The organism is uncultured Clostridium sp. (genome assembly GCF_900547735.1).
In the GTDB taxonomy this organism is placed as follows: Bacteria; Bacillota; Clostridia; order Lachnospirales; family Lachnospiraceae; genus Otoolea.
The window spans coordinates 1-54,365 of sequence record NZ_URHZ01000033.1 but is presented as its reverse complement, the minus strand read 5'-3'; the positions used below and the strand labels follow the sequence as shown (position 1 = coordinate 54,365).

Genomic DNA, 54,365 nt, shown 5'->3' with positions numbered 1-54,365 from the left:
CCTTTGTTCTTTAAGAATTTTCAAGGTTTTACATACTGTTCAGTTTTCAAGGTTCTTTGTTGTTGAATGCTGTCGTTTGTTCTCAGCAGCAACTTTTATATCTTATCACAGTTGCTTTTGTTTGTCAACAACTTTTTTCATTTTTTTGAATTTCTTTTTTTGAACCGCTGCTCGTTTTCAGCAGCTTGAATATCATATCATAACTCTCAGTCAGTGTCAACACTTTTTTCAAATTATTTAAACATTATATTCAATAGGTTCTTTTCAAAAATGAAAACGGAGAAAGAGGGATTTGAACCCTCGCGCCGGTTACCCGACCTACACCCTTAGCAGGGGCGCCTCTTCGGCCTCTTGAGTATTTCTCCGCAGTTATTACTTAATACTATTTAGTTCTGCGCATTGGACATGCTCATGTCGAGCGCATTGTCAATTATACTAAATAAGATTTGGGTTGTCAAGCCTGTTTTTCCAGATATTTTTATATATTTTCATTAATCTTATTTTGTATCCGTTCATGCACTATATCTGCGATTTCTACCGTCTTTAGTCCCATATATTGTTCATATGGAATCGGCTCCAAATAGTGAACCTGAACTGTTTCCTTCTTAATAGAAGAAACGCCAAACGGTTTATAGCTGTCAATCAGCGCAACGGGTACAATGGGACACCTGGCATTAAACGCGCTTTTAAAGGTTCCCCCTTTGAATTTCAATATCTGATTCCCTTCCCTGCTTCTGGTTCCCTCGGGGAAGATAACATAATTGTTGCCATTTTTCACGTCTTCAGTCATCTGATTAATAATTCGCAGAGATTCCCGGATATCCTGGCGGTCCATCGGAATTCCTTTTAAAAGCTCCAGAACCTGTTTGACCAGAAAAACATTGGAAACCTCTTTCTTAACGACAACGCTGAGAGGCCTTGGGCATGTGTCTATAATCGCAAGCATGTCGAACAGTCCCTGATGATTGGGAAAAAGAATAAAACCGTCCTGAGCCGGGATGTTCTCCTCACCGTATCCCGTCACATTGACACGGCCCGTCTTATTTACCTTTCCCACAACGCCTTTCAGATAGTTATACCGTTCCTCCTGTGTATGAGTGTCGCTCTTGCGGCCCATCTTCCATATATTAAACATCCACCACGGAGCTCTGAAAATGTTTCTTAAAACCATATATGTGATTCGATTCATGATGTCCCCCTGTCAGTCTTAATCACCGTCTTACCGTTTCAGCCTGGCCATGGCAAACATGCTGCCCAGACAGCCGGATAGGATTCCCACGGCCGCGCAGGCGCGCACGACTCCCGGAAATACGGACGGAAGCGGTAAAAGGCGTATCCCTTCCCCAAATAGATGAAACTGTGTAACCGCAAATTCTGTTCCCCAGCGGTATGTAAAATATAAAAGTACTATGGGCAGGACCATACCCGCAATTCCCATAATCAGTCCCTCAATGATAAACGGGATCTTAATAAAAATGTCCCTTGCTCCCATCAGCAGCATCGCCTGGGTCTTCTCCCTCTGTGCCGCTATTCCGATCGCCAGCGTATTATAGATCAGCAGCACCGACATCAGTACAATGACAACGACACTTCCAAACGTAATTGTGGAAATGGCAATTTTCATTTTCAGTACCGCCTTTACCGTGTCCGCCGAGTTTCTGACACTTCTGACTCCGTCCAACTGCCCTACATAGGCCACAAATTTCTCCTGGCTCTCCACATCTTTTAAAAACACCTTATAGTTGTTGGAGTGTTCCAGCGGATTATCCTCCTCAAACACGCCTTCCAGCAGGTTTTCTCCTTCGTAATATGTGTCACGGAATGTATTCCACGCCTCCTCCGAAGAAGTGTAGACCGTATTAGTCACTTCCGGGCGTGCCCGGAGCAGTTCCCCGATTTCATCCACGCGCCCGGCAGGCACATTATCATCGAAAAATATTACAACCGCCACGTCTTTTTCCGTGTTCCTGATGGCCGTGTTGACATTGAGTACGACCAGGTAAAAAAGGCCGAACAGAAAGATGCAGACCGTCATCGTGACAACCGATGCGATCGTATATACCTTATTTCTCCATGTGTTTTTAAATCCCAGCCTGCACAGGTATGAAAATGTCTTAAGGCTCATAGAAATATCCTCCCCGTTTGCTGTCCATTATCACCTTGCCGTGCTGAAGTGTAATTTCCCGTTTCTGCATCCGTTTCACGATATCCCGGTTGTGGGTCACTACAATGACCGTTGTACCTGCCTCATTGATCTTCTCCAGGAGCCACATGATCTCAGCCGCATTTTTCTGATCCAGGTTGCCTGTCGGCTCATCGGCCAGTATCAGGGCCGGTTTATTCACAATCGCCCTTGCCAGGGCCACACGCTGCTTCTCTCCACCGGATAACTGATCCGGATAATTCTTAATCTTCCGTTCCAGCCCCACCCTGGTGAGCGCCGTCATCACCTGTTCTTTTATCTGCGCCGGAGGCGTCTCGTTGACCATCTGGGCAAATGCCACATTTTCATATACATTAAAATCAGAAAACAGTTTAAAGTCCTGGAAAACAACGCCCAGAAAACGTCTGTAGCGGTATACCTGCCTCTGTTTCAACTGACTCAGCAGAATTCCGTTTACCGTAATTTCCCCTTCCGTCGGTTCCGTCTCCTTCAGGATCAGATCCAGAAATGTCGTCTTACCCGCACCGCTGTCTCCCAGGAGAAATACAAACTCTCCCTTTTCTATTGTCATGTTTACCTGCTTTAAGGCCTTCTGCCCCGTCTGGTAAACCTTACTTACCTTATCAAAAACAATCATGTTGTTTTCCATCTTCATCCATACCCCGTATGCCGATCATCCGTCAGTGTTTACCTCCGTCCGTCTTCTTCTTTAGATTATATACGAAAGCGAGAATTCCCGCCACTGTCTGGTAAAATTCTTCCGGAATTTCCATGTCCAGCTCCACATTTTCATACAGTCCGCGGGCCAACGGCCGGTTTTCCATTATATAGACGCCATTCGCCTCGCCAATCTCAACAATCTTAAGCGCTACACGGTCCGCTCCCTTGGCCACCACACGCGGCGCGCGGTCCTGATCCGTATTATAGGAAAGAGCCACCGCAAAATGGGTTGGGTTTCTGATAATCACATCCGCTTCCGGCACCTTCTGCATCATTCTTCTGGATGCCATCGCCCTTTGTTTCTGGCGGATCATGCCTTTTATCTGCGGATCTCCCTCCGTCTGCTTATACTCTTCCTTCACATCCTGCTTGCTCATGCGCATATCTTTTTCATACTCCCACCATTGGAAGAGAAAATCAAATACGGCAATAAAGATAAAAATCGCGCCTACGGTATTTACCATCGACGTCATCGTGGAACCGACATAGGCAATCGCCCCCGCCACGCTCCCATCCATCAGACGCGCGAATTCGTGGAGCCTGTTTTTCAGCACATCAAAAATAATCCAGGTTAGAACCGAGACCTTAATAAGCGCTTTCAGCAAATCCACCATAGAACGTATGGAAAACAGCCGCTTCATTCCCTGGATTGGGTTCATCTTGCTTGCCTTGAATTTAATCGCATCCATGGAAAACAGCATCCGCGTCTGGGCGGCTGTCGCAGCAACCGCCGCCAGGATACTGAGTCCGGCAATTGGAAGTATTGTCTCGATAAAAAGCAGCATCCCCTTGGACAGCTTGTCCCCTACATTGGCGGGGTTGACCGGATAGGATGTTCCTGCATAGGAGAAGAAAAGACTGACGCACTTCCGTATATTTTCATACATAAAAGGAGCCAGCAGTTTCAGCCCATTAAAAAGAACCAGGAGCGATACCACCGCAACGATATCCTGGCTCTGAAATATATGTCCTTTTTTCCGTTCATCCCTCCGCCGTTTGGGAGTGGCTTTCTCAGTCTTCTCGTCTGCAGCCAAACAGTATCCCCCCTCTCATATCAGAACAGTGTCAGAACCTTCTGCATATCCTCCATCAGACTTACAACATAACGGTCTATAAATTCGCCCAAAGGCTGTGCAAATAACATCATCAGTAGAATACCGGCTGCGATCTTGGTCTGGAGATTGATGACAAATACATGTATCTGGGGGATCAGTTTCATCAGAATCCCCATCGCCGCTTCCAGTATGAATTCAGCCGCCACAAATGGCAGCGCCAGTTTTGCCACCAGAATAAACACGGAATGAAAAAGGGTGAGCACATACGCCGTGACCCGCGGTAGCAGAATCATATAAGCGCCCACCGGTACCACCTCATAAGAATAGGCAAAGAGTTTGATCATGACCAGATAGCTTCCGGTTGCAAAAAAATAGAGTACAAACAGCACATTCAACATCTGGCCCCAGGTCGACGCCTGCACGCTGCTAACCGGATCCATGACCTTCGCCATGGACAGGCCGAATACCGTATCCAACAAATCACCGGCCACATAGAGCATATAGTAATAAATCTGGAATACCATCCCCATCAGGAGTCCGATTCCCAGTTCCCGAATCATGGCAAACACCATATCAGTCGGTTCCAGCGCCGCCACTGCCGCCCCATCCTGCAGCGGAGCCAGCAGAAGACTCACTGAAAAAACCAGTCCCACCCTGGCCATCATCGGTACATTTTTTCTTGAAAATATCGGGTTCATCCACAGGAGGGCTCCCATCCTGACAAATACAAGGAGAAAGACATCCAGATAACTGAGAATTTCATCCATAATCATCACCCTCTACAGCCCGGCCATGAGGGAAAAAATGTGCTGCACAAATTCCGTAAAGACCCCCAGCATCCAGGAACCGGTCACCAGAAGCACAATCGCAATTACGATGAGCTTCGGCACAAAGGTCAGGGTCTGCTCGTGAATCTGCGTCGCCGCCTGAAAAATAGCTACAATAAGTCCTACCACGATACTGACAAGCAAAAGAGGTCCGGCCATCTGAAACGCAACCAGCATTGCTTGTTTTAATACTTCCATTACTTCCGATGTCGTCATCTTCTTACCTCCTGTCCGGACTGCCGTTTCGTCCGCTTTATCTGAATCCCTGCACCAGCGTCTTGATTACCAGGTCCCAGCCGTCTACCAGTACAAACAGCATCAGCTTAAACGGCAGCGCTATCATTGTCGGCGGCAGCATCACCATACCCATCGACATCAGGGTGCTGGCCACCACCAGGTCAATAATCAAAAATGGAAGGAAAATCAAAAATCCCATTGTAAATGCCCTGTTCAGCTCACTCAATATAAAGGACGGCACAATCACAATCAGATCAAGTTGCATATAACGCTCCGGCCCTTCAACGCCTTCCAGCACCACCGGATCCGTTTTGGAAATCTGCATGAACAGATCGAGGCTCTTCTTCTCCGTCTGCTTCAGCATAAACTCCTTCACCGGAACCTGCGCGCGGTCAAAGGCCTCCTCCCTGGCTATCTCCCCGCTCCGGTACGGCTGGTATGCCTCCGTATTCACCTTTGCGATTACCGGGGTCATGATAAAAAGCGTAAGAATCAGCGCCAGCCCGACCAGAATCTGGTTTGGCGGCGACTGCTGTGTTCCCAATGCATTCCGCAGAAACGAGAGCACAATAATAATCCTTGTGAAACTCGTCATCATGATAATAAACGACGGAACCACCGCAAGGAACAGGAAAAGAAACAGCACATCCAGAGAGTCCAGGGAATTGGCTCCGTTTCCATTGTCATACTGGATCGAAAAGCCGCCCGCATAGGATGTTTTATAAAATGAAAAAACAAAGACCGCCGTCAGGATCATCAGACCGGCAGCCGCCATCATTTTTTTCTTTAATTTGTGCACCTCTATCTGCTGTTCCATCATCTGTATCTCCCCTGTATCTGTATATCAGTTTACGTTCTTTTGTCCTTATTCCGCTCTTTACAAATCCGGCCCTTTCCCGTTCTGCCGGTCTCTTAGCTGCTTTGCAAACACCGAAGTGAACGAAGAGGCGGCTGTCTTCCCGGCATCCGCATTCTTCGCCGGATCATAGGAATCCAGATCACAAATCTTCTGTATTCCCGACGGGGATACCCCCAAAACCATAAATGTTCCCTGTATTTCCACAACAAGAAGGAAACTGTCCCTGGCAACCGCTGTCCGCTCCCATACGCGGATACCGCCCGAGTCCTGTTTCCTTCCCATCCCATTGCCTACTAATTTTGTCGTATAATATGCCAAAAACAAGATGGCGATCAATACTATAAAATATAAAACGAGTTTTACTGCCGTCATAGCTATTCCTTCTTGCCGATAATTTCCGTGATTCTGGCGGCAAAATTGTCATTGGATACCAGCACATCCCCTCTTCCGATCAGGATCCCGTTAACCACAACATCCGCCGGCGCGCCTGCCTGTTTGTCCAGCATCAGCACCTGGCCTTCCTGCATATCGAGGATATCCTTCATCTTGCAGACAGCTCTTCCGATCTGCACCGAAATATTGAGGGAAATGTCTCGGATCTTTTTCCGGTCCTCACCGATATCCGATACCGTGTTCTCGGTCTCCTCCATCTTAAACTCCGGAAATGATACGGTCTTCACTGAAATCGGCCTTTTCTTCCTGTTTCTTTCCTGAACATCCTGGATGTCCTGACCAGAGACGCCCTGGCCGTCTTCCCTGGTTTCATCTTCCATGGATGCAAAGAGTCCGTCCGTTGTAATCTTGTAGAACTCCGCCTTCATCACGTCTTCAATTTCCAGGCCAAAGCGGACAAACTGAAGAATCCCGTTATTCCAGTCCCTGAGTCGCTGCTCTATATCCCGTGCGCTCTCCGACATTATCAGCTCTCCGACCGTGCCCGTCTGCTGGACGTTTAGAAGCGTCTGAAGCTGGGCCTCCTCGATCCGGATACACTGGGACAACACTTCTTTAAACGTGCTGAGCGCCACTTCATCCAGAGGATTGTAGGCATCCGCGTCGACTCCCATGATAAAATTGGTGATGCGGCTTACCGTCTCTTTTTCAAATATGTAGAGGTTCCGTATCTGTTTCTGCCCTGCCGCCCGGTCCTCCTCCACGGCCACGGTGCTGCGCGGAAGTTCGAGTTCCAGCCCTTCCGGTATAATGCGCCGTACTTCCCTGCATTCAATCCGGGACTTTCTGCCCAGAAGCTGTTTTAATTTATCCCCCATCATCAGGGTAATCGCGTTCATCATCTCTAACGCCGCGTCTTTTTCGATTTCAGGCATGAGCCCCGTCCCCCTGTTTATAAAATCTTACTGATCTGAACTGCTTTTCTGAGTTTCGTGTGACCGATTCTGGCCTGAAAACAATTCTTATCCTCCACATACAGCTCCACATCACTGTTAATCAGTTTGGTCAGTGGAATGACATCCCCTGCCTGTAGCTCTAAAATATCCTGGGCATCCAGTTCAAAATCATGCAGAACCGCCCTCAGCTCCACCTCCGAGTCCAGCAGATGCTGGGTAATCGAGGTGCGGCGCACCAGGCTCTTCTCCTGATCCTGTTTCCTTACGCCAACGGCAAATTTATAGCCGAATTTGGAGGTAAGCTCCTCCACGTTGGATGCAGGCATCACAAGATGCATACGGGTCGATAAGTTATTGACATTCACCTCTATCTGGACGATAACGGACACATCTTCCGGCGCACTGAGCTGCAGCAGATGAGGGTTCGTCTCCAGACCGGTCAGCGTTGCCTGCATTTCAATATAGCCGTTCCAGGCATCGTCCATAAGTCCCGTCATTTTCTTCAGAATAAATTCCAGGATTGCTTTCTCAATGTCTGTGAAATCTCTCTGGAATTCATATTCCGTGCCGGGTCCGCCGAGCAGCCGCTCGATCATAAAAAATCCCAGGGACGGTTCAATCTCCAGGATTAGAGGAGCTTCATTATAATCTTTGTTCTCCGGCATCAGGCTGATAATGCCAAACAGGGACTGATCCTCGATCTGTCCCGCATATTCCTGATACCTTTTTTCTTCTATATTAATAATATTTACTTCGCAGTACGCCTGTAAAAGTCCGGTAAGATAAGTAGCAAGAGACCGTGAAAATCCATCGTACAGATTTTCCACGGTACTCATACGCTCTTTTGTAAACTTTTTAGGAGATTTAAAATCGTACGATTTAATCACTGGTTTTCTCCCCTTCCTGTTCTGAATTCTTAGCACCGGGTACATCAAAGGGTGATACCGGATTAAATATCTCCGCATCTTCTTCGGCCACATCGGACATCTGGAAATCCTGTCCCAGAATAATCATGTCGACGCGCCGGTTCTGCTCCCTGCCTTCTTTTGTGGTGTTATCTGCGATCGGGTAGTATTTGCCGTATCCTCTGGTGATCATCTTCCTGGGATCCACCCCGGCCTTTTCCTCCAGATAAACCGCCACATTTGCCGCCCGTTCGGATGAAAGGAGTCTGTCGTTCACCAGCGATCCCGCCGATTCCGCCGTGTGGCCGTTAATGTAGACCGCACTGATCTCCCCATTGTCTTCCCTGAGCATCGTTCCTATGTAATCCAGCGCCGACTTACTGTTATCAAGCAGTACGGAACTGTCCGGACCAAACAGAAGGTCATTCTTGAATCTCAGATACATATAGTTCGCCCTGCTGGTTACGCTTACCTGGATATTCTGATCATCCATGTACTGCTGGACGCTGCTTGCCATGCTCTGCATCTCGGTAAGAGGCTGATCCGTCGGTATCCCGTTCGGCACCGAATCCTCGCCGACCGACGGATACTTTAGGTCGGGAGGCACGTCGTTCAGTTCCACGTTTGTCTCCAGCCCCAGCTTCTTCTGCATCGCATTGGCGATCTGTTCCAGTTTTGTAATATTAACATTTGATATACTGTAGAGGAGAACAAAGAACGTCAAAACCAGTGTGATCATATCCGCATACGTATTCAGCCATTCCTGTGTATTCTCTTCTCCGCGTTCTTTTCTCTTCACTGAGATTTCCTCTCTTCGTCAGTCACTCTGTATCTGTAACTATTCAGTACCTTCATAAGTTACCGCCTTACAACGCACAGAAACAGCAGAAAATGCTGTTTCGCGCCGGCTAAACCCAGGATTTCATGCAAAAAATGCCTGCTGCCTTATTTCCCAATATCGAGCGCTTTCAGCGTCATGCTTTTGGCAATATTGAGGGCAGTGACATTGGCCTCGTAGGCACGGGTCGCAGCCATCAGATCGACCATCTCCTCCGCGCTGTTGACATTGGGCATCATTACATAGCCGTCTTCATCGGCGTCCGGATGGGTCGGATCATATACCGGTACAAAGGGATTCTCACTCTCGACAACCTCTTCCGCGATTACGCCTCCGCCGCCGGACGTAGAGAGCGCCCTGTTAAGCTCTGACTTAAAATCCATCTGCTGCTCTCTGAACACTACCTGTTTTCTGCGGTAAGGACCTCCGTCCTCCGTCCTGGTGGTTCTCTGGTTGGCGATGTTCTGCAGAATAATATCGGTTCTGAAACGCTCCGCAGTGAGTGCGGAACCTGTAATATTAAGTGAATCTAAAAAGGCCATCATACCCTCCCCGGCTCATTATTTACCCGTATTGTTGATCACATAGCGGAGCGTTGAAAAACGCCCGGAAATCCGGTTGGTGAGTGCGGAATACTGTACGTAATCCTTCCACATCTCCAGCTCTTCCGCTTCTACCTGTACATTATTGCCGTCCGGCCTGGCCTCCGTCTGGTCATCTTCGCTGAGAACCGGCTTATACTGAAGTTCCGGCTTTCCCGTCGCCTCCGACTCCCGGAGCACGCGCTGGAAATCCAGCTTTTTTGCCTTAAAGCCAGGTGTCTCCACGTTGGCGATATTATGGCTGTGGACCTGTTGTTCCATCCATGTCTGATCCAGCGCATTACCCAGCGCCCGGATCGACGGGTCTTCAAATAGAGACATTCTTTTACCTCTTATTATCCTTCTTTACACGCCTTTTGCGCTCTGTGACATCCGCACCTGCCTGTCGGCCTGGGCAAATGCATCCTTTAATTCCTCTACCATGGGCAGAATCTCCTGAATCTGCTCCGCGTCGTTGTTTATATTCGCCTGCACGATGGAATAGCTGAAGTATTCATAAAGGGAGGAAAGTCCCTTCGACACCTCGTACTGAGGATCCAGCGTCGTGCTTAGATGGGTTACGATCGCTCTGGCCTTCTTCAGATGTTCATTTCTTCCCGCTATATCTTTTTCTCCAATGCAGATTACCGCCTTGTTCAGGCGGGAAATAATCTCTTCATAGAGCAGTTTGAGCATATCGCCCTGGGTCATTGTCATGACTGACTGCTCTTTATATTTTGCGTATGGATTTTGCATACTGACCTCCGTTATGTAAACTGACTTCCTGATAAATCAGGAGAACTGCTGGGAAAGCCAGGAGCTTTGACTGTTCATGTTGGAAATCGCCTTTTCCATCTCGGTAAACTGCTTCCAGTAACGTGTTCTCTCGTTCTTATACTTTGTATTAAGCTTTGTGAGAGTTTCCGAAATCCCCTTCAGCTCATAATAAAGAGAGTTACTGGTTTCCATAACATCCTTGGCGCCTGCATATCGAACCAGCAGACCCGGACTGCCGCTGCTGGCATTCGCAGCTTCCTTGACCACTTTCTGAAGCTGAACTGCAATTCCGTTATCCTTATCGGTAAACATCTGCTGAATTTTATCCAGATTAGTGGAAAGAGCGCTTTTCAGCTTACTCTCATCGAGAATCAGTTTTCCGTTGTCCTTATAGTTACTGGATGCCTCGATACCAATGTCATAGAGCGCGAGACCCGCACTGCCGATTTTCTGGTACATGACACTTCGCATATCCTGCAAAAACTTCGATATGTTGGTATCGTAGCGGAGCAGGCCCTCTTTGGCTTTCTCCTCCCACTTTTCGATCTCTTTCTCGGTCATCTCTTTCTTCTGATCATCGGTTAACGGCGGATATTTCTGAAAATTCGCCTTCGCATTAACCTGCTCATTCAGCTCTTCTATAAGGCTGTTATAGTCGTCTACAAAACCTTTCAAACCTTCTACTATTTTATCAGTATCCTTAGAGGTAGTCAAGCTAATTGGACCGTCCCCAGCGCCTGTAACGGCCTTTAACTCAATGGTAATTCCATCCAGATCGAAGCTGTTGGTGTTTCGCTCAATTACATTGCCGTTTACCACAATCTGAGCATTCTCGCCCTGCTGTATTGTTTTTATGTTCAAATGGTCCGGATCTCCCTGGAACTGGTTAAAATTCATCTGGTCATTCACGAACAATGCTTTCATCACATCCTTGCCCGTTCCTCCGGACGTAATAGAAATAGGCTGGGTAATCCCGGAAATTTCAAGCTCTCCCGTAGTATCGTTAAATCCGACCGTAACAGGATCCCCACCGTTCTGAGCCGTCAGCTCCTGTTTCATCCGGTCCATTAAATCCTGTATGGTCATATTTCCGTTTACTGCAATCTGAGTGCTTCCCACATTAATGGTAGCGCCTGCGTCCACAAAGTTCTGGTTCTCAATCAGCATGCCCAACTTTGTATTGGAGGTAACCGCCATCTGTGTCTGACCGTCGCTGAATCCTAACTGTCCCGTAAACATGCCCTCTATATTTTTTTTGCCAAAGCTGACTTGATAACCGGCCTTTGAAACAAGTTCAAACTGACTATGATCCGCATCAACGGACGTCATTTTTACTTCGATTTTATTATCACCGGCACCGTCCACACCAAACGTGGCGGCAAGTGACTGGTTCAGCGCGGTTACGTAATCGCCGGCGCTGGTATACCCGCCTTCCTTAAAAGGAACCCGGACCGAATAATCTCTTCCATTTACATTGAATGAAATAAGGGAGTCCTGCAATTTAATGCCGTCTAATGCGGTCTGAAACAGGTTATTGTCGATAGGAGCTCCCGTGATGGTATCCGTATTTCTAAGTCCCTTACTGGTTCCAAACACACCGTCCTCTCCATTCGTTGTTCCGCTTGCCAGCCCAAACATCGCAGTCATCAGGTTTCCCTTGGACTGGGTAATTGTAATACCCGAAATATCTCCGGTGTTAGACGATTCCAGAACAAATTTATCATCGATGGAGGAATAGGTAAGGCGCACTCCCGCCTCACTATTATTAATACGGTTAATAATGTCTCCCACCGTATCCTCGGATGTCGCTTTAATCTCCGTACCGTTAATCGAAAACACGAATTCCCGCCCCTGAAGCGCGGTACTGAACGGTGAATTGGACAAATACGTATTATAATTCAGTTTATTTGTACTTCCGCTTGCCATCCCCATATTGCTCAGGACATTTTCCGTTACGACATCAGAACTATCACCAACCGTCGTACTCTGTAAGATAATCTGATGGGTGGTTTTGTTTCCCCCAGCCTCATCGTTAAACTTAAACTTTAGGATGTCCGTGCCGGATGGAGACTGAATATCAGCCTGGATGGTTCCTCCAAACACTTTTTGGAGCCCTGCATTTATACTGCCCTCTACTCCCGCTGCGTTGGCGGCTCCCTTGAATTTGATTGTCTTTTTCACTCCGTCGAGCGTCAAATCAAATGCATATTCCTTATCAGGATCATTAAAAGCGCTCACATTAATATTGCCTTCCAGTTGATTCGACAGCGTATGGCCGTCTATTGTTGATCCTTTATATGCCCGAGCCAAACGTTTAACACTGTCTATTACCACATTAGGAGAAGCCGTGGACTTTGCAGAAACCACCTTTACCGCCCCGGAGGAGCTCGTTCCGGTCATTACATTATAAAAACTGCTGCTGAGAAGGTTCGTATTTTTTGTGCCGTAGAAAGAAAAATAATTGTCGGCAAAGCTGTTAATCTTGGTAATTACATCTCTGTAAATTTCCTGTTTCCACTCAATCTGCTGCTTTTTTGCATTCTGCTTATCAATTTTGGCCTGCGTGCCCGCCAGCAGTTTTTCTACCATATCTTCGGTATCCAGACCTGACGCCAGACCGGGCATAAAATTCGACGTTCCGTTTGGACTAATGCTGTTTGTGGATGATGCCATATTTATCTCCCCTTTATTCTACGAAAAGCCGAAACGGCGGTTATCGTTTTTTATCGTAAAGCACCCCTTTGGCTGCCTGAATTCCCATGTTATTCATATATCCGGTAAATTTGGAGTTGGTTTTATTCTGTTTAATCCGGTCCCGCAGGACGGACATCATGGATTCCATATTTCTGCTGATCTGCGGTTCCATATTCCTGATGCGGGTGATAATTCCAAAGAGTTCCTGACCGGCTTCAAATATTTCTCTTTGTTCCGGCCGCAGATCTGAATAATCGCAAAGATTCTTGGAAGCCTGGAGCAAAAGACCGCCTTCCCCGCTTCGTCCAGCCGTCTCCCTGATTTTTCCGTCGAGTACGTCAATCTGCTGTTTTAACTGCTCACGTTCCGATACACTCTCTATCATTAAGTCTATATCTTCCGACGAATCCGTCATCATCTGCTCCGTCACCGACTCATAGCGTTTGAACAGTCTTGCTTTTTCTCGCAGGAGTTCCGTTATCTCTTTCTCAATCTCCATCTGGTTCCTCCGTGTTCCCCTCCTGGTTGGAAGCGTAGAGGTTCCGGGTGAGCTGGAATACTTTCAGCAGATCTACTTTATCCGCAGCCTCCTTATTGTTTTCTACCGTGAGGTAAAGCTCCGTCCTTGTAATCTTCATATTTTCCGGAGCGCTGATTCCGATACGCACCTTATCACCCTTGACTTCTGTGATAAAAATCTCTATTTCATCCCCTATTTTAATAGACTCGCCCTTTTTTCTTGTTAAGATCAGCATACCGACTCCTCACTCTCCGGACCGAATACTGGCTTGCGAATCGGGTAATCCTGGTCCAGTATTACCTGCATGGCAAGGTTCGTCTTGTGGTTGATGATAACCGGACTTTTCATATTGACTGTCGACTGGCGGAATGTCTCTCCAATTACGGCAATCACCCAGCAGTCCAAATCATCCTTTGGAGACGCCTGCAGCGTGAGCAGCACATCCTGCATGACAACCGGGGCATAGTCCCTGCATACCTGAAGTGGATTCATAAGGATAAAGCAGACTGACTTCTGTTCAATCGACTGAAGCCAGCAAATCCCGTTTCCCATATTGGAATCTGTGACCAAAACGTACTGGGTATACTCCTCAAAGCCATAGATCGGCTGCTTAAATGTAATAATATTATTGTCCTTAATCTCAACGATTCCAAAATCCCGCGTCTCTATGTTCATATACTCTTCCTTCCAACCGCTCTGCCCGCCGGTTCGTTTTCATCCCAGATTCTAGCGTTCCGCCTCATAACCAGGCGCGGCGCTCGGCGGAACATACATAGGATCTCCCATATACTCGATTTCCACCTTAGGATACTGTTCCACATTAATCGCCAGCTCTCCCGGTACATAATTTGTCTTTGCATTTTTTATATCCGCCTCAAACTCAATGCTGGACGGAGTGTATTTCATTTCCAGACTCCCCGGAGTCCAGCTTATGTCCGGCGGCGGAAGCGGCATTGCTTCCAAATCCGTACGGGGCTGCATCTGTGACGACATCTGCATGCAGATAATATCCGGTATGTTCGCCCCTTTCTGTATCTGGGCCATTTGATTTCCCACCTGCACATAACGGGCCGTGGCGTCCTGCGCCGCCGCTTTCCCCTTATCTGCCTGGTAGGCCAGAAAATCCTGACTCGTCCTGCGCCCCAGACTCTGGCGCTGCTCATACGTATCGATATTTACTTTGATATTCTGGGAATGCATCTGTATACTTCCCGGTGTCTGTTCCATATTTACGTGCGGCGACGGCAGCTGGGCTTCCAGTCTCGCTTTCTGGGACGTCATCGACAATTTAATCGGAGTTGACGTTATTTTTAACACGTTCATCATAATAACACCTCTTCACCTGATCATTATTTCATAAAATCAAAAATTGACGCCGGTATGATATTACTGCCAAGCTGTAAGGTAACCATCCATGCCATTTCATAATTTTTATTTTCGGTAGCCTCCTGTTCAAGCTTTACGCCCTCCAGGCTCTGCTGGCTCTCCTTCAGGTTGATCTGATTTGTCTCAAGACGGTCCTTCGTCCTCTCAAGCAGTTTTTCTCTTGTTCCGATCTCTGTAATCGAGTTGGAAATACTTGACGCCTTATCTTTTAACAGTTCCGCTGTGGCGATAGCGCCGTCCTTATCACCGGCCCTGAGCTGGTTTTCCAGCTTATCCATCAGGCTGTAGACATTATTGGGGTTACCGTCCCCGTCTGTGCCATATCCGAGAACATCCACACCGGAGGTCGAGATCTTGATTCCTGTTTTGGCCCCGGTACCGGTCTGGCCGTTGATTCCAAATCCTATATCCAGATAGACGTCCTCATTGTTTTTAAAGTCGCCTGCAGATGTTGCCGTGTCTACGGGAGTTCCGTTAAACAGAAGCTTTCCATCCGCAGAAATTGTAAAGGGGGCCTCGCTGCCGGACCCGGAAAACAGGTACTTATTGGCGTAAGTAGCGTTCATGGTCTGGAGCATCTCGTTTTTCTGGCCGTTAATCTGCTCTGCAAGGATCTCAAAATCCTTCTGATCCTTTGGACCGCCTGCACTGGTCGCAGTCTCATATGCAGAAGTCGCAATGGACTGAATCACCATAATGTTGCCTTCCGCCGATGTCAGTTCCCCGGATGCATTATCAATGGTCCTGATATGTTCCTCCGTCCTTGCAAGCTGGTCGCGGATGACAAATGCGCGGGCTGCCGAGGAGGTGTCCTCAGAAACATGGTTAAATGAACGCTCCGATGCCAGACGCATATTTGAAGCGGCCAGATTACTTATATTGCGCTGCAGGTTCGTGTTATAATTCGCCAGCAGCATATTATCCGTGATTCTCATAAAGTGTTCCCCTTCCTATCCCGTTATCTTCCCACCAGTCCTACGCTGTTGATAAGAATATCCAATTGTTCGTCCATCGTAGTCATCAGCCTGCCCAGCGCCTGATAAGCCTTATTATACGACATCATGTTGACGCCTTCCTCGTTCAGGGACACGCCCGACTGAGACATCCGGTCCGTATCCACGCTGTTGGCAGTTGCTACACACGATTTCAGCCTGGCATCATTCGTACTGATCTGAGTACCCAAAGTCGTTGTTACATGTGTCACGTATTCGTAAAAGCTTCCGTTAAATTCTCCCATCTGAAGATCATCGTCAAGAAGCTTTTTCATGCTTAATATATTGTCGGTCGCCATCTGGCCGCTCGGATTGTTTTTCTCAAGCAGATAAGAGGCGTCATTCGCCCACACGTCGCTGATTGAAATATTTCCCGCCGTCACATTGCCATCCTCGTCCCCCTGTAAAAGTTTCTTATATGTATCAGGAATCTTCGGGTCCGCCGTCTGGTAGGTCTCCGGAATAATCCGGTTAAATACCTCTGCCAGTTTGGATGCCATCGTATCCAGCTTATGCTGATAATAGGGAATTCCCTTATTTAAACTGTTGTCACCGGTAAGAGCTTCATTGTAACTGCGCAGGGAACCGGTGGGAAGAGCCACCGTCCTGTTATCTCTATTCCACTTCATGCTCACGCCGTCATCCGCCAGCTTGATGGAATCATTCCAGAAATTGCCGCCTTCAGAATCCACAACGACCTGACCGTTAAATTTAACCTGGATACTGCCGTCATTTTTGTTAGAGACTTTGACGTCGCCGTACCTGGCAAGCTCATCAAGGATAACGTTTCTCTGATCCAGAAGATCATTCGGCCCGTATACCACACCGTCATAATCGGTATTTAAAAAGACTTCGTGCGTAATCGTCTTGTTTAAATCGGTGAGCTGGGCCAGCTTTGTATTGATATCATTGACCGAAACACTGAGATCGTAAATCTGGCTCTCCCTGATTCCTTTCAGTTTCGTATCGTACTCATTCAAAACCTGGGTCAGACCCATGAAGGAATTCATTACAATATTGGCATGGGTTTCATCCTGGGGATTGCCGCTGAAATCGGAAAGCGCCTGTGATATCATCTTTAAGGCATTCTGGATTCCGCTGCCGTCCACTTCCGGATCACTGAGCGCCGCCTGTATTTCATCGAGAATAACCGCACTCTGGTCATAGTATCCTACATCGCCATATTCCTGACGGAATTTACTGTCCAGAAATGAGTCTCTTATCTGGGCCACGCCTTTCATATCCACACCCTGTCCGGCCAGAGGAATTGAACTGCCTGCAAAGCGGTCACTTCCATATACCTGAACCGTTACGGTATCGAGCCGCTGCCTGGTATATCCCTTTGTCTTAACGTTAGACACGTTATTTGCAATAATATCAAGGGCTTTCTGCTGTACCATCAGCCCGCGTTTGGTTGTCTCCAACCCCATAAATGTCGGTCTCAATTGAGCCACTCTCCCATCTTAATATAAGGTTTCTGCGTTCCTTATCCCTGTATTCTATATCTTCTTTTCAAACATATTCCGTCTGGAAACCGCATCCGGTTTATAAACGCCGCTTCCCCCGCCCGATAGTCCGGATGTTTTAACTCCCATTCGTAAAAGCTCCGTCTGGGCCATCTTTACCGCTTTTTGATTGATAAATTTGACATTATCCACCGCTTCCGTAAGACGGCTGTACAGATTGACAAGCTGCTTTCTGTCCTCACCATCCGTGCGTTCCAACAGTTCTTTGAATGTGCATCCGGCAAGTCCCAGCGAGTCCATCAGTTCCTGCCGTCTCTTCTCCATATTTTCCATCTGCTTATCGGCAGCCTGCTGGATAACAATAGTCTCCTCTATTTGTTTTAATTCCTTTGTGGAAAGGTTCTCCAGCTTCTCCTGCTGTTTTTCCTCCAACTGCTCAAAAAATTCGGTGTATTCTTTCAAAAATTCAATCAGTTCCTTCACCCTGTTATCCCCTGTTCTGTATATTCTGCCGATTTATAATGAATTCTGGAATCCTGACATCAGGCGTTTGGCAATTACTTCTGCCGATACCTGATAGCTTCCGTCCTGTATCTGTCCCTTCAGCTTTGCAATCCGTTCCGGAGACGCTCCTTCTTTTATTGATTGGGAAAGTGTTGAAGAGATTTTTGCAGCCTCCTGCTTTTTCATCGCATCACTGCTGATTCGTATCTCGTCATTCCGCATTCTGCCATCCGCAGATGCCGGAACGGATACATTTTTATCCGTGCTTTTACCCGCCGCCACCGTGCTTTGGTATACTGCCATATTTCTCGTCACTTTTACATCCATCCGCGTTATCCTTTCTGGTTTGACCGTTTTATTATCTATAGACGTGATTATTATTCTTTTCCTAATTATGTTATCGAATCTTTTTCGAAAAACTTTAGTCTATTTCGGATTTATTTTTATAATTTTTCTCCGGTATTTCCGGCGTTGTATATTCACTGTTTTCCTGATATAATGATCACTAAGAAAAATGTCGAATTTACTCGTTAAGGGGGTACTGTAATGGCAAAGACCATCGTCCTTTCCAACCAAAAAGGCGGCGTTGGAAAAACTACGTCTGTTAACGCACTGGCCGTTGGATTAAAATCCCGTAATTATAAAGTTCTTGCCGTTGATCTGGATCCACAGGGCAATCTTACCTTCAGCCTGGGAGCTGATGCGGACAGCAGCGCAACCATCTATGACGTACTGAAAGGGGAACTGAAACCGCGATATGCCGTGCAGAAGGCCCCATTGACCGATACCATAGCGTCAAACATCCTTCTCAGCAGCATTGAACTTGAATTCACCGGAGCTGAAAGAGAATATTTGTTAAAGAATGCCCTGGCGCCGCTTCAGTCTCTGTATGATTATATCCTCATCGACTCACCGCCCGCACTCGGTATCCTAACCGTTAACGCCTTTACTGCGGCCGACTTTGTCCTGGTTCCCATGCTGTCCGATATTTTCAGCCTGCAGGGAATTACTCAGCTAGCCGAAACCATTGAGCGTGTAAAAAACTACTGCAATCCTGCCATTAATGTTCTGGGTATTTTTCTCACCAAACATAATCCCAGGACCAACTTCAGCCGTGAAGTGATGGGGACGGTGGGCATGATTGCGGAAGATCTGGGGATCCCGTTTCTGGATACCTACATAAGAGAGAGTGTTGCCCTCCGGGAAGCACAGTCGCTGCAGCAGTCAATTCTTCAGTATGCTCCGAAAAGCAATGCTGTGAAAGACTATGAAAACCTGATTGATGAGCTGATAAGGAGGGGGTTATAGTCATGGCAAAAAGCAGAACTGAAATCGATAAAGATATGATGTACAGAAAAATCATGCCTACTTCGGCAAAGAGCAACCGCAGCGCCGGTGCAGATGAACACAGTATACCGGCGCCGGGCGGCGACTCAACGCGCACGCGTCCTGCTGCCGGCCTGCAGCTTCCCGAATCACAGGACATGGTTCTAATCAATCTGATGGAGGACCTGGTCATCTCCCGCCTGGAGAGTACGCTGATGCGGTTTAACTGCTGTAAGTGCAACAAATGTAAGAAGGATATTGCTGCTATCGCCCTGAATAAGCTGGCCCCTCGGTATGTGGTGATGAAACAGAATGACAACACGAAGAAGGCTAAGGCCGAAGAGGAATTCGGCTCTACCGTAACCGGTGCGCTGGTGCAGGCGATTATGCTTGTAAAAAAAGAACCGAGGCATTAAAAGGGCCTGGTCCATCATACTCTGAATGAATTCCGATTCGTCAGGTAAGAGACGGCCAAGCCGATAGCAGGAGATGAGTAATGACGAATTTGAATACCAACCAACCCCTGGTTCAGCAGACTTTATCCCTGATACGGACATTGGAAGAAAGCTGTGAAGAACTTTATAGAGTATTAAGCACGGAATCACCTGCTTTGCCTCCCTCAGATACTGAGTATCACTGCCAGATGCTCTTTAATGATTTAGGTGTGGGAATATCCTGCCTGCTTCAGTACAGTTGCTCCCTTAAAAGTCAGATGGAACATGCCTGCTTCGAAGAGATGGCATTTAATATCGACTGTGCTTTATGTACTATTATAGACTTAATCAACCAGGATCAAATGGACCGTGTGCTTTATCACTTAAAATTTGAACTTTATCCCTTCCTCCAGGAGTTATGGGAAGAAGTTTATTTCTGGGGCCTGGTTTACCCCGATCCCAGCCATATGGAGTCCTATTATCTGAACGAATTCGCACCGCATCATGCCAGTTCACTCATCGATAAAGGAGAAGAGACTGAATTCAGGTACAAATTTTCCTTTTTTATCCCTGTCTTTAATAAATTGGAGTACACAAAAGCGTGTATCGACAGTATTAGAAAACACACCAATTTAATAAAATATCCCTGCGAGTTTATTCTGCTTAACGACGGTTCCGATGATGGTTCTCAGGAATATTTTGAATCACTGAAACTGAATGCGGATAAGAAAATTATTTATCTGAGAAAAAATGTAAAAACAGCAATATTCTCTCTGGCAATGAGGGTCTGTGAAGGCGAATATCTTCTGTTTGTTAATAATGATACCCTGGTAACTAAGGGCTGGCTCGATAATCTCCAAACATGTATAGAATCCGATCCGTATATTATCAGTGCCTCCCCGTGTACACCAAACACCTCGAATCTGCAGGGTGACCAGGAAGGACGATACCCCTATGCATCGCCCGAAGAAACAATAAAACATAAAAACTGCTCCAAACCCGAGCTGTGGGAAGAACGCTCCCGGCTTATGCCCGCCATTGCAATGTACCGTACTTCACTTGTCAACCGGATTGGCTTCGCGGACAGGCTGTTCTATACCATGGAATTTTGGGATGACGATTTCAGCTTGCGCGCCCGGAGGGCCGGCTATAAACAGATACTTTGCCGTGATACCTATTGCTATCATTTCGGTAGTGTTACCGGTAAGGACGGGCAGATATATGAAAATACTCTGGAAAAAGGGCGGTCATTGTTTCTGCTGAAAAATCACACGGATCCCTGGGAACGTGATTCCTGTTATGATTACCGTCTTACTGATCTCTTAAATAAGGCGGGCGGCATCATATCAAATGACAGCAGTTATATGCTTCTAGGTATTGACTGCGGTTACGGTGATACGATCAGGAAGATTAAAAGTGATTTGAAGAAAACCTTACTTTTATCCGACGCCTCCGATATTTCAGTCTTTACAGCCTATACAAATGAGGAGGATCAGCTCTACCGTGAAGATTTGAAATCTTTTTCCAACCACTGTATCATCGACTCTGATATCGGAAGAATCGATCACCAATTGACTGAACACAGTTTAGACTGTATCTATCTTGGAAGGCCGCTGGAGTTTTATGAACATTATGAGTCAATTCTGAAACTTGCGGAACGCACTCTGAAAAGAGGTGGTTTCCTGATTTTCTCTATGACAAATGTTTATTATAAACCTTTTTTAGAAAGCTTTTTAACCTTGTCCTTCCCCGAACATCTGGAGTCTGTCAGATTTATAAATCTTTCCTCCCTCCAGAAGCGCCTTAAAAATTCTTTCTCAAGAATGGACTGTGTTGCCCAAACTGAGGTATTGCCTGATGCTGAGGAATTTTCCTCAAAGCATATGAGCAGAATCGTAAATCCCTCCATTTTACCGCTGCTAACTGCCAGGTCTCTAAAATTCTGCTGTAAAAAGTAACAATTTGAAATATGCAAAAAGGCTGTGAGTTTAAGATTGACTCACCGCCTTTTCTTTATTTTCAACTATTTTTAATCATGAGTTAAGATAAACGTTGCCTTAATATATCAATTTCCTCATCTGATGGATTGATTTTCGCATAAGCCTCCAGAGTTTCTGCCGATGCCTTCAGATTCCCCTGCCTGATCATCTCCCAAATGTACTGTTTAATTTTCACCGCGTATTGCCTGAACTCCTGCTGTTCCTGAACAGCCTTGTCCACTTCGGCTTTGATATGGTCCGTTTTAATTCTTATAATATCTTTCATAAATGGCCATGCCTTCAACGCCTTTCTATATAGAGAAATTCCGGATTTGTACTCTCCTTTTTCACAGCATGCAAGCGCCAAAGAGGCATAGACGGCAAAACAATACTCCCCCGGCAAATTTTCACATATTCCCTCGGAAAGCAGCTCTTCATGTATGAGACTGCCTATATACCTTCGTTTATCCCTGGTATATTGGTCAAAAACGTCCTCTATCATCTCGTCCGTCAAATGAACATCAAAGAGCAGGCATTCCTCCATCTTCAGATAAAAAAGTGCCTCTTTCATTGTAACAGTATTGTCTGGAATTTTTCCATGTTTAATAATCTCTTCCCTGGAAAACTGATAATCCTTTACCATCCTGTACGCACAGAAAGCAATATCATCAGCCATAAACTTTTCCAAATAAGACTGGAACGATATTCCGTATTTATGAGCAAGGTAAAGCAGTCTGCTATATTCTTTATTTGCAGATATGTCGTGTAAAAGGCAATCCAATTGATCGCATACCCTTGAGCCGTTTATTTCCGCCTGATAATACATCTTCTGAATACGGATAAATTCATCTTCCTCCGGCGATTTTAAAAAGAAAGCGGCCACATTTTTTCCTAATACCGGATCTCCATCCCAGATACGGAGGATGATTTTCTGAACGTATTCAACTTTTCCATTCTCACGCTTCACATTGCAATAATATTTACCTAGTTCTTCGTAGCTTCCCGTATCATGTAAAAGATTATACCATAACTCAATATTTTCTTCTAACAGCTCGCCTTCAAGTATTCCTTTTATTAATTTAATATACTTAAAACTTTTTTGATACTGCCCACACCGGTATAGGGAAAGCGCATATTGAAAGACTCTTGCCTCCCTCTCCCTTTCATCCTGTACCCAGGCTGATGCTCCAATCCCTTCTTCACCGTTTAATATCCTCCTGTCACATTCTTCCAAAAGAGCAAACAGGCGTTCAAATAATAGATTAACTTTTGAATAATTTCTGACTCTGAGAAGTGCGTCAATCGCCTGGCTGAGAATATCCATAATTTTAATCGAATATAACTTCTTGTTCTGATTAAGGTAACTTTCCGCCGCTTCAATTACTTTCTCATACTCACCTCTGGACAGATAAATGTGGTTCATCATCCAGTGTGCTTTTATAACATAATAATTGTCATACTGTAGTCTTTGGGTTTCAATTATCTTTCTGCAGGTTTCTATTACTTTATCTTTATCATCTAAAGCCAAGTATTCCTGTGCCAACTGATACAGCATAAGAAGATTCTCCGGATCTTTTTCTAACTCTTTGAGCAATAAGGGAATATTTCTTTTACTCTTATTATTTTTCTTAAAATTGTCATCTTGAACATAACTATAATGGCCGATATATGCATCAATAAATTTAATTTTTCCTGCCTCCGGTACATGTTCGTGCACCAGGCCCTCAAATTTTCTACCTGGTAAGATTCTAAACAGCCGCTTGATGTGATCTTCCATATAACTGCTATTTCTGCTTAATGACTCATAATTTTTGATAATAAAACAAACGTCGTTAAAATGATTACATTCTCCTGATTTAAAAAAATCAATAATTAAATCCACATTTTCAAACCATTCATCTGCATCAATATAGAGAAACCACTCTCCTTTTGCTTTTTCGAGGACATAATTTCTTGCCTTTGCAAAATCATCGCACCAGTTAAAAAAATAAATTTCGCTGGTATAGCTGCGGGCAATATCCAGAGTCCGATCAGTGGATCCTGTGTCGGTTATTATAAGCTCTGATGGAATCTCTTTCAGTAAAGGCATCAGCGCCGAAAGACATCTAGCCAGATTCTCTTCTTCATTTTTTACAATCATCCCAATTGACAGTTTTATTCTATTATCCATATATCCCCTTATTGTCAAAGAAAGGCTGTGGAAAATCCACAGCCTTTACATTTTTTCTGATAATTACTGAAGCAGCTGAAGAACTGACTGAGGCTGCTGATTGGCCTGTGCAAGCATTGCCTGTGCAGACTGCTGAAGAACGCTGTTCTTCGTAAATGTCATCATTTCTTTCGCCATATCTACGTCTCTGATACGGGATTCTGCTGCAGTGATATTTTCTGTTGTTACACCGAGGTTGTTGATCGTATGCTCCAGACGGTTCTGCAGAGCGCCCAACTGACCGCGCTGTGTTGATACGGTGTTGATTGCTGTCTTGATTGTCGCCATTGCTCCCTGTGCATTTGCGAGGGAATCAACCGTTACGCCACGTACACCTAAGTTAGCTGCCTTCATATTTGTAATAGCTAAATTCAACTGGTTATAACCATCGTTGGTGTCGCCGATCTGAAGTGTCAGACTGTGGATCGCGTTACCATTTCCATCTACCTGAGCCGCTCCAAAAGTAACTTGCGTTCCTGCTTCTGTAGCTGCGCCTGCTGTGTAATTCAGTGTCTGTCCTTCCAGTTTGACAGACAGTAATCCTTTGGCCACATTACCGCTCAGAGTACCGTCATCTATTCCCTTCTGTACTGCATTCTTAATAGCGTCCTCGATATCCTTGGCTGTGTAGGATGATGCGTTAGTTTTTGTTCCCAGAGTAACGGAAATATCTCCACCAGTGATATCAACAGAGATTGTACCACCCTCTTTATCAACAGAGGTACCAATTGTAATCTTTTTGCCTGCTGCATCTGCGCCTACACTTGCATGAAGCGTATTAGCACTGGTTCCTACTGTAACATCAATCGAGCTGGCATTGTTCAGGCTTCCGTCGAGAAGCTTGATTCCGTTGAAGTTTGTGCTGTCTGCAATACGGTCAATCTCATCGTTTAATGCATTAAACTCATCCTGAATTGCAAGACGGTCTACCGGATCGTCATACGTTCCGTTGGATGCCTTGGTAGCCAGCTCGGTCATACGGTTTAACATGGAATGAACTTCCTGTAAGCCGCCCTCTGCTGTCTGAATCAGGGAGATTGCATCGTTTGCGTTATCGGTTGCTGTTTCCAGACCTTTGATCTGAGCTCTCATCTTCTCGGAAATTGCAAGACCTGCTGCATCATCGCCGGCGCGGTTAATCTTGTAACCGGAAGATAACTTCTCAAGAGATTTGGAAATATTGTTGTTGTTGATACCCAGCTGTCTCTGGGAGTTGAGTGCCATAATGTTGTGCTGAATCCTCATAATATTACCTCCATGTAATAGTTTTCCGGACTTCCATGTCCTTTTTTTGAGTGGCAGTGAAAAGTGCGCCAAGCGTGCTTTCCGTTGCCCGGTTTGGTCTGCCAAACGGGCCCTGTCTGGCAGGGAGACTGGTAAGAACATACCATCCTTACCGTCCTACTTTAAATATCGAACCGAATGGAAAAGTCTTTACCGTAAAAATGCACAAAATTGAGCAATCAATTTTGTGCATTTTTGTCTTTCACTGTTTTCCATTCACTATTTTTATTATTCCGGCTCATTAACCGTACAAACTTTCCTCAATATAGAACTCTTCCAGCGTTATTCCCTTTTCCATGATATATTTTGCAACATCCACTCCGACGTACCGGAAATGCCACGGCTCATAATTGATACCCGTACTCTCCTCTTTCCCTTTATCATACCGCAGTATAAATCCGTAATCCGCGCAGTGTTCCCGCAGCCACTTTCCTTCTTTTGTATCCTCAAATCCCTCTTCCAATCTCTGATAGGACTGGGAGCATACGTCAATGGCAAGTCCCAGGCAGTGTTCTCCTGAACCCGGAATGGAGAGTACATGCTGGGCCTCCCTGGAAGCCGCCTCCATACTGTATCCCTTTTTTACATAGCTCTTCACCTTCCGGTTAAACAGTATCTCCTGACGGTCCAATGTCCTGTAAGCCGAGCAGACAATCGGGCGAAGCCCTTCCGCTTTCATATCCGATATCATCCGAAGTGTGGTGTCATAGATTCTGGCGTCCACGGACTGTTCCGTACCCGGAAGAACCTTCAGTTCCACGGTGTAATCCTCCGGAATCGGATACCTGGCATTTGTAAGAATCAATGCCCACATATCCTCCTGGCGGATCACCGGGCCTGCTTCCCCACTGTTTCCGGCTGCCTCTTTTGTCGATGCACTTTCTGATAATGATGTATTTTCTTTTATACTATCATCCCTATTTTTACTACTAATTTGTTCTTCTCGCTCGGCTCCAGCATTTCCTCCGGCTTCGCCTTCTCCTTCAGCTCTGTCTTTTCCTTCTACCTCGCCTTTTCCCTCGAGCTCATCTTTTCCTTCAACTTCCTCTTTCCCGGCGGTCAGTCCCTTCACCCACGCAAAAAATCCCGTCTGCTCACCGGCATCCGGGTCCTTCGGCTGTTCTGTTAACTGTTCTTCCGGCGATTCTGCCGTTTCTTCGATCACTGCGCCGTCCTGTGCCTTTAGTTTCCTGACTTGTCCTCTGGCGCCTATATATGTAAACACGAGGATCAGAAGAAACGTGTAAATCATCATTCTCCTGCTCCTCACCACTAATTTATCCTGGGAAGTTTTTCTGTGCAACCTGGTTTCCCTCTCAATTCTCTATCTATTAACCAACCGTTCCGGCAGGCCATACCTGTTCTTGTATCCTGGCTCTGCCACCCGTCCTGGTTTTGTATCCTGGCTTTTTACATATTGACCTCTTACATCCTGGTCTTCTGCATCCTGATTTTTCCTGCTTTATCTTACCTTATCCTCCGCAACTGATCATTCTGCCTTTTCAATATATACTTATACAGCAGATCCTCCTGCAGATTTGTCATATCCATGAACTCGCAGCCATACCCCACCAGGTTATCGGCTCTTGGGACAACGCGGCGGATCGTGCAGTTGTAAATCATGGAATCCCGCATCTCCTCGATCACGATATCGAAGGTGTCTCCTATGCCCAGTTCCAGATCTGATTTAAACATCAGGCCTCCCAGGCTGATGTCCACCAGTTGTACGTTCTGGTTCAGATATTCCAACTCACCCGTTTCACCGTTTTCGTCGGTATAGGTGTGACTGATTCTGAGAATGACGGCCTTGCTTCTGGAACTGATCCGGAAGTACTGGCGTCTCTCGTCGTTGGTCGCCTCCGTCAGATTGATAATACGGACAATCTTAGAGGTAGACAGGTATACATTACCCACAAGCACGCGGAATCCCAGCTTTGCGTTGTAGATTTCAACCTTAACCACCATGTTGTAAGGGATCTCGGGAAGTTCATTTCTGGAACTGTTGATATCAATGTACGTATCCTTGACTTTATGTAAAATACCCATGGTGAGCAGATCGTTGCCAGTCGATTTAATCACGCAGGAAGAACCAATATAATCATCCGGTAATATAACCACTTATGCTACCTCCTTGTCACACCTTACTTATACTCATGCTTTACTTATTTGCACGTTTTCTTATTTCCACTTCTTACTTATTTCCATAACTTGCTCATCTACATATCATTCTTATATCGACACCTTGCTTATCCACACATCTTGCTTATATCGACACCTTGCTTATCTACACATTTATATCGACACCTTGCTTATCTACACATCTTGCTTATATTAACACCCTGCCTGTCTCTCCACCTTACTTCTAAGTCCGTTTCTCCCCATTTCCCCCACTGTCTCCACGCTCCCCGCCGGCTTCCTTCTCCGCCCGCTTAGCCCTCTCCGCCGTTCTGGCCGAGGTACGGGATCTTAAGAGTTTTCTGCCTGCCGTTTCCTGCTTTTTCGCCTGGGAGATGACTTCCTCGCTCTTAATCTGAGCCGACGCCTCCAGCAGCCTGCAGTAAATGGCAGCCACGACCTCGTAGAGGTCCACCGGAATGTTGCTCCCGACTTCCAGCATACAGAGAAGAGAGGCGGCGCTGTCATCCTTGAACACGGGGATTCCTTTTTTCTCGGCAATATCTATGATTTTTTCCGCCACGGTCCCGTAACCGGAGGCAATGACCACCGGGGACGTGTCTTCTTCTGCGTTGTATTTGAGCGCAACCGCTTTGTTTTTCTTAGATTTTGACATCGACACCAGTCCTTTTATACGGTAAATTTTTGAAAACGTCCATCAGGGAACGGTTTTTATCGAGTTTATCCACCTTAAGCTCCGACAGGCGGTATCCTTTTTCCTGGATGATTCCGGTAAATTCCGGAATCAGGCCTGCAAATATCCTGGCGTAGTCGCCGGGGCAGAATAGATAAAAGGAAAGCTCCTTCCCATCCGCCATGAACTCGGCCTCAAACTGGCCGATTCCGCTTATGTCAAAGGTGATCAGGACATGTACATGGCTTTCTCCGTCTTTCTCACCCTTGTAATTCTTTGAACCGCTGTCATTGGGGTCGAGCCACAGTTCCGAAAATGCCGTAAGCCCCTGGTATTCCACGGGAATGACAAAATGGAGCAGCGGTGTGTAGTTACACGGCGATGACAGCAGGCTCACGATGATCTTTTCTATCTTATCACCGTTTAAGCTGGCCATCTCGGATTCCCGATCCTGTTTTCCGATGATTTCGGCAAGGACATCCATGATCCTGGAACGGTTTTTAACCGTCTCCCCGGATCGGAATCCCTCTATATAGTCAAATATAAGCTGTTTCAGTTCTTCTTTGTTTTCCCTGCCATTGATATGAATCAGCACGTTTAACAAGGATTCCTGGAAAAAGGATTCATTGTCCTGAAAACGCGACAGGTTGTAAATGATAATGGGAACTACCTTTTCAATCTGCGGACTGTAGAGGATGCTGCTTTCCAGATCCTTTAAAAGCTCCAGGATTTCTCCCTTCAGCGCCTGAAAATGCGATGCGCTGTCCGGCGCCCGAAGCTGCATCAGCAGGTCACTGATACGTCCCGACAGGCGGCTGCTTCCCGCAAGCTGGTCACTCAGATATTCCAGGCTGTTTGCCGCCGAATCCATCACATCCTGTCTCGCAATGGTCCCGTTTACTGATTTCAGGAGATCGGCGATTTCCTTCGACATGCCGGGATTCTCCGCCAGAAGTCCCCTGAGGTTTTCAAACAGAGGTCCTTTGAAGAGGGTGGAGGCGTACTCCTGTTTCAGAAGCTCTTCCACTATCTGATCCGGCTTAATCAGGAGGGACTGGAATAGCTGCTGTATCTCCTGTGTCACCGTTTTATTGTTGACAGGAAGAAGATTTATGATTTCCTCCAGCATATAGATGTTTTTGAGGTAATTTACCGTGACGTCGGGATCCTTTAGGAGGTTCATGAGAACGGCCGAACCCGTCTCCTTCTGCAGCACGTTGTGCTGTCCTAAAAGGCCGCTGCTGTTCGGATTTTTTACTATGTGGCTGATTTCCTGGAGATCAAAGGGAATGGACGGATCTGCAACCGGTTTATTTGATTCTACTACGTTTTTACTTAACACCGGTGACGTCACCCTGAGTATATCTGCCATTACCGCAATCCCCTCTTAATCTGCCCATCCATATAATAATAGCTGCAGTTTTCTTCTTTTCTCGATATTACCAGGCGGCTGTCCCCGATGGATATGATGGTTCCGCCGTACACTTCCCTGGCAATCAGCCGGGACTTCTTGACCTCTTTAAGCTGCAAGGTCAGCTTCTGCATCTGATCTTTCATTTTCTTCTGCTTCATCGTGTTGATGGGCAGCCATATCTTTAATTCGTTCAGTTTTTCCGTCTGTTTCGGCGAAATTGTCCCCGCCTTCTGTCTGGTGTTCAGGTAGGTGATATTCTTCCTGCACTCGTCTAACTGAGCCGTGATGTCCGCAATATCCTTTTTCAGGTTCTCCACCTCTCCCAGAAGCTGCGGCGTCACACCGAGCGTCACCAGCGTCGTAATCTGGCTCATGGCTCCCACGGTTTTTACATTCATGATATTATAAACGGAGCACACTCCCCCTATAAAGGCGGCTCTTCTGCCCGTCAGAGTCAGGTTATTGCCGCAGGATACCTCCGAGTTTATGATATATTCCGCCTGTATATCGCCCCTGGCGTAGATTTTACTGTCTTCCAGAAACTTGGCGGTAATGTCGCCGGCCGCCTCCAGGACGCCGCTCTTCATTCCGCGCATTCCCTTGTAGAGGGTAATGCTGCCTCCCGAAGTCAGGGTTGCCCCTTCCACGATTCCCATAACGGTGATGTCACCCTTGGCCTTTACCGTAAATCCCTCTAAAACATCGCCCTTTATGCTGACACTTCCGGTAAAATCAATATTTCCGACAGAGTTATCCACATTTCCGCCGATATTTAAAATCTTTTCCACATGAAACCGGCCGCTGCGGAACGACAGGTTTCCCTCGCAGCCCGTGAGTAATTTGTCTTTTTCCTCGTTGTATACTACGTTTTTTCCCTGTGGGATGGGAGGCATAATGCCCGGTTTTCCATACACAGTGTTGCCGAAGATATCCACACCGTCCTGGGGCGGCTCCGGCGGGGTCAGTTCGCAGACAAGCTCCCCTGCCTTTACATTGTGAATGTAGTTTGTGCTTTTAAAATCGATGCTGTCATTTTCCTTGGAGGCAAACTTGACCTCCTTGTGCCTTGGAAAATAGTCCTTGATTTTTCCGTTGGTTCCGTCGACAGCCGGCGTTCCCTCCGCAAACTGGAACACCTGATTGTAAAGCTCATTTTCCACGATGTCTTTCAGTTTGTCTTCGTCAATTCCGTATTCGATTCCCATCTGGTCCAGCATATCCCGAAGTTCTTCCAGCGTAATGTCCCGGCCGCCTCCCACGGGGCTGTTTACCAGAATCGAGGCGCTCATCTTATCCTCCGCGACTGCGATTTCTGCAAATGCATCTTTTGGTTCAACCTCTGCATTTTGATCGCTTTCAGCAGGATTTGTGTCCGCCGGGGCATCATTCCCGGCGGACGCAGGAGAGCCGGAAGTATCCTCTGTTCCAAGCTCTCTCTTCTTCTCCGTATCATTCCAGTCTTCGACCGTTTCGATTAAATCGCTCATGGTGTCGGACGGTTTATTTTTCGTCTCTTCCGGTTCTTCCTTCAGGTATCCCTCATCCGGATCCAGATCTTTAAGCCGGAATTTCTTTTTCTCCTCCGGCTCACGTCGCTTTTCTTCTCTGTCTTCCCCGCTTGCCGTATCTTTCCTATTTCTCGAAAATAAGCTGAAAAACCGGTTTTTCTGTCCCATAAGATCCCTCCTGTTACCATTTCCGGTCCATATCCCGCGAGACATTTTTTTAAGTACATGCTGCGTAAACAAGAAATATACCGCAGTGATACTCTCAGATTACACGCAGACATCCCTATCTCAGATTATTAATCATTTCCTCAAGCTGATCCGCCACCGTGACGATCCGGCTGTTGAGCTGGAATCCTCTCTGCGATTCAATGATGCTGACCATCTCTGTTCCGATATCCGAGTTGGAACCTTCCAGAGCCTGTGCTATGATTTTGGGATTGCTGATTACATACTCGTCCTCATCGGCCTCTTCCTGGTCCACCTCATACCATTCGCCGCTGGTGGCGCTGGTGCGGAAACGGTTATTTCCGGCCGCTTCCAGTCCTGCCGGGTTGTCGCAGGTAAATAAGCCGATCTTGTCTTTCAGGTTTTCCAGGTCAAGGACGTTCGTATCTTCCTCACGCTCCCCTTTTCCCTTCACCGTCTTGTATTCCAGCTCTACGTAGTCGCCATCCATGCTGAGCACATAATGGCCGTCCTTCGTGGTCAGGTAATTGCCGTCTTCCGTGGCCGATATCTGGAAGGAACCGTCCCGTGTATAAAGGGGTTCTTCCTCGTCCTCACCGCCCTCGATGGCAAAATAGGCATTTCCCACAATGGCAAAATCCGTCGGGCTGTCGGAAGGGAGCAGATTGCCCGCCGTTACGTCGGTTTTTATCTGGCCGACCTTAATTCCGTGGCCTACCAGGTGTTCTCCCTCGGCCTTTGTATCCATCTGTGTCTTCATAAGCTCATCAAAGGAAACCTTTGACGCTTTAAAAGCGGTTGTATTGACGTTTGACAGGTTATTGGCCGTCACGTCCAGCTCGGCCTGAAATGACTTCATGCCGGAAACCGCTGAATAAAATGCACTGTTCATACTATCTGTCCTCCCGGATCGTAAATCAGATCTTTCCGATTTCCGATGCCGTCTTCTGGTTCATCTGATCGATAATCGTGATTGCCCGGCTGCAGGACTGGAATGCTCTCTGTATTTCCATCGTCCTTGCCATCTCATCGTTTAAATTTACATTGGACTGTTCCAGCTTTCCCTGGTACACCTCCGGATAACTCTCCGTGAGCTGTGCCGTTCCCGCCCCGAACATTCCGTTGTCATAGACCTCCAGATTCTCGTAATTATCAGCCTCTACAATGTGGAATAAATCCAGTTCTCCGCCCTCATTGTCGTAAATGACGCCGTTTGTCCCGACGTTAAAACCGTCCTCACCGATTTCGATTGGACCCGCGTCTCCCATGACATATCCCTTGCCGGGAAGCACCAGATAACCTTCCTCATCCTTCTCAAAATTGCCGTTTCTGGTCAGATATTCTCCGTTTTCTCCCTGGATGACAAAGAAACCGTCACCGTGAATCGCCATATTAAAGGCGTTATCCGTATCTATGATAATTCCTTCTTCAAAATTCGTCGCTTCCTGGCCCACAACGGCAATCGGAGAACCCTGGCCGATCGGCGTTGTCTGACCGCCCATCTGGCGCACCAGCTGCTGATCAAACGTGGTTCTCACAAGGCGTTTGGAACGGTATCCCGGCGTCTTCTGATTTGCCATATTATCGGCCGTTACATCTAATGCCCGGCGGTTCATCAGCATTCCCGAGGCCGCCGTATAAAATCCTGAAAACATACTCTCATCCTCTCACATACTCGTCCAGATCTGCCTTCAGCTTTGTAATCGCTTTTGTATGGATTTGGCAGACTCTGGATTCGCTGATTTCCAGAACCTCTGCGATTTCCGAGTATTTCAATTCCTCATAATAGTAAAGAGTAACCACAAGCCGTTCTTTTTCCCCAAGAGACTCGATGGAGCGCGTAAGCGTCCGGCATATCTCTTTATAAAACAGGCTCTCCTCCGGCTTGTACGAATCGTTCCTGTTCTCCGGCTCCGCCCGCAGGGCTGATCCGGTTATATCCTCCAGCATGGATTCCAGAGAAATAATCGAGGAATGGTTCATATACTGAATGTGGCTTTCCACTTTTTCCTTCGGGAGTTCCATATAACGGGCTATTTCTTCCACGTCGGGTTCCCTCATATCGCGGTTGGCGAGAAAAGCGGAGGCCTCCTCAATCTTTTTGTTGAAGTTTCTTGCCCTGTGCGGAACCCAGTCCTGTTTTCTGACAAAATCGATCAGGGCGCCGCGGACTCTTATGTACGCATACGTTTCAAATCTGGCTCCCTTTGTTTCATCATACCGGTCCATGCAGTCCATCAGGGCCAGCACTCCCTGGTTAATCAAATCTTCTTCCTGGGCGTAGCCGGATGCCACCGCCCGCATCTGTACCGCTGCGGAGCGTACAATATAGAGGGTGCTCATGGTCAGTTCATTTCTTATCTCATGGTCCTTCGTCTTCTGATACTGTAGAAGCGCCTGCATGAAACCGCTCTGCTCCGTGACGCCATGCTCATGCCCGGTCCCCGGTTTTTCATGGTTATTCCGACTGCTTTCCATAGGCATCTATCTCTTGCTTTCGTTAGTTTAAGGCGATGCTTCCCAACGCCTGTATCTGAATGTTATTGTCAATCTCACTGAAAGAAACGACCGTCACATTGGGATAGAACTGATCGATCAGTTTTTTGAAATAAATCCGCACCATCGGCGATGTAAGCACGATTGGCACACTGACCAGCTCTTTGATCTTGCCGATCTCAGTGGTGGAGACATTGATAATCTTCTGGATTGTCACCGGATCAAGGGCCAGGTAGGACCCCGTATCCATCTTTTTCACGGAAGACATAATCATATTCTCTATCTTTTCATCGAGACTGATCACCTTCATCTGTCCCGCCTCGGAGAAGCGGTGGGAAATGGTTCTCTTAAGCGCCTGTCTTACGTACTCAGTCAGCATATCGGTATCCTTGACCTGGGAGCCGTAATCGGAGAGTGTCTCAATGATCGTCTCCATATCCCGGATCGGAACGCCTTCCCTGAGAAGGTTGGCAAGCACTTTCTGGAGATTTCCGACCGTAATGACGGACGGGATGGTATCATCCACAATCGTGCTGTTGGTTTTCTTTAAATTTTCCAGCAGGTTGTTGACTTCCTGCCTGTTTAACAGTTCGTGCAGATGTTCCTTGATAATCTCCGACAGATGGGTGATGATTACCGAGGTCGGATCGATCAGAGTGTAACCCGCCAGTTCGGCCTGGATCTTCTTATCCTCACTGATCCATTTGGCCGGAATGTGAAATGCGGGATCCACGGTCTCAATTCCCGGAATGTCGTCGCTGTCCTCGCCGGGCGCCAGCGCAAGGAAGTGATCCGTCAGGATATCTCCCCTTGCCACCTCTTCCCCCTTCAGCAGAATACTGTACTGGTTGGGATTGAGCTGGCCGCTGTCCTTGATTCGCACGGACGGAATGACAAATCCCATCTCCACGGCCATCTGCTTTCTGAACATGACGACGCGATCGATGAAATTACCGCCGCTGGACTCGTCCACCAGCGGAATCAGACTGTAGCCGAATTCCATTTCGATCTGCTCCACGCTCAGCAGACTGTATACGTTTTCTATATTTTTGTAGAAGGACGCCTCGCTTGTCACTTCCGTCTCAATAAGACCGGGAGCGGCAGCCGCTTCCTCCGCGATGCTTTTTTCTTTCTTCTGCAGGTAGTAGCCGCCCCCGATCATGATCGCCGAAATGACGAGGATCTGGGGTACCGGAAATCCCGGAATCAGCACTAGACAGAGAATGGCCGTGCCCGCAATCATGATTACCTTGGGCTGGGCTAAGAACTGGCCGGCCACGTCTTCACTCAGGTTGTTCTCCGATGCCGAACGCGTAACAATCATACCGGTTGCCACCGAGATCAGCAGCGCCGGAATCTGGGATACCAGTCCGTCACCGATGGTGGCCGTCGTGTAGATCTGCATGATATCGGAAAAGGTCCCCTGATGGTTGGTAAAACCGACGATAAGACCGCCTATAAAGTTGATCAGTGTGATAATAATGGAGATGATGGCATCTCCTTTTACGAATTTGGTGGCGCCGTCCATGGAACCGAAGAAATCGGCCTCCCTCTGTATCTTGGAACGCCTTGTCCTGGCCTGGTTTTCGTCGATCAGTCCGCTGTTTAAGTCGGCGTCGATGGCCATCTGTTTTCCCGGCATAGCGTCCAGGGTGAACCTGGCCGCAACCTCCGCTACTCGCTCCGAACCCTTGGTGATGACGATAAACTGTACTAAAACGATAATCAAAAAGATGACAAAACCAATAACCACATTGCCTCTGATGACAAACTGGCCGAATGTCTTTACAACCTGACCCGCATCACCGTTGTTAAACAGGATCCGCCTTGTGGATGAGATATTCAGTCCCAGACGGAACAGCGTCGTAATCAGAAGGATGGACGGGAATATGGAAAATTCCAGGGCCTCCCTGATATACATGGTCATACACAGGATCAGGAATGACAGTGTAATATTGATTATGAAAAAGAAATCCAGTAAAAAGGTCGGCAGAGGGATGATAATCAGGAATATAATCCCGATCACACCGGCTGTCACCAGCATATTAAATCGTTTCAAGACAATCCACCATTTCGAATGATATTTCTGGTATTGATAATCTCACTGACTTTCACGCCAAAGTTATCATCAATCACTACTACTTCTCCTCTGGCAATGAGCTGTCCGTTGACGATAATGTCCACCGGGGCGTCCGCTGCCTTATCCAGCTCGATCACCGTTCCGTTGTTAAAATTCAGAACATCCCTGAGCTTGCGCTTTGTTTTTCCAATCTCCACGCAGACATTCAGAGGGACATTCATAATCAGGCCAAGGTTGCCCTTCACCGCCGGCTCCGCCTCCTGGCTCTGTACCGCCGGATGAACCGCGCCTCCCAAAGTTCCGGCCTGCACCGCAGAAGCGCCTTTTGCCTGAGGTACGGGGGCGGATGACGCCTGCGCCTGACCGGCTGCCATACCGGCTCCCGTTTCCATATTCTGCAGATTTAAAGCCCTCTCCTGCTCCAGTTTTTCCCTATTTGCCTCTATTTTCTGTTCCATGGCCTCTTCAAGGCTCCGGAACGCTTCTTCCGACACACACTGGATAAACTCACTCTCGATCATCTCATTGATCACGAGTTTATAGGTGATTACGTTTGTGGTATCTTCTCCGTCGCCGCCCATTACTTTTTCCAGCTTCAAACCGTCGTCGGAGAGAAGGAGCTGGCAGGATGAGGCTCTCATTCCAGCGCCCTCCACCAGATATTCGGAGATAGCGTCGGCCGCCGCTTTTGTCATCTGGCTCATAATTTCGCCTGCCGCGCTGACGGCCACCTCGTCGAACAGAAAGTCCGGCTCCGGCAGATCATCGTTGCCCATCAGTTCATTTAAAAATACCTGCATGTCTCTTTGGCGGAAAATCATCGCGATCGTTCCGGACGCCCCGTCGGTGAGACAGAATTTAACAAAAATCACCGGTTCTAAAAGAGCATACTCCACCTCTTTTACCTTCATCTCCTTTAACTGCGGAGATTTGACTTCGATATTAGATTTCAGTATGGACGAAAGGGCTTCTCCCGATCGTTTTGCAAATAATCCCATAATGTCATGGAAAATCACTACCTGTTCATTCGTCATAACCCTTAACTCCTTTTATTTCTCTTTCCTTCTGCCGAATCGTCTTTCTTTCTTTTCTTTCTTATCCTTCTTTTCTTCTTTCTCTTCCTGCTCCGCCTGAGCTTCCTTGACGCTTACCGGAAGCAGCTTGTAGAGCTTCTCCTCAATAAAGCGGGGGTTTTCACCCTCCTGGATGGCAAGTACCCCTTCCATCACAAGGTTTTTACAGATAAACTCCTCTTCATGGCGCATTTTCAGTTTGGAGGCGATGGGGAGAAATACGATATTGGCAAGGAAAGAACCGTATAATGTTGTAATCAGGGCTACGGCCATACCGGATGCAAGCACATCCACGTCCTGCATATTGCCCAGCATCAGGATCAGACCGATCAGCGTTCCTATCATACCGAATGCCGGTGCAAAGGCGGCTCCCTTTTCGTAGAAAGCCCGATCCAGGGCATGCCGGTCTTCTAACTGCATCAGTTCTGTTTCCATCAGTGTTTTAACTTTTTCCTGATCCACGGAATCCACTACCAGCATCAGGCTGTTATAAAGAAATGGATCGTCGATCTCCGTCAGTTTGTCTTCCAGGGACAAAAGGCCTTTCATTCTGGCCTCCGTCGCCAGGTCTACAATCTGCTGTATCACCTGCTTGGTATCGAATTTCTGAGGCCTGAATACGATTTTTAAGTGTTTTCCTATTTTTTTGAAGGAACTTCCGGGAAATGCGATCATCATAACGCCGATGGTTCCTCCCACTGTGATAAAAAGGCTGGGGATATCGCCGAATGCCTTTAAGTTCGTAAAAATGAACCTCATGGTATCCGTATCGAACATCATGCCGAATAATACAAATCCTACCGCCATTAATAAACCGAGTATTGATAAAGCATCCATAATGTTATTTCCTTCTCACTTAATCTTTTTCTTATGTCCTCATATTACTTCATTCTGTCCAGCAGTTCTCTGAATGTGTCTCTCTTAAATTCCACGACCTTATCAATTACCTGTTCTTTATTCTCCCGGACAAGCAGGTGCTTTCCGTTCGTCAGCAGGATTGTCGTGTCCGGATTCTCCGTGATAATCTCGATCAAATCGCTGTTGAGCACGAACTGTTCTCCGTTCAGTTTTGTCAGTGTAATCATAACCTCACCTGTTTAACCTTTCTCTCTGCCTGTCCGGGTGATCTATACTCTTAATTCCTGTCTTACCGGCTCACTATCTCTTCAGGTTTACAAGCTCCTCGAGTACCTGGTCGGATACCGTGATGATACGGGAGTTGGCCTGGAATCCTCTCTGTGTGACAATCATATCCGAGAATTCGGTTGAAATATCCACGTTGGACATCTCAAGAGCCGAAGAGCGGAGGGAACCTGAACCGCCGTTACCCGGCTGGCAGGCTTTTGCCTCTCCCGAGTTGGAAGAAGCGGTAAAATAGGAGTTACCTATCTGCTCCAGACCGTACGGGTTATCAAAGGTTACCAGATCGACGCGGCCAATCTGGAGAATTCCAAGCTGCGGGTGGGTAATCTGTACAATACCGTCGGAAAGAATCGCGATTGGGCAGTCCGACAGAGCCTGTGCTCCGCCCTCGGTTCCGCTTTTAAGCGTAAATGTCTTGTCTCCAAGGCCCAGGTTCTTTGCCTGGTAGGATGCGGTTGCCTTACCTTTTTCAGGCGCCGTTGCAAATTGAACTGAATCCGTACCTGCCGCGTCCGCCGCCTCATCCGGAGTCTGACCGCCGTTGACCGTCTTAAATGCCGTTGAGATGGCATCGAATCCCTTATGTGATAATTCTATGCTCTGTCCCGGTTTTTCCATACTTCCGGCCGCAAGCACCTCTGTCAGCAGAACCGACTTCGGGCTTACGCTGTCCGATGAAATCTTCCCTGTAAATGTTCTGGTGTCGGCTCCGTCTTTAATCTTTGCCGTAACCTCCCAGTATGCCAGATCCGTGCCGTCGGCCTTATGGTAAACAGCGCTGTATTCCACGTCGCCTTTTGCCGTAAACATCGGGCTGGTGCTGACGGTCTTCGGTTTCATGCCGCCGAAGATTTCTTTGTTGTCCATGGTCATGGTACCGGGATTGATACCGAAATTCGCTTTTACTATCTCTTCACCGGTTAAAGACACGGCAAAGTTCCCCATCTCCGGCTGTGAAGAAATGGAAAAGTTTCCTGCGGGATGGGTCTGGCCTCCGTTCGCTTCGGAGATCGCTTCGTTCATTTTATTTGAAAAGTCTTCCAATGATGTGAATCTGGCAGTCGGATTGACACGGACCGTGATTGAATTGGATGTAAGTTCACTCGTGTTGACCTTTACATCGGATCCATCCGGAAGTGTTTCATCTAACTGGAAATGGAAGGTGACATTTGCTGCATCGTTTGCATTTTCTGACGTGATGGTATATTCAACCTCGTTGATCGTTTCCTTTGCTTCTGCTTTTGATGCAGAGAGGCTGGGAACGCTGAGATGAATTTTTTCACTGGCTGCGGCCTTTCCCATGGGGTTTCCCGAAACGCCCAAAACCGTATAGCCGTTGCTGTCCACCAGATTGTTTGTACTCGGATCGACGTAGAGTACGCCCGCTCTCGTATAAAACGTATTGCCAAACGCATCCTGTACCTGGAAGAATCCTTCTCCCGTGATGGCGAGATCCAGGCCTCTGTCCGTACTCTGCAGTGCGGATCGTCCCATGTTCAGATCGATTCCGCCAAGCTGTACGCCGTATCCTACCTGGCTGGCATTCTTGCCGCCTGTATCATTATCGCCTCCGGTTGCACTCTGGAGTGTCTGGTAAAAGACATCCTGAAATCTGCCCCGGCCTGATTTAAAGCCAAAAGTATTTACGTTCGCAATATTGTTGCCGATTACATCCAGTTTGCTCTGGTGTGCTCTCATGCCCGATACTGCGGAATAAAGAGATCGTAACATATTAAATTCTCCTTTTCCGAACCGCCCCATCCGTCCGGCATTCGGGATGGGCATTAGCTTCCAAAAGGACCAGCTATATCATAACGGTTCCATCAATATTCGTGAAAATCGCCCCTTTCAGGCTCTCGTCACTGACTACGGTTACCACTTTGTTATTTTTCAGATTCACCACATAAGCGGTGGAATCCACCAGAATCAAAGGTTCTTTCAGTCCCTTCTCCTCTGCCAGGCGCACTCCCTCGTTGAGACGCTCCAGATTGGCGGATGATATATCCACATTTCTCTCCACCACCCTGTTCACGGCGTGTTTTGAAAATGAGAGTTTGCTCTCATCACTGATTTTCTGCTCCAGAATTTCCTTAAATGAAGTCTCCGGTTGTTCCTTCTGCTGTTCCTGTTTCTGAATCTCCCAGGGATTTCCGGTGCAGATAGGTGACTGTAATCGTTTGTTATATAAAAATGAATCCATACAGTGCCTCCTTTCTCCTGATATCTCTGTTTCAAGTTTCCTGTAATATGTTCTGTTACTTGCCGCTGTTATTCTTTTTGTCGTCACCATCATTGTTGCCGCTGTTGTTTCCGTCGTTATTACCACTGTTGGAATTATTTTCCGGCGGGGTCTGGACTTCCATGATTTCACTCATCTTATACGGTTTGTCGTTGACAAATACCAGATACTCATTATCCACCAGTGAAATCTTGTTGACGATTCCTTTTGACGTGTCGAGTTCACCGCTCACCGTCATTTTGGAGGCAACCACATATTTGCCCACCATTGAAGTGATATAGGTGCTCTTGGAATTGTAGGCCATCTCCTCCATCTGCTGCATTGTCGTGAACTGGGCAAGCTGTGTGACATACTGGGTATCATCCACCGGATTCATAAAATCCTGGTTTTTGAGCTGGGCTATCATAAGCTGCAGAAAATCGTCCACCGATACCTGTTGATCCTCCGGATCCGCAAAGACTGCATCGATATTGCTCCCTGTCTGGTTCGTCTTATCGGTTCCGTTGTAGGTATAGTCGTTAACCTTATTGGAAGGATTCGTATAATCTGTATCTACCGGCATCTTTCTCCTCCTTTCCCTTTATTAAATATAGGCGGAAAGCCGTCCATACTCTGCGTGAAGGTCAATGGTTCCCGTTATCCGGTCCTCCTCACCTTCCTCTTCTTCGCCGTTTCCCGCAAAATGCCTGCGTGTATTCCCGGCGCCGTTTCCCTGCTGGTTTCTGAAAAATCCCTGTTCGTAATTCATCATCTCCATGCCGCCCTGGCTGTTGTGATAAATCTCCTGAACTTCCGCATTCAGCGGCTGCAGTGACTCCTTCAGATGCATCATTTCACTGGACAGCAGCTTCTGGGTATCCATATTGCTGACTCCGATACTTAAGGCTACCTTACCTCCCGACGATGTCATATGTACCAGGATTTCTCCCAGTCCCTCCGGTTTCAGGCGGATGGTAAACTGATTCAGTTGTTTGGACAGTCCCTCCTCAATTCCCGTTTTGACCTGGTTTGCCAGCGGCGTTGCATCGGTAACGCCCTTGTTGCTCATCACCGGCGCTGCGGCTCCTCCCGAAAGTTTGGCTCCAACCATACGCTCAAACGGAAGTATTGACTGCTGTTCCGCTTTTTTCTGAAGATCCTCCAGTGTTACAGCTCCCTGTTTTTCTTCCGATTCACCGCTTTCCCGGACTTTTTCTCCGCGGACTGCGTGATCCAGAGAAAACCACTTCGTAAATTCATTACCTTCTTTGGTGGAATTTCCCGTCTGTTCTTCCCTGTTTTCCGTCTGCGTTCCCGCCATAACCGCTTTTTCAAATACCGGCTGCGGTTCCTTGGATACGGCTGTTTCTTTCATCTCCTGGAATCCGTTATTTACAGACGGCTGCTTTGCACGGTTTTCCAGCGCAGCCAAAAAATTTTCATTTCCGTCTGCTGAAGCTGCCGCTATATCCGCCTGCTGTCCCGCCATTGTCCTGTTTTCGCTTACGTTTGCGCTAACCTGCCGCTGTTTTACATTTTCCAGGGCGCTGTTAAGAATCTCCCGGCTGCCGTCCGGAACCGTCCGGCTGGATTTGCCCTCCGCATTGTCGGGAACCATCTCCTCTGCCATTTGAAAATAACCGGCAGCCGTTACTACTGATTCCTGCTGAGGTTCCGTCCCGTTTTCCGTCATGTTCTTACTTTCATCCGGTTTTTCGGTCACCCTGTTTTCATCCTGGTTGCTCCGGTTATCCAGATTTGTCTGACCGCTCAGTGCCTCGGCTTCCCTCTGTTCCTTTGACGGTTCCTGTTTTTTTGTCTTTTCCGCCGGTTTCTCCGTCTTTTTTACGGGTTCATTACTGCGGCCTTTGGACTGTTCCTTCAGGATTGATAAGAAGTCTCCCTGGCTTTCCTTTTCCGGCTTCCTGCCCGCCGTTGTTTCTCCCGTACGGACTGCCGTTTTCATGATCTGCACATTCATAATCTCACCACCTTTCCAGGCAAATCAATATTTTAAATTATTTATTTGGAAACGCCGCGGCGTGCAAAAGACTCGGAGACATGTTCGGAAATAAACTCCTCCTGTTCTTTCTGCTCACTGTGACGGTATTCCTCCAGTTGTTTTTCCTTCAGCTTCTCCAGCTTCTTTACCTCTCTGGATGCTTCGATTACTACCTGCCGCTGCCTCTCAATTTCGGAGTTGCGGATCAAAATATGCTTTTTCAGTTCTTCCAGCTGCGTTTTACCGCTTTTTATGACGGCCGTAAAAACATTGATTTGATAAATGGTCGTCCCCTTCTGGATTTCACGGTCCATCTCCCCGTGAATCTGATCCATCTGTTCCAGAATTACGCCCTGCCTTGATTCCATCTCATCGCGCTCCGCGATCAGACGGCCCATGGTTCCCTTTTCTTTTTCCAGTATCTGCTCCTGATAATTCAGCATTCTCGCAAGTGAAAACGAAAATTTCTTCATATCTTTTTCTCCGATTCATCAGAATTTATTCGGTTAATTTAATCATCTTGAGTACCGTCTCGTCCATGTCAAAACTTTCGTCCGTTTTCTGCTGTAAAAATCCGTTGATTTGATCCATCTTTGCCAGCGCCTCATCCAGATCCTTGTTGCTGCCCTTTTTATAGGCGCCGATTGCCACGAGATCCGCATTATTTTCGTATACGGATAACATTTTTCTTATCTTGTTGGCCGCCTCTTTCTGTTCCGGAAGCACAATCTCGTTCATCAGTCTGCTGATGCTGTTCAGAACGTCTATGGCCGGATAATGGTTTTTCGCAGCCACCTTTCTGGACAGAATGATATGTCCGTCTATGATTCCCCGGACCGTATCGGATATCGGTTCGTTGGTGTCGTCTCCTTCCACCAGAACCGTATAAATTCCTGTAATCGAACCTTCCTTAAAGTTTCCCGACCGCTCCAGGAGCCTCGGCAACTCCGAATAGATTGAAGGTGTATACCCCCTTGCCACCGGCGGTTCCCCCACACTCAGACCGATTTCCCTCTGTGCCATGGCAAATCTGGTGAGGGAGTCCATCATCAGAAGGACATCCATTCCCTGATCCTTAAAATACTCGGCGATTGCGGTGGCCGTCATCGGACATTTCGACCGCATCATGGCCGACTGGTTTGAAGTGGCCACAACGAGAACGGAGCGTTTTAATCCCTCTTCCCCCAGGTCGCGCTTTATAAATTCCACAACCTCACGGCTTCTCTCCCCGACCAGCGCGATGACATTGACATCCGCCTTTACATTTTTGGCTATCATGCCCATCAGCGTACTTTTACCCACTCCGCTTCCCGCAAAGATCCCCATTCTCTGGCCCTTGCCGATGGTGAGCATGCCGTCAATGGCCTTGATTCCCATCTGAATGACCGTGTCAATCTGCGGACGGGACATGGGATTGGACTTCTGTCCGCTGATTTTATAATATTCTCCCTCTTTGATGTCTCCGAGATCATCCATCGGATAACCAAGGGCATCCACGGTTCTGCCTATCAGTTCATTGCTCACCGCGATGTTTAATTTATGCCCCGTGTTTTTTACGGCGCTGCCGTATCCTATGCCCTCGATCTCATCATATGGCATAAGCAGTACTTTGTTTTCACGGAAACCGACGACTTCCGTAAATACCTTCTTAGGACTTCCGGGAATCTCAACGCTGCAGACATCTCCTATGTTACATTCGGGTCCTATCGATTCTATGGTCGTTCCTACGATTTTATCTATTTTGCCTAAATACCGGTACAGACTGGTATTTCTCAACTGGCTTTCCATCCGTTCTATATCCATAAACTTCTCCCGAAAACAGTCAGTTATCTTCTCTGTATTCATCCAGAAACTTTTTCAGATTTTCCAACTGTACGGAGATGGAGGCATCCACTATCCCCTCCTCTGTCTCTACTTTTACATCACTGTATGGAATATCGTCTTTTTTTATTTTTATGTTTCTGCCGCTCTGTTCCCTGATGGGTTCAAGCTGCTGTTCTAATTCTTCAAACATTTTATAGGCGCGGTTCGAAAGATGGACCGTCAGATCACTTTTGCCCGCCTCTTCCCGGAGAACCGATTTGACAAGCTCTAAAAGCGCCGTCTCATCCTTTTCCAGTGTCTTTTTCAGGATTTTCTCCGTCATATTAAAGGCCAGATCCAGGATATCCCGGTTAAATTCATCAAACATATCCTTCTGGACCCGGTTCAGACCGTCTATCTCCCGGTTCAGGATTTCCAGTCTTTCTTCGACAAACTTCTTCGATTCCCGGATTCCTTCCTCGTAACCCTCTTTCCTGGCCGCCTCTTTCAGACGTTCTGCTTCCGTCTCGGCGGTATTTACGATTTTATCTCTCTGGGCGTAGGCATCCTCTAAGATTTTCGATGCCGACTGTTTTGCCTGGATTCTGGCATGTTCCAGAATCTGCTTTTTTTCTTTGGAGATCAGTTCATACTTTTTACGGTACTCTTCCTCCCCGACAGAATCGGGTTCCTTTTCCGGCTCCTCCACGTCATTCACATGGTAAAGATCGACGCGGAAATCTTCCAGTACCGCCTCATCTGATTTTATGATCTTAGACAATTATCTCATCCTTTCCATCCTTGGAAATTACGATCTCCCCATCCTCTTCCAGTCTTCTGATGGTGCCTACAATCCGCTGCTGAGCCTCTTCCACGTCACTCATCCTGATATTCCGCAGGTACTCCATATCCGTCTGGATGCTCTCCCTCATACGGTTGGACATATTGGAGAATATGGCGCCCGTCACTTCTTTATTGGCTACCTTAAGCGCAACGGCGAGATCCTTGGAATCGATATCCCTGATAAAGCGCTGTATGGAAAGCGGATCCAGGTAGGCGATATCCTCGAATACAAACATCAGCTTTCTGACATTCTCGGCAAGCTGCGGGTTCTTGATGTTCAGTTCATCAAAGATATCACGTTCCGTGCTTCTGTCCACGTGGTTCATCACGTCGGCTATGTAGTTGAGGCCTCCCACTTCCATGGCTTCTTCCGATTCGGAAGAACCAATTTTCCGCCTCACCACGTCCTCCACAATCTTGACGGCCGTAGGATAGGCCCGATCCATATTGGCCACCCTCTCCACCACGTCAATCTGTGTCTCTCTGGGAAGGTTCACAATGATACGTGACGCCTGCTCCGGTGTTGCGTAGGAAAGTATCATGGCCAGTGTCTGAGGATGTTCATTCTGAACAACGCTCATCAGACTCTTATAATCTACCTTTCTGATAAAACCAAACGACTTGGTCTTCAGTGCTTTGGTCACCCGGTCCATCAGGTTTCTGGCCTGCTGTTGTCCGAACGCCTTTTCAAGAACCTCTTTTGCGTAGTCCTTACCGCCCTCGGATATCACCTTCTGTGTGACACAGCACTCATAAAATTCCTTCGATATATCCTCTATTTCCGCATCATTCAATCTCGGAAGCCGGGCCAGTTCTATGGATATCTGTTCAATTTCACCATCATTCAGATATTTGAACACTTCGGAAGCCGTTTCCGCCCCGATGATACTGATGACGGCCGCCGCCTTCTCCGCGGGGTTCATCATTGTTTTTTCTTCGTCTGCCATATTATTTCTTAGCCTCCTTCAACCATGAACTGATCATAGACGCTATGATTTCGGGATTTGTCTTAGCAAAGTCTTTTACCTTCTCAGCAGGATTCTGGCTCTTCTTAATCTTTTCACTGAGTTCTATGTTAACCGCATTGTCTTCTGCACGGTTAACCGCCTCCTCAAGGGGTCCGCCCTCCGGAATGATCAGACCGTCCGCCGGGCCGAATAAGGCCTCGTCCTCCCTGGCAATCTTCTTACCTTTCCTGATCATCATGATAATCGACATCAGGATCAGAATAATCAGCGCGGCCGCCGCATAGAGAATCAGCCGGTTATTCCAGATTGCCGCTCCGTCCGACTGTGCGGGAACTGCATCCGGTACCTTGGCCTCGGTATTTTCCAATTGTTTGAAGCTGGTCACAACGATATCTTCGGGCGCTATATTCGCCGCCTTGGAAGCCGCCTCGATCAACTGCTGTTTCTTTGTCTCCGTCAGATTGTTGTCATTAACGGAAATCGCCACCGTGGCTTTCTGAAGCTCCACATTGTCTTTCTCTATCTGGCGTTTTATGTAACTTACGATATAATCCACATTGCGGTAATAATCACCGTTACGGCCGGCTGTTCCGCCGCCCGCGGCTCCTCCATAGGTGGGAATGTCGGTATTATTCTCCTCACCGGCGACCCCTCCGGCTCCGGGCAGAGTTCCGCCTGTGCCTCCCTGTTCCTGGAAATCCTTTACAACTCCCTGTCCGTTCTCCTCCGGCACATAGCGGAGGTCTTCCGTGATCATCTTGTCGTAATCGATTACAACCGTAGCCGAAACTCTGATCTGGCCCGGTTTGTATCCGAGCGCCAGTACATTTTTGATCTTATTTTCCAGCTTTTCTTCCACGCGCTCCTCAAAATCGAGGCGGCTTAATCCATACAGATTTCCGTCCCCCACATCGCCGGATACCAGCTCCTGCATTGTGTCTGCATTAATTACCGCTACATTTTCCGGGAGAAGACGGGGCACGCTGTTCGCCACCAGTTTCTTAATTGCCGCCACTTTATCGGGTGAAAGCTCATAGGACGGAAAAAAGGACAGGGAGACAGAACCCGTGCTGTCAGAATCCTGTTCTTCCCACACATAGGTACTGTCATCCGGAACATTCAAAGTGACGATGGCATTCTTAACACCGTTCATGTCTTTTAATGTCCGCTCCATCCTGTCCTGTAAATTTAATAATAAATATTGTTTTTTTTCAAATTCTGTTGTGGTAAAACCCGTGTTATTCGAGAATATATCAAAAGGAAGCGCCGTTTTAGGATAACCTAATACAGACATGTCAAGCATGACATCCCCTATTTCCGCTTCCGGTACTATAACTTCCCCATCTGAATTTCGTTTTGCTTCTATGTCTTTACTCTGCAAAACGGCGAATACTTCTGCATTCTCTTCTCTCGATATTCCGGGAAACAAAACTTCATAGTTACTGTTTTTCGTATTCAGGTAAACTGTTGCAAGTAACGCAACAATTGCAGCCGTACCTATGCCGGCTGCTATTTTTCCGTTCCTGCTCTTTAAAAAGGCAGGAATTCCTTTTAATTTATCATTAATTCCCATACTCTATCCTGCAAATATAACTAGATTTGCATCCCCATTATTTGATTATAGGCACCTACGGCCCTGCTTGTTAACTGTGTTGTAAATTCAATTGCTGCGGCGCTTTTCTCAGCCTGGATGAGTGCGGTATGCAGATCGTCAATCTGCCCTGTGGCCAGTAATCTGTCCACCTCTTCTCCTTTGGCGCTTTCTTCCTGCGCCGTCTGAATTGCTTCCTGTAATATGTTCTTAAACTCTTTTTCCGGCCTCTTGCTGCCTCCACTCGGTTTCCCTGCTTCTTCCAGAAACGAAACCATATCCATTTTTGTGATCGGAACTATAAACATAGCGGTTTCCTCAATACAATTTTGTATTTTTTCTTTCTTTTTTCTTACGCAAAATATGTAAATAAATTAATTTTTTTGTAACTTTTTAATTATCATAACATTCCAGCGATAAAATGTAAATATCAAAGTCCATTGGATTTTACTGGAAATTTACATAATATAAATAAAATTTTAGTGATTTTTTCTTTTGACCAAAAAAAGCAGAAATGGAGCTTATTTTATCTAAAACATATTCTCCGCTTCTGCCTTTTTCTACTTTTTTATCTGTCTGTTTTTAGTCTGTTTTTTATTTGTTTTTTGTTTGCTTTTTGTTTGCTTTCCGTCCGTTTTCCGATTCCCGGACTGTTACCTGTTGGCCCAGATACCGTCTCCGTTCACGTACCGGCCGTCGATTGTCACATTTCTCATCATGCTTCCGTCCGATGGATTTAAATAATACCAGTTTCCGTTATTTAACAGCCATCCGGTCTGCATTCTTCCGTCACCGTCCATGTAATACAAGTTGCCGTTGATATTGGCCCAGCCGGTCTGCACTTCCCCGCTGTCTCCCAGCAGATACCACTGCTTATCGAGTTCCAGCCATCCGGTCTGCATCTCACCGTTGCTGTTCATATAGTATTTTTTGCCGTTTTTATTCTGCCAGCCGGTCAGGATATAGCCGCCGCCGTCGAACAGATACCACTTGCCGTCAATGGCCGCCCAGTCTCCGGCCGGATAACTGCCGTCCGCATTTCGGTACCACCAGCCGTTCTTGTCGTGCCGCCAGCCCAGATCATTCGGCGTCATATTCTGTCCCGACGGTGTCGCGCCCGCTCCGTTGTCCACAAAAGGTGACGTCTCGTCCGCATCTACTCTCAGTTCATCGGAGTAAACCCAGTCTCCGCTGGTCATGTATTTTAACTCCTCGGAATCTTTCGGAACCGCCCTGACACAGAATTTATATCTCCCCGCCTCCGTAATATAGGGATGGAAATCATAGAATGTGGTGCTTACCCTGTCCACGCTGTGGATAATCTGCTCTCCCTTGAAGAGTTTGAGTTCATAAGCTCCCGCACCCTCCACCGCTTCCCAGTCGGCTTTCCCGACCGGATATCCTTTCCACTCTGCGTCATCCGGCTCGTCCAGCTTTCCGCTTGCCGGCTGAAGCTTTACGGTGAGGTAAAGCGTCTCATAATTCTTATCTTTGGAGGCCGAACCATATTCGCCTCCCGTAATCTGATATTTGCTGGATCCCGTTACCTTGAAATAATATCCCGTCTTTGCATGGATATTTATTTTGATTTTGGGAACATCTCCGATTTTCCAGGATTCCTTCGGCGGTTTGACCCATTCATAAGAGCCTATCTCATACTGGTTATCCGTTGTTGTTATCATAACCGTCGCTTCATCGTAATCCGTATCTGCCTCTACATTCGACCTTACGTCAACTCTTATAAATGTAATCGGAGTCCTTGTCTCGGGTTTCCTGGCAGCAAAACACGGACCTGCGCACAGAAGCGCAAGACCTGCCGCGATGAGCCCCGTCCATATTTTTTTGCTGGTAAATTGCATAAAACCTTACCCCTCTTTCAGTTGTTCTTACGGAATCCAGACTCCGTCCTGATTAATATAATAACTCTCCACCACCGTGTTTGTCATCATCTTTCCATCGGCGGGATTCAGATAATACCAGTTATCCTTCCATTTGAGCCAGCCTGTGGCCTTCACACCGTCCGGTCCCGTAAAATACCAGCTTCCGTCCGTCTGGATCCAGCTTGATACCATCTTTTTCCCTTCCGGGCTGAAGTAGTACCATTTCCGGTTATCCTGATACCAGCCCGTAATCATATCTCCATTGCTGGTGAGATAATATTCATCCGTTCCATACTTCTGCCAGCCGGTCATCATGTATCCGTTCATGTCGAACAGATACCATTTGTCATTAATATACTGCCAGCCGTTTTTCGTATAGGATCCGTCCTGGTTTTTAAACCACCAGCCGTTCTGATCCCGAATCCAGCCGTTATTTTGACTGCCGGAAGGCGTACCTGCGGAACTGGATGGGCCTCCCTGGGAGGAACCGGAACTTCCCGTCGATGAGGAACCCGAGTGGCCGGATGAGGATGCTTCCTTTTTATCAATATCCAGCTCATCCGATTCAATCCATTCTCCTGAATCCAGATATTTGCCGTCCCCCTCTTTTGGTATCGCCCTCACCTTAAATGTATAGGTTCCCTGTTTATCCATAAACGGGTAGAAATTGCAGCTTGTCCCCGTTACCTTGTCCTTATGCTCTACCAGTGTGTTTCCCCTGTACAGCTTCACCTCGTAGGCATTGGCGTTTTCCACCTTGTCCCACTTTGCTTTTCCAAGGGAATCTTCATCCCAGTATGCGCTCCCCGTATTTCCCAGGGTGCCGCTGACTGCTTTTAATTTGACAATGAGTTCCGCCGTCTCACCCTCATCCGTTATTTTTAAAGAGGTACAGGAACCGCCTCCATGGACGGATACCTTGCTCTTACTCATTCCTTTTTTGAAATAATACTCGTCGTTTGCACCGATGTATACCTTGATTTTCGGTTCTTCGCCCGCTTTCCATCCACTGCTCTTTCCTGAAAATTCCCAGGAGTCGACGCTGTAGCGGGAACTGCTGACCGCCACACTTACATCCGCGCCTGAATCTCCTGCTTCGATGGAGGATTCAACGGTAATTGATATTTTCGTGATTTCATCGGAGGTCTCCGCCCCATAGGCAGCAAAAGAACTGCCGCTTAACGACAGTAACAGTAAAATGCCTATTAATTTCTTACTTATTTTTCCCATAGTCCGTTTTACCCCCTGGGACGTCTGATCCCCAAAATCGTTCTGTATGTGACGTCGTCACTGATTTTAATACCTTCTTTTGCCGAACTGGCGTGGACGATTCTCCCGTCTCCGATGGAGATTGCCACGTGGCCGGCATAAAACACCAGATCCCCCGGCTGCAGATCATCAAAGGCCACTTTTGGTCCGTACTGCGACTGCTCCGCCGATGTTCTTGGGATGCTGATTCCAAAATGTTTATAGACCGACTGGGCAAACCCCGAACAGTCCGCGCCATTTGTCAGGCTTGTTCCTCCCCATACATATGGGTTTCCCACAAACTGAAGCGCAAAGTCGGCAATCGCCCTTCCCTCCGCTGTTCCGCCGGTGCTTTTTACAATCTGCTTTCCGGTATTCCCTTTTGCGGGGCTTCTATTAAACTGGCTGCCGATGGAAGTGCCGTTTCCCGATCGGTTTCCGTTATTGCGGGCCTGCTGTTTCAGCCGTTCCCTCTCCTCGGCCCTCATGACTCTCAGCTTTTCCGTCTGCTTTCTGACGTCATCTGCATAGAGGGCGGCATCTGTTTTTGCCTTATTAAGTTTTTCGTTAAAATCGGATATCTCGGTTTTTTTAGCGGTAACGGTCTGTTCCAGCTCCTTCTTTTCCGCCAGATATTCCTGTTCCATGACCTCCATCTCGGCATTTTCCTCTTCCAGCCGGTTTTTCAGTTCTTCCGCCTGGGAGCGGACTTCCTTGTACCGGAGTATCATGTTCTGATCGTATTCATACAACTGCCGGAAGTACTCATTTTCGCAGAGTGCGTCCGACAGGCTGTTGGATTTTAAGAGAATATCGAGATAATCGGGTTCGCCTTTTTCATAGACATACCGGATTCTCTTTTTCATTGCATCGTACTGGTCTCTCTCGTCGGCAGCCGCCCGATCAAAGGCCTTTTCTGCTGCGCGCAGTGAGGTTTTCTTTTCTTCCAGCTCTTCTTCCAAAACCTGGATTGTGACGAGAAGGGCGGTCAGTTTGTCCTCCAGTTCCGACACCTGCTGTGTTGTGGTATCCTTATTCTTTTGAATTGTATCTATCTCCTGATTAACAGAATCGAGTCTGTCCTGTGACTTCTTTTTATCTTTCTCTGTCTGTGTGATGGGCGTCGCATAGATGGCGCCCGCAAATACCATCTGGAACAGAAGAAGTAGTATCACAGACCGGACCGCTGTTTCTGCAAATCTGCCCTTCCCCCACTTCATATCCTTTAATTTTCTTTATATTTCAGCAATGCGGTCTCGTACAGGTTATTACCCTCCGAATCAATCACAACGATGACCGGAAAATTCTCCACCTTAAGTTCCCTGATTGCTTCCGTGCCTAAATCGTCATAGGCAACTACGGTTGATTCCTTGATGCACTTTGAAAGAAGGGCTCCGGCGCCTCCGATTGCCGCGAAATAAACGGAACCGTTTCTTACAATGGCATCAATTACTTCTTTACTTCTCTTTCCCTTGCCAATCATGGCTCCCATGCCGAGATCCAGGAGTTCCGGCGTATACCGGTCCATGCGGCTGGCCGTAGTCGGGCCTGCGGAACCGATCGGCCGTCCTTCCCTGGCCGGGGATGGTCCCATATAATATATGACATTGCCCTTTATATCAATCGGGAGATTCTCACCTTCCTGAAGCGCCTCCTGCATCCTCTTATGGGCTGCGTCGCGCGCCGTATAAATGGTTCCTGTTATGTATACATAATCTCCTGCTTTTAAGCTTTTTGCCGTTTCTTTATCAACCGGCGCTGTAATTCTCTTCTCCATTTGACCTTTCCTCCGTCTGTTACCCTATCCTGTCTTTTATATGCCGGACGTTTCCCTGTTTAACCCTGATTAAAGTACTCTGTGAGCATGACGGTTTACGTGACAGCAGATATTAACGGCCATGGGAAGACCGGCAATATGGGTTGGATAAGTCTCTATGTTTACGGCAAGCGCGGTCGTGCTGCCTCCCAGGCCTCCCGGCCCGATTCCCAGCTTATTAATTTTTTCCAGCATCTCTTTTTCAAGTTCCCTCACGTATTCAACAGGAGACTCTTCTTCCAGGTTCCTGGTAAGGGCGTGTTTGGCCATCAGTGCACACTTTTCAAAGGTGCCTCCGATTCCGACTCCCACGACCATAGGAGGACAGGCATTCGGGCCTGCATCGCGTACCGCGGTCAGGATGGATTCCTTTACCCCTTCAATGCCGTCGGCCGGTTTCAGCATAAATACCCGGCTCATGTTCTCGCTTCCAAATCCCTTTGGCGCGACGGTGATGTCAACCTGATCTCCTTCCACTATCTCATAATGGATAATGGCGGGTGTATTGTCCTTTGTATTTTCACGGAAAATCGGATCCTTTACAACGGATTTTCTTAAAAATCCCTCCGTATATCCCTGTCTCACGCCTTCATTGATTGCATCGGTGAGAGATCCTCCCTCCAGATGAACTTCCTGTCCTACTTTGATAAATACGACAGCCATGCCGGTGTCCTGGCAGATTGGTATCATATCCGAACCTGCAATCTCCAGATTCTCCTTCAGCTGATCGAGTATCTGCTGTCCGAGAGGAGACTTCTCCTCCTGGACAGCAGCTTCAAATACCTTTTTCATATCAGCGGAAAGAAAATGATTGGCTTCGATACACATTTCCTTTATATTTTTCGTTATTTCCTGAACATTTACTGTTTTCATAAAAGATGCCTCTTCCATTCGTTTTTTCGACCTGTATTTGTCTTAATCATACTGGATTTTCGAGGTTCTGGCAATCCCTTTTTTGATTGCCTCCCCGGCCACGGCCTCCGCCACCGTAACAGCTACATTTTTGTCCAGGGCCGACGGCAGAATATAATCCGGCTTTAACTGATCGTCCGGGATCATCGCCGCAATGGCGCAGGCCGCCTGCTGTTTCATCTCCTCCGTTATCTCTTTTGCACGCACCGACAGGGCGCCCTTGAAGATACCGGGAAATACAAGGACATTATTAATCTGATTCGGATAATCGGACCGTCCGGTTCCTACAACGGCGGCTCCTCCTGCAATTGCCTCCTCCGGCATAATCTCCGGCACCGGATTGGCCATGGCAAAGACAATGCCATTGTTCATCGAGGCCACCATCTCTTTTGTTACAAGACCCGGCCGTGAGACACCGACAAAAGCATCGGCTCCTTTTAGGGCATCGGCCAGTGTTCCGTGCTCTTTCTCCCTGTTGCTGATATGGGATATTTTCTCCTGCCCTTCGTTCAGGCCTTCATCTCCCTCGCAGATAATTCCGTTGATATCACACATCAGAACATTTCCAAAGCCCATGCTGAGCAACAGATTGCCGATGGCAATTCCGGCGGCTCCGGCCCCGTTAATAACAATTTTAATCTTCCCCATCTCTTTCCTGGTCACTTTAATTGCATTTATCATGGCCGCAGCCACCACGATAGCCGTTCCGTGCTGATCGTCATGGAATACGGGAATATCACAGACTTCCTTTAACCGCCTCTCAATCTCAAAACATCTGGGCGCTGAAATATCTTCCAGGTTAATACCTCCAAAGCTCTTGGAAATCAGGCTGATCGTCTTTACAATCGTATCCGTATCCTTAGAATCAATGCAGAGAGGGAAGGCATCAACATCCGCAAATTCCTTGAACAGAACGCATTTCCCTTCCATCACCGGCATTCCGGCGGCCGGCCCGATATCCCCCAGGCCAAGCACCGCCGTTCCATCTGTAATCACGGCCACCAGATTGGAACGCCTGGTCAATTTAAATGATTGATCGTAGTCCTCGGCAATCCGCCGGCACGGCTCCGCGACGCCCGGGGTGTATAAAAGGGATAGATCTTCTTTTGTGTTGATTTTCTTTCTGGAAATTACTTCGATTTTGCCGCCAAGCTCATAGTGGAGCTTCAGGGATTCTTCATTTACGTTCATAATGTCTCCTTTTGATCTTTTTCTAGTTGAGGAATGAGAACGCCGCCGGGACGGTCGGGGTTCGGGATGGTGAGAGGG

56 protein-coding genes and 1 tRNA gene are annotated in these 54,365 nt (G+C 47.3%); 3 read left to right on the top strand and 54 right to left on the bottom strand.

Features of this window, described 5'->3' with window-relative positions:
- Positions 1-277: 277 nt before the first annotated feature.
- The 24 genes from QZT18_RS12160 to QZT18_RS12045 all read right to left on the bottom strand — a co-directional run bounded on the left by QZT18_RS12160 (position 278) and on the right by QZT18_RS12045 (position 18,201).
- A tRNA-Ser gene (locus QZT18_RS12160) sits at positions 278-365 on the bottom strand.
- A gap of 113 nt (positions 366-478) precedes the next feature.
- Positions 479-1,189 carry a 1-acyl-sn-glycerol-3-phosphate acyltransferase gene (locus QZT18_RS12155; RefSeq protein WP_294148268.1) on the bottom strand — a complete coding sequence of 237 codons (711 nt, stop codon included), beginning with the start codon at positions 1,187-1,189 and terminating at the stop codon, positions 479-481.
- 30 nt (positions 1,190-1,219) lie between these two features.
- Entirely contained in the window at positions 1,220-2,125 is a 906-nt protein-coding gene (locus QZT18_RS12150) for a permease-like cell division protein FtsX (RefSeq protein ID WP_294148267.1), read from the bottom strand.
- On the bottom strand, positions 2,115-2,801 hold the full coding sequence (ftsE, locus tag QZT18_RS12145; protein ID WP_366925866.1) for a cell division ATP-binding protein FtsE: 687 nt from the start codon (positions 2,799-2,801) through the stop codon (positions 2,115-2,117). The genes QZT18_RS12150 and ftsE overlap by 11 nt, the downstream gene beginning before the upstream one ends.
- Before the next feature lie 43 nt (positions 2,802-2,844).
- The gene (flhB, locus tag QZT18_RS12140; protein WP_294148266.1) at positions 2,845-3,918 is read right to left on the bottom strand and encodes a flagellar biosynthesis protein FlhB; all 1,074 of its coding nucleotides are present in this window, start codon (positions 3,916-3,918) and stop codon (positions 2,845-2,847) included.
- Between the two features lie 20 nt (positions 3,919-3,938).
- On the bottom strand, positions 3,939-4,706 hold the full coding sequence (locus tag QZT18_RS12135; RefSeq protein ID WP_294148265.1) for a flagellar biosynthetic protein FliR: 768 nt from the start codon (positions 4,704-4,706) through the stop codon (positions 3,939-3,941).
- A gap of 12 nt (positions 4,707-4,718) precedes the next feature.
- On the bottom strand, positions 4,719-4,982 hold the full coding sequence (gene fliQ, locus QZT18_RS12130; RefSeq protein WP_125141485.1) for a flagellar biosynthesis protein FliQ: 264 nt from the start codon (positions 4,980-4,982) through the stop codon (positions 4,719-4,721).
- Between the two features lie 37 nt (positions 4,983-5,019).
- Entirely contained in the window at positions 5,020-5,823 is an 804-nt protein-coding gene (gene fliP / locus QZT18_RS12125; protein ID WP_294148264.1) for a flagellar type III secretion system pore protein FliP, read from the bottom strand.
- 57 nt (positions 5,824-5,880) lie between these two features.
- A complete protein-coding gene (locus tag QZT18_RS12120; RefSeq protein WP_294148263.1) occupies positions 5,881-6,234 on the bottom strand; it encodes a flagellar biosynthetic protein FliO in 354 nt (117 codons plus the stop codon).
- Positions 6,235-6,236: 2 nt separating this feature from the next.
- Positions 6,237-7,190 carry a FliM/FliN family flagellar motor switch protein gene (locus QZT18_RS12115; protein WP_294148262.1) on the bottom strand — a complete coding sequence of 318 codons (954 nt, stop codon included), beginning with the start codon at positions 7,188-7,190 and terminating at the stop codon, positions 6,237-6,239.
- A 17-nt stretch (positions 7,191-7,207) separates the two neighbouring features.
- The gene (locus QZT18_RS12110; protein ID WP_294148261.1) at positions 7,208-8,098 is read right to left on the bottom strand and encodes a flagellar motor switch protein FliM; all 891 of its coding nucleotides are present in this window, start codon (positions 8,096-8,098) and stop codon (positions 7,208-7,210) included.
- Positions 8,091-8,915 (bottom strand): flagellar motor protein MotB, encoded by an 825-nt coding sequence (locus tag QZT18_RS12105; protein WP_294148260.1) that lies wholly within the window; start codon positions 8,913-8,915, stop codon positions 8,091-8,093. The genes QZT18_RS12110 and QZT18_RS12105 overlap by 8 nt, the downstream gene beginning before the upstream one ends.
- A gap of 146 nt (positions 8,916-9,061) precedes the next feature.
- On the bottom strand, positions 9,062-9,496 hold the full coding sequence (gene flgC / locus QZT18_RS12100) for a flagellar basal body rod protein FlgC (RefSeq protein WP_294148271.1): 435 nt from the start codon (positions 9,494-9,496) through the stop codon (positions 9,062-9,064).
- A gap of 18 nt (positions 9,497-9,514) precedes the next feature.
- The gene (gene flgB / locus QZT18_RS12095) at positions 9,515-9,877 is read right to left on the bottom strand and encodes a flagellar basal body rod protein FlgB (protein ID WP_294148259.1); all 363 of its coding nucleotides are present in this window, start codon (positions 9,875-9,877) and stop codon (positions 9,515-9,517) included.
- A gap of 24 nt (positions 9,878-9,901) precedes the next feature.
- A complete protein-coding gene (gene fliS / locus QZT18_RS12090; RefSeq protein WP_294148258.1) occupies positions 9,902-10,291 on the bottom strand; it encodes a flagellar export chaperone FliS in 390 nt (129 codons plus the stop codon).
- A gap of 36 nt (positions 10,292-10,327) precedes the next feature.
- The gene (gene fliD, locus QZT18_RS12085) at positions 10,328-12,985 is read right to left on the bottom strand and encodes a flagellar filament capping protein FliD (RefSeq protein WP_294148257.1); all 2,658 of its coding nucleotides are present in this window, start codon (positions 12,983-12,985) and stop codon (positions 10,328-10,330) included.
- A 40-nt stretch (positions 12,986-13,025) separates the two neighbouring features.
- Positions 13,026-13,505 (bottom strand): hypothetical protein, encoded by a 480-nt coding sequence (locus tag QZT18_RS12080; RefSeq protein ID WP_294148256.1) that lies wholly within the window; start codon positions 13,503-13,505, stop codon positions 13,026-13,028.
- On the bottom strand, positions 13,495-13,761 hold the full coding sequence (gene csrA, locus QZT18_RS12075; protein ID WP_294148255.1) for a carbon storage regulator CsrA: 267 nt from the start codon (positions 13,759-13,761) through the stop codon (positions 13,495-13,497). Before csrA ends, QZT18_RS12080 begins: the two co-directional genes overlap by 11 nt.
- Complete coding sequence (locus QZT18_RS12070; protein WP_227031284.1) at positions 13,755-14,201, bottom strand: flagellar assembly protein FliW; 447 nt, start codon at positions 14,199-14,201, stop codon at positions 13,755-13,757. Before QZT18_RS12070 ends, csrA begins: the two co-directional genes overlap by 7 nt.
- A gap of 51 nt (positions 14,202-14,252) precedes the next feature.
- Positions 14,253-14,852 carry a DUF6470 family protein gene (locus QZT18_RS12065; protein ID WP_366925865.1) on the bottom strand — a complete coding sequence of 200 codons (600 nt, stop codon included), beginning with the start codon at positions 14,850-14,852 and terminating at the stop codon, positions 14,253-14,255.
- A gap of 23 nt (positions 14,853-14,875) precedes the next feature.
- Positions 14,876-15,847, bottom strand: a complete 972-nt coding sequence (locus QZT18_RS12060; RefSeq protein ID WP_294148254.1) for an FgL, flagellar protein — start codon at positions 15,845-15,847, stop codon at positions 14,876-14,878.
- Positions 15,848-15,870: 23 nt separating this feature from the next.
- Positions 15,871-17,349, bottom strand: coding sequence for a flagellar hook-associated protein FlgK (gene flgK, locus QZT18_RS12055; protein WP_294148252.1), 1,479 nt, complete (start codon positions 17,347-17,349; stop codon positions 15,871-15,873).
- Between the two features lie 54 nt (positions 17,350-17,403).
- Complete coding sequence (gene flgN, locus QZT18_RS12050; protein WP_294148251.1) at positions 17,404-17,853, bottom strand: flagellar export chaperone FlgN; 450 nt, start codon at positions 17,851-17,853, stop codon at positions 17,404-17,406.
- Positions 17,854-17,886: 33 nt separating this feature from the next.
- Positions 17,887-18,201 carry a flagellar biosynthesis anti-sigma factor FlgM gene (locus tag QZT18_RS12045; RefSeq protein WP_294148250.1) on the bottom strand — a complete coding sequence of 105 codons (315 nt, stop codon included), beginning with the start codon at positions 18,199-18,201 and terminating at the stop codon, positions 17,887-17,889.
- 219 nt (positions 18,202-18,420) lie between these two features.
- Here QZT18_RS12045 and QZT18_RS12040 point away from each other — a divergent pair, with 219 nt between their 5' ends.
- The 3 genes from QZT18_RS12040 to QZT18_RS12030 all read left to right on the top strand — a co-directional run bounded on the left by QZT18_RS12040 (position 18,421) and on the right by QZT18_RS12030 (position 21,592).
- Positions 18,421-19,182, top strand: coding sequence for a ParA family protein (locus QZT18_RS12040; RefSeq protein ID WP_294148248.1), 762 nt, complete (start codon positions 18,421-18,423; stop codon positions 19,180-19,182).
- A 2-nt stretch (positions 19,183-19,184) separates the two neighbouring features.
- The gene (locus QZT18_RS12035) at positions 19,185-19,616 is read left to right on the top strand and encodes a late competence development ComFB family protein (protein WP_294148247.1); all 432 of its coding nucleotides are present in this window, start codon (positions 19,185-19,187) and stop codon (positions 19,614-19,616) included.
- Between the two features lie 80 nt (positions 19,617-19,696).
- Positions 19,697-21,592, top strand: coding sequence for a glycosyltransferase family 2 protein (locus QZT18_RS12030; protein WP_294148246.1), 1,896 nt, complete (start codon positions 19,697-19,699; stop codon positions 21,590-21,592).
- An 82-nt stretch (positions 21,593-21,674) separates the two neighbouring features.
- Here the strand turns inward: QZT18_RS12030 and QZT18_RS12025 are convergent, their stop codons facing one another.
- From QZT18_RS12025 to QZT18_RS11880, 30 genes are all read right to left on the bottom strand, one after another.
- On the bottom strand, positions 21,675-23,783 hold the full coding sequence (locus tag QZT18_RS12025) for a glycosyltransferase family 2 protein (protein WP_294148245.1): 2,109 nt from the start codon (positions 23,781-23,783) through the stop codon (positions 21,675-21,677).
- 63 nt (positions 23,784-23,846) lie between these two features.
- Positions 23,847-25,067, bottom strand: coding sequence for a flagellin (locus QZT18_RS12020; RefSeq protein ID WP_294148244.1), 1,221 nt, complete (start codon positions 25,065-25,067; stop codon positions 23,847-23,849).
- A gap of 280 nt (positions 25,068-25,347) precedes the next feature.
- Positions 25,348-26,361, bottom strand: a complete 1,014-nt coding sequence (locus tag QZT18_RS12015; protein ID WP_294148243.1) for a M15 family metallopeptidase — start codon at positions 26,359-26,361, stop codon at positions 25,348-25,350.
- A gap of 212 nt (positions 26,362-26,573) precedes the next feature.
- Positions 26,574-27,224 (bottom strand): PilZ domain-containing protein, encoded by a 651-nt coding sequence (locus tag QZT18_RS12010; RefSeq protein WP_227031293.1) that lies wholly within the window; start codon positions 27,222-27,224, stop codon positions 26,574-26,576.
- Between the two features lie 244 nt (positions 27,225-27,468).
- Complete coding sequence (locus QZT18_RS12005; protein ID WP_294148242.1) at positions 27,469-27,897, bottom strand: EscU/YscU/HrcU family type III secretion system export apparatus switch protein; 429 nt, start codon at positions 27,895-27,897, stop codon at positions 27,469-27,471.
- Positions 27,884-29,287: an antitoxin gene (locus QZT18_RS12000; protein ID WP_227031295.1), complete on the bottom strand. Its 1,404-nt coding sequence runs from the start codon at positions 29,285-29,287 to the stop codon at positions 27,884-27,886. The genes QZT18_RS12005 and QZT18_RS12000 overlap by 14 nt, the downstream gene beginning before the upstream one ends.
- Positions 29,287-31,005: a DUF342 domain-containing protein gene (locus QZT18_RS11995; protein ID WP_294148241.1), complete on the bottom strand. Its 1,719-nt coding sequence runs from the start codon at positions 31,003-31,005 to the stop codon at positions 29,287-29,289. Before QZT18_RS11995 ends, QZT18_RS12000 begins: the two co-directional genes overlap by 1 nt.
- A gap of 115 nt (positions 31,006-31,120) precedes the next feature.
- Positions 31,121-31,915 carry a flagellar hook-basal body protein gene (locus QZT18_RS11990; protein ID WP_294148240.1) on the bottom strand — a complete coding sequence of 265 codons (795 nt, stop codon included), beginning with the start codon at positions 31,913-31,915 and terminating at the stop codon, positions 31,121-31,123.
- A gap of 25 nt (positions 31,916-31,940) precedes the next feature.
- A complete protein-coding gene (locus tag QZT18_RS11985) occupies positions 31,941-32,678 on the bottom strand; it encodes a flagellar hook-basal body protein (RefSeq protein WP_294148239.1) in 738 nt (245 codons plus the stop codon).
- Between the two features lie 4 nt (positions 32,679-32,682).
- Positions 32,683-33,501: a FliA/WhiG family RNA polymerase sigma factor gene (locus QZT18_RS11980; RefSeq protein ID WP_366925864.1), complete on the bottom strand. Its 819-nt coding sequence runs from the start codon at positions 33,499-33,501 to the stop codon at positions 32,683-32,685.
- A gap of 22 nt (positions 33,502-33,523) precedes the next feature.
- Positions 33,524-35,578 (bottom strand): flagellar biosynthesis protein FlhA, encoded by a 2,055-nt coding sequence (flhA, locus tag QZT18_RS11975; protein WP_294148238.1) that lies wholly within the window; start codon positions 35,576-35,578, stop codon positions 33,524-33,526.
- The gene (gene fliN, locus QZT18_RS11970; RefSeq protein ID WP_294148237.1) at positions 35,575-36,633 is read right to left on the bottom strand and encodes a flagellar motor switch protein FliN; all 1,059 of its coding nucleotides are present in this window, start codon (positions 36,631-36,633) and stop codon (positions 35,575-35,577) included. The genes flhA and fliN overlap by 4 nt, the downstream gene beginning before the upstream one ends.
- A gap of 15 nt (positions 36,634-36,648) precedes the next feature.
- The gene (locus tag QZT18_RS11965; RefSeq protein WP_294148236.1) at positions 36,649-37,509 is read right to left on the bottom strand and encodes a motility protein A; all 861 of its coding nucleotides are present in this window, start codon (positions 37,507-37,509) and stop codon (positions 36,649-36,651) included.
- Positions 37,510-37,553: 44 nt separating this feature from the next.
- Positions 37,554-37,757, bottom strand: a complete 204-nt coding sequence (locus tag QZT18_RS11960) for a flagellar FlbD family protein (protein WP_294148235.1) — start codon at positions 37,755-37,757, stop codon at positions 37,554-37,556.
- Between the two features lie 73 nt (positions 37,758-37,830).
- Positions 37,831-39,546 (bottom strand): flagellar hook-basal body complex protein, encoded by a 1,716-nt coding sequence (locus tag QZT18_RS11955; RefSeq protein ID WP_294148234.1) that lies wholly within the window; start codon positions 39,544-39,546, stop codon positions 37,831-37,833.
- Between the two features lie 73 nt (positions 39,547-39,619).
- Complete coding sequence (locus QZT18_RS11950) at positions 39,620-40,015, bottom strand: TIGR02530 family flagellar biosynthesis protein (protein WP_294148233.1); 396 nt, start codon at positions 40,013-40,015, stop codon at positions 39,620-39,622.
- Between the two features lie 55 nt (positions 40,016-40,070).
- The gene (locus QZT18_RS11945) at positions 40,071-40,616 is read right to left on the bottom strand and encodes a flagellar hook assembly protein FlgD (RefSeq protein WP_294148232.1); all 546 of its coding nucleotides are present in this window, start codon (positions 40,614-40,616) and stop codon (positions 40,071-40,073) included.
- A gap of 21 nt (positions 40,617-40,637) precedes the next feature.
- A complete protein-coding gene (locus QZT18_RS11940) occupies positions 40,638-42,014 on the bottom strand; it encodes a flagellar hook-length control protein FliK (protein WP_294148231.1) in 1,377 nt (458 codons plus the stop codon).
- A 41-nt stretch (positions 42,015-42,055) separates the two neighbouring features.
- Positions 42,056-42,508, bottom strand: coding sequence for a flagellar export protein FliJ (gene fliJ / locus QZT18_RS11935; RefSeq protein ID WP_294148230.1), 453 nt, complete (start codon positions 42,506-42,508; stop codon positions 42,056-42,058).
- 25 nt (positions 42,509-42,533) lie between these two features.
- Positions 42,534-43,838, bottom strand: coding sequence for a flagellar protein export ATPase FliI (gene fliI, locus QZT18_RS11930; protein ID WP_294148229.1), 1,305 nt, complete (start codon positions 43,836-43,838; stop codon positions 42,534-42,536).
- A gap of 19 nt (positions 43,839-43,857) precedes the next feature.
- On the bottom strand, positions 43,858-44,619 hold the full coding sequence (locus tag QZT18_RS11925; protein WP_294148228.1) for a FliH/SctL family protein: 762 nt from the start codon (positions 44,617-44,619) through the stop codon (positions 43,858-43,860).
- The gene (gene fliG / locus QZT18_RS11920; RefSeq protein ID WP_294148227.1) at positions 44,612-45,628 is read right to left on the bottom strand and encodes a flagellar motor switch protein FliG; all 1,017 of its coding nucleotides are present in this window, start codon (positions 45,626-45,628) and stop codon (positions 44,612-44,614) included. Before fliG ends, QZT18_RS11925 begins: the two co-directional genes overlap by 8 nt.
- A gap of 1 nt (position 45,629) precedes the next feature.
- Complete coding sequence (gene fliF, locus QZT18_RS11915; RefSeq protein WP_294148226.1) at positions 45,630-47,222, bottom strand: flagellar basal-body MS-ring/collar protein FliF; 1,593 nt, start codon at positions 47,220-47,222, stop codon at positions 45,630-45,632.
- Between the two features lie 20 nt (positions 47,223-47,242).
- Entirely contained in the window at positions 47,243-47,548 is a 306-nt protein-coding gene (locus tag QZT18_RS11910) for a flagellar hook-basal body complex protein FliE (protein ID WP_294148225.1), read from the bottom strand.
- Positions 47,549-47,893: 345 nt separating this feature from the next.
- Positions 47,894-49,099: an N-acetylmuramoyl-L-alanine amidase family protein gene (locus QZT18_RS11905; RefSeq protein ID WP_294148224.1), complete on the bottom strand. Its 1,206-nt coding sequence runs from the start codon at positions 49,097-49,099 to the stop codon at positions 47,894-47,896.
- 27 nt (positions 49,100-49,126) lie between these two features.
- The gene (locus QZT18_RS11900) at positions 49,127-50,350 is read right to left on the bottom strand and encodes an N-acetylmuramoyl-L-alanine amidase family protein (protein ID WP_294148223.1); all 1,224 of its coding nucleotides are present in this window, start codon (positions 50,348-50,350) and stop codon (positions 49,127-49,129) included.
- 8 nt (positions 50,351-50,358) lie between these two features.
- Complete coding sequence (locus QZT18_RS11895; RefSeq protein WP_294148222.1) at positions 50,359-51,588, bottom strand: NlpC/P60 family protein; 1,230 nt, start codon at positions 51,586-51,588, stop codon at positions 50,359-50,361.
- Positions 51,589-51,593: 5 nt separating this feature from the next.
- Positions 51,594-52,145 carry a Fe-S-containing hydro-lyase gene (locus tag QZT18_RS11890; protein WP_294148221.1) on the bottom strand — a complete coding sequence of 184 codons (552 nt, stop codon included), beginning with the start codon at positions 52,143-52,145 and terminating at the stop codon, positions 51,594-51,596.
- A 69-nt stretch (positions 52,146-52,214) separates the two neighbouring features.
- Entirely contained in the window at positions 52,215-53,057 is an 843-nt protein-coding gene (locus QZT18_RS11885) for a fumarate hydratase (protein ID WP_294148220.1), read from the bottom strand.
- A gap of 42 nt (positions 53,058-53,099) precedes the next feature.
- On the bottom strand, positions 53,100-54,287 hold the full coding sequence (locus QZT18_RS11880; protein WP_294148219.1) for an NADP-dependent malic enzyme: 1,188 nt from the start codon (positions 54,285-54,287) through the stop codon (positions 53,100-53,102).
- Between the last annotated feature and the right edge of the window lie 78 nt (positions 54,288-54,365).

Coding starts and splice junctions, on each gene's coding strand:
- QZT18_RS12035 (WP_294148247.1), top strand. CDS start 19,185: ATGGCAAAAAGCAGAACTGAAATCGATAAAGATATGATGTACAGAAAA.
- QZT18_RS12045 (WP_294148250.1), bottom strand. CDS start 18,201: ATGGATGTAAAAGTGACGAGAAATATGGCAGTATACCAAAGCACGGTG.
- QZT18_RS11905 (WP_294148224.1), bottom strand. CDS start 49,099: ATGCAATTTACCAGCAAAAAAATATGGACGGGGCTCATCGCGGCAGGT.
- QZT18_RS11895 (WP_294148222.1), bottom strand. CDS start 51,588: ATGAAGTGGGGGAAGGGCAGATTTGCAGAAACAGCGGTCCGGTCTGTG.
- QZT18_RS11980 (WP_366925864.1), bottom strand. CDS start 33,501: ATGGAAAGCAGTCGGAATAACCATGAAAAACCGGGGACCGGGCATGAG.
- QZT18_RS11985 (WP_294148239.1), bottom strand. CDS start 32,678: ATGTTTTCAGGATTTTATACGGCGGCCTCGGGAATGCTGATGAACCGC.
- fliQ (WP_125141485.1), bottom strand. CDS start 4,982: ATGACGACATCGGAAGTAATGGAAGTATTAAAACAAGCAATGCTGGTT.
- QZT18_RS12065 (WP_366925865.1), bottom strand. CDS start 14,852: ATGATGAACGTGTTAAAAATAACGTCAACTCCGATTAAATTGTCGATG.
- QZT18_RS12060 (WP_294148254.1), bottom strand. CDS start 15,847: ATGAGAATCACGGATAATATGCTGCTGGCGAATTATAACACGAACCTG.
- QZT18_RS11890 (WP_294148221.1), bottom strand. CDS start 52,145: ATGGAGAAGAGAATTACAGCGCCGGTTGATAAAGAAACGGCAAAAAGC.
- QZT18_RS11945 (WP_294148232.1), bottom strand. CDS start 40,616: ATGCCGGTAGATACAGATTATACGAATCCTTCCAATAAGGTTAACGAC.
- QZT18_RS12030 (WP_294148246.1), top strand. CDS start 19,697: ATGACGAATTTGAATACCAACCAACCCCTGGTTCAGCAGACTTTATCC.
- fliS (WP_294148258.1), bottom strand. CDS start 10,291: ATGCAAAATCCATACGCAAAATATAAAGAGCAGTCAGTCATGACAATG.
- QZT18_RS12025 (WP_294148245.1), bottom strand. CDS start 23,783: ATGGATAATAGAATAAAACTGTCAATTGGGATGATTGTAAAAAATGAA.
- fliI (WP_294148229.1), bottom strand. CDS start 43,838: ATGGATATAGAACGGATGGAAAGCCAGTTGAGAAATACCAGTCTGTAC.
- QZT18_RS12115 (WP_294148262.1), bottom strand. CDS start 7,190: ATGCCTGAAATCGAAAAAGACGCGGCGTTAGAGATGATGAACGCGATT.
- QZT18_RS11950 (WP_294148233.1), bottom strand. CDS start 40,015: ATGGATTCATTTTTATATAACAAACGATTACAGTCACCTATCTGCACC.
- fliD (WP_294148257.1), bottom strand. CDS start 12,985: ATGGCATCATCCACAAACAGCATTAGTCCAAACGGAACGTCGAATTTT.
- QZT18_RS12020 (WP_294148244.1), bottom strand. CDS start 25,067: ATGAGGATTCAGCACAACATTATGGCACTCAACTCCCAGAGACAGCTG.
- QZT18_RS12080 (WP_294148256.1), bottom strand. CDS start 13,505: ATGGAGATTGAGAAAGAGATAACGGAACTCCTGCGAGAAAAAGCAAGA.
- QZT18_RS11955 (WP_294148234.1), bottom strand. CDS start 39,546: ATGTTACGATCTCTTTATTCCGCAGTATCGGGCATGAGAGCACACCAG.
- QZT18_RS11910 (WP_294148225.1), bottom strand. CDS start 47,548: ATGTTTATAGTTCCGATCACAAAAATGGATATGGTTTCGTTTCTGGAA.
- QZT18_RS11960 (WP_294148235.1), bottom strand. CDS start 37,757: ATGATTACACTGACAAAACTGAACGGAGAACAGTTCGTGCTCAACAGC.
- QZT18_RS11990 (WP_294148240.1), bottom strand. CDS start 31,915: ATGAACAGTGCATTTTATTCAGCGGTTTCCGGCATGAAGTCATTTCAG.
- QZT18_RS12120 (WP_294148263.1), bottom strand. CDS start 6,234: ATGACGGCAGTAAAACTCGTTTTATATTTTATAGTATTGATCGCCATC.
- QZT18_RS11880 (WP_294148219.1), bottom strand. CDS start 54,287: ATGAACGTAAATGAAGAATCCCTGAAGCTCCACTATGAGCTTGGCGGC.
- QZT18_RS11940 (WP_294148231.1), bottom strand. CDS start 42,014: ATGAATGTGCAGATCATGAAAACGGCAGTCCGTACGGGAGAAACAACG.
- ftsE (WP_366925866.1), bottom strand. CDS start 2,801: ATGATTGTTTTTGATAAGGTAAGTAAGGTTTACCAGACGGGGCAGAAG.
- fliN (WP_294148237.1), bottom strand. CDS start 36,633: ATGACGAATGAACAGGTAGTGATTTTCCATGACATTATGGGATTATTT.
- flgB (WP_294148259.1), bottom strand. CDS start 9,877: ATGTCTCTATTTGAAGACCCGTCGATCCGGGCGCTGGGTAATGCGCTG.
- fliF (WP_294148226.1), bottom strand. CDS start 47,222: ATGGGAATTAATGATAAATTAAAAGGAATTCCTGCCTTTTTAAAGAGC.
- fliG (WP_294148227.1), bottom strand. CDS start 45,628: ATGGCAGACGAAGAAAAAACAATGATGAACCCCGCGGAGAAGGCGGCG.
- QZT18_RS12150 (WP_294148267.1), bottom strand. CDS start 2,125: ATGAGCCTTAAGACATTTTCATACCTGTGCAGGCTGGGATTTAAAAAC.
- fliP (WP_294148264.1), bottom strand. CDS start 5,823: ATGATGGAACAGCAGATAGAGGTGCACAAATTAAAGAAAAAAATGATG.
- QZT18_RS12070 (WP_227031284.1), bottom strand. CDS start 14,201: ATGAACATAGAGACGCGGGATTTTGGAATCGTTGAGATTAAGGACAAT.
- flgC (WP_294148271.1), bottom strand. CDS start 9,496: ATGGCCTTTTTAGATTCACTTAATATTACAGGTTCCGCACTCACTGCG.
- QZT18_RS11995 (WP_294148241.1), bottom strand. CDS start 31,005: ATGGGACAGAAAAACCGGTTTTTCAGCTTATTTTCGAGAAATAGGAAA.
- fliJ (WP_294148230.1), bottom strand. CDS start 42,508: ATGAAGAAATTTTCGTTTTCACTTGCGAGAATGCTGAATTATCAGGAG.
- QZT18_RS12015 (WP_294148243.1), bottom strand. CDS start 26,361: ATGATGATTTACACGTTTCTTCTGATCCTCGTGTTTACATATATAGGC.
- QZT18_RS12005 (WP_294148242.1), bottom strand. CDS start 27,897: ATGTCAAAATCTAAGAAAAACAAAGCGGTTGCGCTCAAATACAACGCA.
- QZT18_RS11965 (WP_294148236.1), bottom strand. CDS start 37,509: ATGGATGCTTTATCAATACTCGGTTTATTAATGGCGGTAGGATTTGTA.
- QZT18_RS12135 (WP_294148265.1), bottom strand. CDS start 4,706: ATGGATGAAATTCTCAGTTATCTGGATGTCTTTCTCCTTGTATTTGTC.
- QZT18_RS12000 (WP_227031295.1), bottom strand. CDS start 29,287: ATGGCAGATATACTCAGGGTGACGTCACCGGTGTTAAGTAAAAACGTA.
- QZT18_RS12155 (WP_294148268.1), bottom strand. CDS start 1,189: ATGAATCGAATCACATATATGGTTTTAAGAAACATTTTCAGAGCTCCG.
- QZT18_RS12040 (WP_294148248.1), top strand. CDS start 18,421: ATGGCAAAGACCATCGTCCTTTCCAACCAAAAAGGCGGCGTTGGAAAA.
- QZT18_RS11885 (WP_294148220.1), bottom strand. CDS start 53,057: ATGAAAACAGTAAATGTTCAGGAAATAACGAAAAATATAAAGGAAATG.
- csrA (WP_294148255.1), bottom strand. CDS start 13,761: ATGCTGATCTTAACAAGAAAAAAGGGCGAGTCTATTAAAATAGGGGAT.
- QZT18_RS11900 (WP_294148223.1), bottom strand. CDS start 50,350: ATGGGAAAAATAAGTAAGAAATTAATAGGCATTTTACTGTTACTGTCG.